The following is a 55,646-nucleotide window of genomic DNA, read 5'->3' on the forward strand; positions in this document are numbered from 1 at the left end:
GCGGGTAGGGGGGCCGCGGCGGGTTCTGATGCGGGACGCTCAGCTGCTCGGTCTGCTGACCAGAAGCGGCCGGCGTCGGGGACTGCTGCGTCGGGCCGCCGGTATTGATGCGTTCGGTCGGACGCTCAGTCGGGGGCTGGCCGAAGGGGCCTTGGTTGCCGGGACGGGCCCATGTCGACGGGCCCTCGTTCGGTGGTCCTGGTGGGCCCTGTGGGTTCGTCACCCAACCGATTCTGCCCTATCCACCTGAGCAAAGTCGGAGCGGTTGCGCAGCACCGCGATGCTGTCCCGGGCCGCGGCGACCCGGTCGACGTCGATGTCGGCGACCACGAGCTGCGGCCCGTCGTCGGCCGAGGCGACCACCTCGCCCAGCGGCGAGGCGACGAGGCTGCCACCCACCCCCAGCGGCGCGCCAGACCCGGAATCGGTCAGGTCCGCGCCGGGATCGGCCTGACCGACCGCGGCCACGTAGCTCATCGAGTCCAGCGCGCGGGCCCGGGCCAGCAGCGTCCACTGCTCGAGCTTGCCCGGCCCCGAGCCCCAGGACGCGCAGGCGACGATCAGCTGGGCGCCGCGGCGGGCCAGCTCGGTGTAGAGCGCCGGGAAGCGGATGTCGTAGCAAACGCTCAATCCCACCCGCACGTCGTCGACGTCGACCACCACCGGTTCGTGGCCCGGCGCGACGGTGCGCGACTCGGTGAACCCGAACGCGTCGTACAGGTGGATCTTGTCGTAGTGGGCGTCGGGCCGGTTCGGGGTGCCCGGCCCGGCCACGATCAGCGTGTTCTTCACCCTGCCGTCGCCGGACGGGGTGAACATGCCCGCGATGACCGTGATCCCCGACTCGGTCGCGATCGCGCGCATCCCGTTCGCCCAGGGCCCGTCGACGGGCTCGGCGATCGGAGCCAGGGGGACGCCGAACCGGCACATGGTCGCCTCCGGGAAGGCCACCAGCGCGGCGCCCGCGTCGGCGGCCCGGCGGGTGTTCTCGCGGACCAGCTCGAGGTTCGCCGCCGGATCGCTGCCACTTTGGATCTGCGCCAGCGCGATTCGCATGGGCGCCAGCTTAGGCCGCGGCTCAGGCGCTCTGGGCGATCCACTCCGCGGTCAGCCGTTGTTCGCGGCTCACCAGCTCGTCCAGCTGGGCGCCGATAAGCCGCTCCACCTTGCCGCCGATGATCGGGATCCGCACCTGGACGGTGATCCGGGAGGTGAGCCGGGCGCCGCCGGTGTCGGAGATCGGCGCCAGTTCCCCCGGCCCCGACACGTTCACCGGGGTGTCCAGAATGGTGACCGCGATCGAGCCCGCGGCGGTGCCGTCGACGAGCGGCCCCCAGGTTTCCTTGCGCCTGATGCAGATGTCGCCGCGGTGCAGCTGCTTGACGACGGCGTGCAGGTTATGGCTGCGCACCACCTGCAGCGTGACCACCTCGACGGTGCCGTCCTGTCCGGACTCGCCGCCGACCCGCATCGACTCCAGCCTCGCCTCGTCGACGGGAATGTCGGCCAGCCGGGCCCGCCAGTACCCCTCCTCCTGGAAAGCGCGGTGGACCTCTTCGACGCTCTCCTCGTACTCGGCCGACAACTCGAATGAATGCGGCATAGCTGGCCAGGCTACCGTTACGGGCCATGAATTCGAGCGGTGCCGGTTCGCTCTTCGCCGGCGCGCGTGTCGATGAGGCGGTGCCGCTGGCGCCGTTGACCACCTTGCGGGTCGGCCCGGTCGCGCGACGCCTGATCACCTGCACCAGCACCGATCAGGTGGTCGCCGTGCTGGGTCAGCTGGACTCGGAGGCCGGGGGGACGCCGGTGCTGGTGTTTGCTGGCGGGTCCAACCTGGTGATCGCCGACACGTTGACCGACCTGACCGCGGTGCGCCTGGCCAACGACGGCATCACGGTGGACGGCAACGTTGTCCGCGCCGAGGCGGGCGCGGTCTGGGACGACGTGGTGGTCGAGTCCATCGAGCACGGCCTGGGCGGGCTGGAGTGCCTGTCGGGCATCCCCGGGTCGGCCGGCGCCACGCCCGTGCAGAACGTTGGAGCGTACGGGGCGGAGGTGTCCGACACCATCACCCGGGTGCGGGTGCTGGATCGCGAAAGCGGCGAGGTGCGCTGGGTGCCGGGCGACGAGCTCGGCTTCGGTTACCGCACCAGCGTCTTCAAGCAGGCGTCCCATGCGGGCCGCGAAATCCCTTGGGCGGTACTGGAAGTGGAGTTCGTGCTGGATCCGTCGGGCCGCAGCGCGCCGCTGCGCTACGGCGAGCTGACGGCCGCGTTGAACGCGGCCGCCGGCGAGCGTGCCGATCCCCAAGCCGTGCGCGAGGCGGTGCTGATGCTGCGGGCGCGCAAGGGCATGGTGCTCGACGCGAGCGACCACGACACCTGGAGCGTGGGTTCGTTCTTCACCAACCCCGTGGTGGCTCCGGAGGCCTATGAACGGCTGGCCCGCGACGTCGAGGGGCCGGTTCCGCACTACCCGGCGCCGGACGGGGTCAAGCTGGCGGCGGGCTGGTTGGTGGAGCGTGCCGGCTTCGGCAAGGGCTATCCGCACGATGAAGCGGCACGTTGCCGGCTTTCGACCAAGCACGCGCTTGCCCTGACCAACCGCGGCGGCGCAACCGCAAACGACGTCATCGCGCTGGCCCGCACGGTGCGTGACGGAGTCCATGCTGTGTTTGGCATCACACTGGAACCGGAGCCTGTCCTGCTCGGCTGCAGGCTGTAGCGGCTATCCCCTGTGTTTGCGCGTCGGCGCCGAATTGTCGTGGCGCCGTTGGGGTCTATTCTCCCGGTATCTTTAGATGTCGTGAGCACATCCAGTACCCCGCCGCCGGTTAACCGGCGCTTGGCCCTGGCGGCCCTCGGGCTCGGCGTGTTCGCCCCCAGCGTCCTGGCCGCCTGCACGGGCACCGCGGCCAAGCAAGCCGAGACCAAGAAGGAGCCGCCGGCGCCCCAGCTGAAGTTCCAGCCGGCGGACGCCGCCTCCGACGTCGTTCCGATCTCGCCGATCAGCGTCCAGGTCAGCGACGGCTGGTTCCAGAAGGTGGCGTTGACGAACTCGTCGGGCAAGGTGGTCGCCGGATCCTTCAACGCCGACCGCACCGTCTACACGACCACCGAGCCGCTGGGCTACGACGCGACCTACACCTGGAGCGGTTCAGCCGTCGGCCACAACGGCAAGGCGATCCCGGTGACCGGCAAGTTCACCACCGTGACGCCGAGCAAGAAGATCGGCGGGGCCTTCCAGTTGGCCGACGGCCAGACCGTCGGGGTCGCCGCGCCGATCATCATCCAGTTCGACGCGCCGATCAGCGACAAGGCCTCCGTCGAGAAGGCACTCACCGTCACCACCAACCCGCCCGTCGAGGGCAGCTGGGCCTGGCTGCCCGACGAAAGGCAGGGCGCCCGGGTGCACTGGCGTCCCCGCGAGTACTACCCGGCGGGCACCACCGTCAACGTCGACGCCAAGCTCTACGGGCGACCGTTCGGCGACGGCGCCTACGGCGCCGACGACATCTCACTGAACATCCAGATCGGGCGCCGGCAGGTGGTCAAGGCCGAGGTCTCCTCGCACCGCATCCAGGTCGTCACCGACGCCGGGGTGATCATGGACTTCCCGTGCAGCTACGGGGAGGCCGACAAGGCGCGCAACGTCACCCGCAACGGCATCCACGTCGTCACCGAGAAGTACGCCGACTTCTACATGTCCAACCCCGCCGCCGGCTACAGCAACGCCCACGAACGCTGGGCGGTGCGGATCTCCAACAACGGCGAGTTCATCCACGCCAACCCCGCGAGCTCCGGCGCGCAGGGCAACAGCAACGTCACCAACGGCTGCATCAACCTGTCGACCTCCGACGCCGAGCAGTACTACCGCACCGCGATCTACGGCGACCCCGTCGAGGTGACCGGCAGCTCGATCCAGCTGTCCTACTCCGACGGCGACATCTGGGACTGGGCCGTGGACTGGGACACCTGGGTGGCGATGTCGGCGCTGCCGCCCCCGACGGCGCACCCGCCGGCCACGCAGATCCCGGTGACCGCGCCGGTCACCCCGTCGAACGCCCCGACGCTGTCGGGCACGCCCACTTCTTCTCCGACGACGACCACGCCTTCGCCTAGCCCTGGCGGTTAAACCGCGTCGCGCTGGCCTGGTCGCGCGGCTTCATGACGATCAGGTCGAGGTCGACGTGGGACGGCCGCGAGGCGACGAACCCGATCACCTCGGCGACGTCGGCGGCCGTCAACGGCGTCAGCCCGGCGTACACCGCGTTCGCGCGCTGTTCGTCGCCGTCGAAACGGACGAGCGAGAACTCGGTTTCGACCGCACCCGGCGCAATCTCGGTGAGCCGCACCGGTTTTCCGAGTAGCTCACCGCGCAGCGTTCGGTGCAGCGCGCCCTGGGCGTGTTTGGCCGCGGTGTAGCCGGCGCCGCCGTCGTAGGTCTCCAGCGCCGCGACCGAGGTGACGGTGACGATCAGGCCGTCGCCGGAATCGACCAGCTTGGGCAGCAGCGCGCGGGTGACGCGCAGCGTGCCCATCACGTTGGTCTCCCACATCCACCGCCAGTGCTCCAGGTCGGCCTCGGCGACGGGTTCGAGTCCCCAAGCGCCACCGGCGTTGTTGACCAACACGTCGACGCGTCCGAGCTTGTCCGCCAGCGCTTGCACCGCGGCATCGTCTGTGACGTCGGCCACAACGCCGGTCCCGCCGATTTCGTCGGCCAGCGCGTTGATCCGATCCGCGCGACGCGCCACTGCGACCACGTGAAAGCCAAGGGCCGCAAGGGCTTTGGCGGTCGCTTCGCCGATCCCCGAGCTGGCGCCGGTGACCACCGCGACCCGCTGTTGCCCCCCTACTGCGTTCATCGGAATAACTCTAATAAACGTGCTAAATTCTCGGGGTGCACCTCAGCGCCCTGTTCGACAACACCGCCGCGTGTCTTTGCGCGGCGAGTGCGTGTTGTTGCCGCGCACTTTGCCGCTCCTGACCTTTCAGGCGTGGCCGAAGCCGGCCATTCGAACTCGGACAAAGGAATCTCGTGCGCACGACGACTCTCACCCACACCCATTCCCCCAGCCGCAAGGCCCCCCTCCGGTTGCACCGCCAGATCCTGCCCCCGGCGCTGCACATCTCCGACTCGGCCGCGGCTTCGGTCTTCCGGGCCGTCCGGTTGCGTGGCCCCGTCGGCCGTGACGTCATCGCCGGCGTCACGTCGCTGAGCATCGCCACCGTCAACCGCCAGGTCATAGCGCTGCTCGACGCCGGGCTGCTGCGCGAGCGCGCCGACCTGGCCGTATCCGGCGCCATCGGACGCCCACGCGTGCCGGTGGAGCTGAACCACGAACCGTTCGTGACGCTCGGCATCCACATCGGCGCGCGCACCACCAGCATCGTGGCGACCGACCTGTTCGGCCGCACGCTGGACACCGTCGAGACCCCGACGCCGCTCAGCGCCGCCGGGCCCGCGCTGGCGTCGCTGGCCGAGAGCGCCAGCCGGTACCTGAGGCGCTGGCACCGGCGCCGCCCGCTCTGGGTCGGGGTGGCGATCGGTGGCACCGTCGACAGCGCCACCGGACACGTCGACCACCCGAGGCTGGGCTGGCGGCAGGCGCCGGTGGGCCCCGTGCTGGCCGACGCCCTCGGACTGCCCGTCTCGGTGGCTTCGCACGTCGACGCCATGGCCGGCGCCGAGCTGCTGCTCGGCCTGCGGCGTTTCGCGCCGAGTTCGCCGACCAGCCTGTACGTCTACGCCCGCGAGACCGTCGGCTATGCGCTGGTGATCGGCGGACGGGTGCACTGCCCGACCAGCGGCCCCGGCACCATCGCCACGCTGCCCGCCCACTCCGACTTGCTCGGCGGAGCCGGACAGCTGGAGTCCACCGTCAGCGACGAAGCGGTGCTGGCCGCCGCGCGCCGGCTCAAGATCCTTCCCAGTGTCGCTCCGGCGACCCGCATCAACGGGTCCGCGACCGCGATGGCCGACCTGGTGCGGGTGGCGCGGGCCGGCAATCAGCAGGCCAGGGAGCTGCTGGCGGAGCGGGCCCGGGTCCTCGGCGGGGCGGTCGCCCTGCTGCGCGACATGCTCAACCCCGACGAGTTGGTGGTCGGTGGGCAGGCCTTCACCGAGTACCCCGAGGCGATGGAGCACGTGGAGGCGGCGTTCGCGGAAAACTCGGTCCTGGCGCCGCGCGATATCCGCGTCACCGCGTTCGGCAACCGGGTGCAGGAGGCCGGGGCCGGGACGGTGTCGTTGGGCGGGCTGTACGCCGACCCGCTCGGCGCGATGCGACGCGCCGGGGCGCTGGACGCCCGGCTGCGGGACGTCGCCGCCGACGAGACGTCCGCTTAGCGCGAACGGCGCGCTTGGGTCGTTTGAAAGCCCGTCCTGTAAAGATGAAGGGGTGCGGCACGACGACGTCCCCCGGCTGAACGGCCCGCGCCGGGTCGCAGTGTTGGCGGTGCACACCTCACCGCTGGCCCAGCCGGGGACCGGCGACGCCGGCGGGATGAACGTCTACGTGCTGCAAACCGCGCTGCACCTGGCCCGCCGCGGCATCGAGGTGGAGATCTTCACCCGGGCCACCGCGTCGGCCGATCCGCCGGTCGCCCACGTGGCGCCCGGCGTGCTCGTCCGCAACGTGGTGGCAGGGCCGTTCGAGGGCCTGGACAAGTACGACCTGCCGACGCAGCTGTGCGCGTTCGCGGCCGGGGTGCTGCGCGCCGAGGCGTCGCACGAGCCGGGCCACTACGACATCGTGCATTCCCACTACTGGCTGTCCGGGCAGGTCGGCTGGCTAGCCCGGGACCGCTGGGCGGTGCCGCTGGTGCACACCGCGCACACGCTCGCCGCGGTGAAAAACGCGGCCCTGGCCGACGGGGATGCGCCCGAGCCGCCGCTGCGCACGGTGGGGGAGCAGCAGGTCGTCGACGAGGCCGACCGGCTGATCGTCAACACCGAAGACGAAGCGCGGCAGTTGATTTCGATTCATAGCGCCGACCCGGCTCGCATCGACGTGGTACATCCCGGAGTGGATCTGGACGTGTTCCGCCCGGGCGATCGCCGCGCGGCACGGGCCGCGCTCGGCCTCCCGTCCGACGAGGACGTGGTGGCCTTCGTCGGCCGGATCCAGCCGCTGAAGGCGCCGGACATCGTCCTGCGCGCCGCCGCGAAATTGCCCGGGGTGCGCATCGTGGTGGCCGGCGGCCCGTCGGGCAGCGGTCTGGCCTCCCCCGACGGGCTGGTTCGGCTGGCCGGCGAACTCGGCATCACCGACCGGGTTACTTTCCTGCCGCCGCAGTCCCGCGCGGACCTCGCGACGTTGTTCCAGGCCGCCGATCTTGTTGCGGTGCCGAGCTATTCGGAGTCGTTCGGGCTCGTAGCCGTCGAGGCGCAGGCGTGCGGCACCCCGGTGGCGGCCGCCGCGGTCGGCGGCCTTCCGGTGGCCGTGCGCGACGGGATCTCCGGCGCGCTGGTGTCCGGCCACGACGTCGGCGACTGGGCGGACGCGCTGGATCGGCTGCTGCGCCTGCCCGCGCCGCAGGCCGACGCGATGGGCCGCGCGGCCGCCGCGCACGCGGCCACCTTCTCCTGGGACAACACCACCGACGCGCTGCTGGCGAGCTATCGGCGCGCGATCGGCGACTTCACCGCCCTGCGCCAGCGCCGGTTTCGCGACCGGGCCTCGATGCGCAAGCCCCGCCGCTGGACGACGCGTCGCGGGGTGGACGCGTGAATACGACCGTGCAGGCCGTGATCGAGCACACGCTGCGGGCGAGCGGGCTGACCTACTCGGAATTCCCCGGCGCGCACGGCGGTCTGCCGGGCCTGGTTGTCGAGTTGCCCGGCGAGCGCAAGCTCAAGACCAACACCATCCTGAGCGTCGGCGAGCATTCGGTGCGCGTGGAGGCGTTCGTGTGCCGCAAGCCCGACGAGAACCACGAGGGCGTGTACCGGTTCCTGCTCAGGCGCAATCGCCGGCTGTACGGGGTCGCCTACACGCTGGACAACGTCGGCGACATCTACCTGGTGGGCCGCATGTCGCTGGCGTCGGTCGACGCCGACGAGATCGACCGCGTGCTCGGCCAGGTCCTCGAGGCGGTGGACTCGGACTTTAACACGTTGCTGGAGTTGGGATTTCGCTCGTCGATCCAGAAAGAGTGGGAATGGCGGGTGTCGCGCGGGGAGTCGCTGAAGAACCTGCAGGCGTTCGCGCACTTGATTGACGAAGACGACGATGCAGAGGGCGAAGCCCGATGAGGAGGAGTCGAGCAAATAGCGACGACGACGACTCCGACGACCAATAGCGCCGCGTGAGAGACTTTCCGGCATGGGAGACACTGCCACGCTGGTGCTGCTTCGCCACGGCGAGAGCGACTGGAATGCCCTCAACCTGTTCACCGGCTGGGTCGACGTCGGGCTGACCGAGAAGGGCCGGGCCGAGGCGGTCCGGAGCGGCGAGCTGATGACCGAACACGGCCTGCTGCCCGACGTGCTTTACACATCGCTGCTGCGCCGGGCGATCACCACCGCGCACCTGGCGCTGGACACCGCCGACCGGCTGTGGATCCCGGTGCGGCGCAGCTGGCGGCTCAACGAACGCCACTACGGCGCGCTGCAGGGCCTGAACAAGGCCGAGACCAAGGAGCGCTACGGCGAGGAGCAGTTCATGACCTGGCGGCGCAGCTACGACACGCCGCCGCCGCCCATCGAGCGGGGCAGCAAGTTCAGCCAGGACACCGACCCCCGCTACGCCAACATCGGCGGCGGGCCGCTGACCGAATGCCTCGCCGACGTCGTGGCCCGTTTCCTGCCGTACTTCACCGACGTCATCGTTCCCGACCTGCGGACCGGCAAGACCGTGCTGATCGTCGCGCACGGCAACTCCCTGCGCGCCCTGGTCAAATACCTCGACGACATGTCCGACGAGGAGATCGTCGGGCTGAACATCCCGACCGGGATTCCCCTTCGCTACGACCTGGACGCCGACATGCGCCCGGTGCTGCCGGGCGGGACCTACCTGGACCCCGAGGCGGCCGCGGCCGGCGCCGCCGCCGTTGCCAGCCAGGGGCGCGGCTGAGCTCCTCCGTGCCCACCAGCAGCTTTTAAAGGCCCCTTTGCCAAACATCGCGTAAACGGCAGCGGAACACCTGTTGCGTAGGGTGTGACTTGTCCGATTTTGGCCGCGCTCCGCTAGGGCGGCGTTCACCAAATTTGTAGGATTTTGTTGTGACTGTGTTCTCGGCGCTGTTGCTGGCCGGGGTCTTGTCAGTGCTGGCACTGGCCGTAGGTGTTGCGGCCGGAGTCCGGCTGGCGCCGCGGGCGGTCGAGCGCCGTCAGCAATCCACCACCGAATGGACGGGCATCACCGTCGCGCAGATGCTGCAACGCATCGTCGCGCTGATGCCGCTGGGAGCCGCGGTGGTGGATTCGCATCGCGACGTCGTCTATCTCAACGACCGAGCCAGGGAATTGGGGCTGGTTCGTGATCGGCAGCTCGACGACCAGGCGTGGCAGGCCGCCCAGCAGGCGCTCACCGGCGTCGACGTCGAGTTCGACCTGCGGCCGCCCAAACGCGCCGCGGGCCGCTCCGGGCTTTCGGTGCACGGGCAGGCACGGTTGCTCAGCGAAGAGGACCGCCGGTTCGCGGTCGTTTTCGTGCACGACCAGTCCGACTACGCCCGGATGGAGGCCACCAGGCGCGATTTCGTGGCCAACGTCAGCCACGAGCTCAAGACCCCGGTGGGCGCCATGGCGCTGCTCGCCGAGGCCCTGCTGGCCTCCGCGGACGACTCCGAAACCGTTCGCCGCTTCGCGGAAAAGGTGCTCGTGGAAGCCAACCGGCTGGGGGACATGGTCGCCGAGCTGATCGAGCTGTCTCGGCTGCAAGGCGCCGACCCGTTGCCCAACGTCACCGACGTCGAGGTGGATACCGTTGTCTCCGAGGCGATTTCACGCCACAAGGTGGCCGCCGAGAACGCCGACATCGAGATTCGCACCGACGCGCCCAGCGGCCTGCGGGTGCTGGGCGACGAAACGCTGCTGGTGACCGCGCTGGCCAACCTGGTGTCCAACGCGATCGCCTATTCGCCCCCGGGCTCGCCGGTTTCGATCAGCCGTCGGCGCCGCGGCGACAACATCGAGATCGCCGTGACCGACCGCGGAATCGGGATCGCGCTGGAAGACCAGGAACGCGTCTTCGAGCGGTTCTTCCGCGGCGACAAGGCGCGTTCGCGGGCCACCGGCGGCAGCGGCCTGGGACTCGCGATCGTCAAACACGTTGCGGCCAACCACAACGGCAGCATCGGCGTGTGGAGCAAGCCGGGAACCGGATCGACGTTCACGCTGTCGATTCCGGCCTACCAGGACGGTGACGAGGAACCCGAGCAACCGCGGGGTCGTGAGGTGCGGCCCAACCGGTCACAACGAGAGGAAGAATTGAGTAGATGACGAGCGTGCTGATCGTGGAGGATGAGGAGTCGCTGGCCGATCCTCTGGCATTCCTCCTGCGCAAGGAGGGCTTTGAGGCCACGGTCGTGACCGATGGACCCGCAGCACTCGCCGAGTTCGATCGCGGCGGCGCCGACATTGTGCTGCTCGACCTGATGCTGCCGGGCATGTCCGGCACCGACGTGTGCAAGCAGCTGCGCGCCCGTTCCAGCGTGCCGGTCATCATGGTGACCGCCCGCGACAGCGAGATCGACAAGGTCGTCGGCCTCGAGCTGGGCGCGGATGACTATGTCACGAAACCCTATTCGGCGCGCGAACTGATCGCCCGGATCCGCGCGGTACTGCGCCGCGGCGGCGACGACGACTCCGAGATCAGCGACGGCGTACTGGAGTCCGGGCCGGTCCGGATGGACGTCGAGCGTCACGTCGTCTCCGTCAACGGTGACACAATCACGTTGCCGCTGAAGGAATTCGACCTGCTCGAATACCTGATGCGCAACAGCGGGCGGGTGCTGACCCGCGGTCAGCTGATCGATCGGGTGTGGGGTGCGGATTACGTCGGGGACACCAAGACGCTCGACGTGCACGTCAAGCGCCTGCGCTCGAAGATCGAGGCCGACCCGGCCAACCCGGTGCACCTGGTAACGGTGCGCGGGTTGGGGTACAAGCTCGAGGGCTAACCGCTCGCGTCGAAAACCGTTCGGGCATCGTCGCTTGCGCTCAACGTGATGCGCCGGCGCATGTCGTCCGTCATCGGCGGAAGCCCGTCGAGGTCGAACCAGGCCGCTTCGGTGGTCTCGTCGTCGGCGGGGAATGGCTCTCCGGATAGCCACCGCATCCGGAATACGTGATCCAGATATTGAGCGCGGTCGCCGTTGGCGTGCACGGTAGGGCGGGTCACGTGCACCCACGCGAGCTGGGTCGCCAGCGCGCTGACCCCGGTTTCCTCACCCACTTCGCGGGCCGCGCAGTCCGCCGGATTCTCGCCCGGCTCGACGATTCCCGTCACCGCCGTCCAGGCGCCGTTATCGGAACGCTTGACCAGCAACACTTTTCGGTCACGGATCGTGACCGCCGTGATACCGGGCAACCACAACGGTGCATTGCCGATGGCGCGACGAAGCTCGACGATGAAGTCGGGGATCGGCATTCACCGTTCCTAACACACGGCTACGAGTGTGTATTCAGGGCGGTCGAGTGTGTACTGAGGGCGGGGATTGTGCGTTCAGGGCGCCCAGGATGCACACGCAACTAGCGCGCGCCGACGATTTCGTCGGCCACCCCTAGCGCCAGTGCCATGATCGACAGCTGCGGGTTCACTTCCGGGCAGCTGGGCAGGATCGACGCGTCGGCCACCCACACGCCGTCCACGCCGCGCAGCCGCCCGGTTTCGTCGACCGGGCACAGCTGCTCGTCGGCGCCCGCGGCCGCGGTCCCCGTGGCATGGAAGGCCGCCAGATGCAGGCTTCGGGCGTCACTTCGCCCCAGCGCGTCGCGCAGCGCGGCCAAGGAGGTCACCGTCGGCGCGCCCGGCAGGCCGGTGAGCACCTCGACGGCGCCCGCGGTGAACAGCAGTCGGCCCATTGCCTCGATCGCAATCATCAGCTTGGCCGCGTCGCCCCGGGCGAGGTTGTAGCGCACCAGCGTCTCGCCGCGCACCGAGGACACCGAGCCGACGCCCCGATCGGCCACCATCGCCCCGAACGTCGCGACCTGGGGCGCGCGGTCCAGCCAGCCGAGCAGCTCGGCGCCGTAGCCGGGATAGACCATCGAGCCCATCCCCGGCGGCGTGGAGGTCGCTTCGATCAGCACGCCGTGGGACTCGTGGAACTCGTGGACGGCCGCGCTCTGCAGCACCCCGTGCCAGGCGACGACATCGTCGTCGAACCGCCCGGCCAGCATCATCGCCGGGTGCAGCGCGAGGTTTCGGCCGAGGCGGGGGTGGGCGTTAAAACCGCTGCGCCGCAACAGGACGGGCGTCTCGGTGGCCCCGGCGGCGACGACGACGGTGTCCGCGAGGACGTCCAGCGCGGTGCCGTCGGGCCGGCGGGCCCGCACGCCCCGGGCGCGTCCGTGCCGGTGCAGCACCCGCTCGACGCGGGCGTGCGAGATGATCCGCGCCCCCGCGGCACACGCCTGCGGCAACGCGTTGAGGTGCACGCCGAACTTGGCGTTTCGCGGGCAGCCGATCGCGCACTGGCAACAGCCTTCGCAGCCCGGTGCGTTGCGCGGGATCGGCGCTGCGCGCCAGCCCAGCGTCGTCGCGGCGTCCAGCAGCAGCCGCCCGTTACGGCCCATGATCTCCAGCGGCACCGGCGCCACCCGCAGCGTGCGCTCGACGTCGTCGAGGCGCCCGGCCAGCCGGTCCGAATCGGCCAGGCGCAGGCCGAAGTCGTCGCGCCAGCGCCGCACTACGCCGTCCGGCGGTCGGTAACAGGTGCCGGAGTTCACCACGGTGGTGCCGCCGACGGCCCTACCGATGGGCAGCACCACCGACGGACGTCCGAGCGCGACGGTGGCCCCCGCGCCGCGGTACAGGCCGGCGTAGCGGTCGATCGGGTGGGTGCTGCGGAACTCCTCGACCGTCCAGTGGCGTCCCTCCTCGAGCACGAGGGTGTCGAGGCCGGCCCGCGCCAGGGTGCGGGCCACCATCGCGCCGCCGGCGCCGGACCCCACGATGACGGCGTCGGCGGCGACGATGGAGGGGCTCTCGGTCGACGGGGTGATGGTCAACGGCGCATCGGGACGCGCGACGTCATGTCGCTGGGCGCGCGAAAGGAGTTCCGGGGCATACGTTTCCGCGCCGTTGGCAAGCAACACGACCGCCTTCATCGCCTCGACCGCCGCGCCGGCGTCGGGGCCGAGCGCCGCCACCCGCCGCAGCACCCGGTCCCGTTGGCCGGCGTCGAGCCGCGACAGTGATCGGCCGCTGGTGAGGTAGCTGGCAGCGGCGACCGAGAGCAGTCCGGCCCGCACGGCCCACCGAGAGGTCGCGGGCAGCCGGTTCAGGTAGCGGTCGACGCGTTCGGCGAGCTGGGCCGGTGGCGGGCCGCCGGACTCCTCGGGCAGCAGCGCGGCGCCGAACGACGCGGCGAGACGGCTCATATGATGCGCCCGAGCCGGCGCCCCAACTTGATGAAGAACGGATAGGTGGCGAAGATGGCGCCCGCCGCTGCATGCAGCGGCCAGCCCGCCCGCGCCGTGTCGACGCCGAAAACGCCGCTGTTCCACATGAAGTCGCGCCCGTTGCGGGCGCGGAAGGGCCGCCACAGCACTCCGAGGCCGGGCACGTTGTTGTAGAGCCCGAACGAGCCGCCGAAGAAGACCCCGAGCGTGGCTGCCTCGGCCAGATCGCGGCGGTCGGAGGGAAATTGCCGCTCGATGAGCACTCCGGCGGCAAACAGCAGGGGCGGGTCGAGAGCAAAACTCACGTGGGGCTCCTTAAGTTCGTAGGTGCAGTTACTTCGCGTTGTTACGTTGTGCTGTGACCCGGGTGGGTCGGGTGAGGCGGACGTAGGGCTTGCCGGCCTCGAGGGGGTGCGGCTTGAAAGGACTGGCCGCCCGGCCTGCCTGGACTTCCTCGGGCCGCTGATTGAGATCTGCGACGTGATCGCTTGTTTAAGGAAATGCCGGCGAGGTTGTCCGTGGGGATGATGTTGGCAGACAAGCGAATAGGAGATCGATGGCAACGGGTCAGTTGTGGGCTGGTGTGGATGTCGGCAAGGAACATCACTGGGTGTGTGTGGTCGACGACGTCGGCACGGTGGTGTTGTCGCGCAGACTCGCCAACGATGAGCAACCGATCCGTGCGCTCGTCGGCGAGATTGACTCGTTGGGTGATCAGGTTGCCTGGACGGTTGACCTGACCACGGTGTATGCCGCCCTGTTGTTGACCGTGCTGGCCGATGCCGGCAAGTCGGTGCGCTACCTGGCCGGACGTGCGGTCTGGCAAGCCTCGGCGGTCTATCGCGGTGGTGAAGCCAAGACCGACGCCAAAGACGCCCGGGTGATCGCTGATCAATCCCGGATGCGCGGCAATGACCTGCCACTGCTGCATCCCGACGACGATCTGATCACCGAACTGCGCCTGCTCACCGCCCATCGTGCCGATCTGGTCGCTGACCGCACCCGCACCATCAACCGGCTGCGCCAACAACTCGTTGCGGTCTGTCCCGCTCTGGAACGGGCCGCCCAGCTCAGCTCCGACCGTGGCTGGGTGGTGCTGCTGGCGCGCTACCAACGCCCGAAAGCCATCCGCCAAAGCGGTGTTTCGCGGCTGACCCGGATCCTCGCCGATGCCGGGGTGCGCAATGCTGCGGCCATCGCGGCGGCTGCAGTGGCGGCCGCCAAGACCCAGACAGTCCGGTTGCCCGGCGAAGAAGTGGCCGCCGGACTGATCGCTGATCTGGCGCAGGGGGTGATTGCCCTCGATGACCGCATCAAGACCACCGATGCTGACATCGAGGGCCGATTTCGCCGCCATCCGCTCGCCGAAGTGATCACCAGCCTGCCCGGCATCGGATTTCGGCTCGGCGCGGAATTCCTGGCCGCCGTCGGCGATCCCGCGCTGATCGGCTCGGCAGACCAGCTCGCCGCCTGGGCCGGGCTCGCACCTGTCTCGCGGGATTCGGGAAAACGCACCGGACGACTGCACACCCCCAAGCGCTACAGCCGTCGGCTGCGCCGGGTGATGTACATGTCCGCACTGACCGCCATCCGCTGCGACCCGGCCTCCCGCGCCTACTACCAACGCAAACGAGATCAAGGCAAACGCCCTATCCCGGCCACTTGCCTGGCACGACGTCGCACCAACGTCCTCTACGCACTCATCCGCGACAACCGCACCTGGCAACCCGACTCACCCCCGATCACTCAGTCGGCGGCTTGACATCAACATTGAGAGTCCTTTCGAGGATCTCCGGTGCGTCGGCGCCGCGCAGCCCGACCTCGGCATGCCCGGTTCCCAGCACCGACCAGTGCCGGTCGTCGACCTCGATGTGGATGTCGGCCTGCTCGGTGTTGGTGCACACCGCGCGGGCGCCGTCGGGGTCCGTGTAGCCCAGGCTCACGCACCGCTCGGGAGGTTGGTCGACCCGGATGAGCACCCGGCGACCGCCGATGCGCCCCTCCAGTTGCCAGTGCCGCACGCCCAGCGTCGTGCGCATCCGCAGCGACGGCAAAGGGCTTGTGGGCCAATCCTTTCCGTCGATGCGGAAGCGGACGAACGCCATCGGCGCGAGCCTGCGCAGCCCCGGCCTATTGGAAACCGCTGCAACGACTTCCGCGACGTCGCCGTTGCCGAGGTCGGCGTGAATCCATCCCCAGCGTCGCGCGTTGCCGTGCCCGTAGATGTGGGCGACGCCGCCGCGCCAGCCGTCGACCTGCACCGCGGCGTCGGCGACCGTCAATGACCCGGCGAACTCGGCGGTCGGCGCCAGGACCACCTGGGCGCCCGGTAACAGCTCGCGCTCCCAGGCCGCGCGGGGGAACGTCCACAGCGGTGGGCCGGCGTCCTTCCACGACAGGTCCCACGCGAGCGATCCGGCGCTGCCGGCCAGCCTTTCGTGGGACGCGCGCACCCCGGCCGCGTCGAACCAGGCAGCTCCCGCCGCGGGCGACGTGGGTTCGGGGCCGAACCGCTCGGTGCGCGGCGGGCCGTCGGGCGCGAACCAGGTCGCCCAGCCGTGGGCGTAGGGGGCGTCCGCCGCGTGCAGCGGGGCCACCGTCTCGCAGTGGATCCACAGCCCGGCGCGGGTCGCCGGGTCCGACAGGGTGGCGTACCAGACTTCCAGGCGGCCGGCCTTGCCCCGCCAGCGCGGGGCCGTGGCCGATCGCATCTCGTCGTCCATGTGCTCACCTCCGATTCGGACGCGCCGGCAGGCGTGCTGCCCCGCGCCCGGTTCGTCCACTATATTGGTTGAGCCAATGAACCAGTCAAGTGCGCTGCAACCGCCGGATCGACAGCGGGTCGACGAACAGATCGCCGCGTCGATCGCCGACGCCATCCTTGACGGCGCCTTTCCGCCCGGATCCTTGCTGCCGCCCGAGCGGGAGCTGGCCGAGCAGCTCAACGTGAACCGCACGTCGCTGCGGTTGGGCCTGGCCCGTTTGCAGCAGATGGGGCTCATCGAGGCGCGGCACGGCAGCGGCAACGTGGTGCGCGACCCCGAGGCGCTCACCCACCCAGCGGTGGTGGAGGCGCTGGTCCGCAGGCTCGGCCCGGAGTTCCTGGCCGAACTGTTGGAGATCCGGGCGGCGCTGGGCCCGTTGATCGGCCGGTTGGCCGCGCAACGGGGAGCGCCGGAGGATGCCGAGGCGCTGCGCGCCGCGCTCGCGGCGGTGGCCGACGCGGACGGTCCCGCGGCGCTGCAGGCCGCCGACGTCGCATATTTCCGGGTGCTCATCCACGGCAGCCGCAACCGCGCGCTGGGTTTGATGTATCGCTGGGTGGAGCACGCGTTCGGCGGCCGCGAGCACGAGCTCACCGCCGCCTATGTTGACGCGGCCCCGGTGGTGGCCGACCTGACGGCGATCACCGACGCGGTGCTGGCGCGTGACGCCGAGGCGGCCGCCGCGGCGGTCGAGGGCTACCTAAGCGCGAGCGCGCTGCGAATGGTGTTGGCGTACAGGAAAACTCACGAGGCCTGAGCCGGAGCTCGGGCTATTCGGCGACCCGGGTGGCCGGGTGCACCGCGATGAGCCCTAACTTGCTGCGGCGCTTGCACATTGCCGCCAGCTCGGCGTAGGCCTTGTCCCCGAGCAGCTCCCTGAGCTCGTCGGCCATGCTTTCCCAGACCTGCTTGGCGCCGACGTGGGCGCCCGGATCACCGGTGCAATACCAGTGCAGGTCTGCGCCGCCGGAGCCCCAGCCGCGGCGATCGTATTCGGTGACCCAGGTTTTGAGAATTTCGGTGCCGTCGGGCAGAGTCACCCACTCCTGGCTGCGCCGGATGGGCAGCTGCCAGCAGACGTCGGGCTTCATGGTCAGCGGCGCCACGCCCAGCTTGAGGGCCTTGGTGTGCAGTGCGCATCCCGCGCCGCCGGCGAAGCCCGGCCGGTTCAGGAAGATGCAGGCGTCCTTGTGCTTGCGGGTGCGGTACTGGGGCTGGCCGTCGTGCTCGTCGAGTTCGAGATAACCCTTGCGCCCCAAGCCTTTTTCGCGGAACTGCCAATCGTCGTCGGTCAGCGTCTTGACCGCATCGTCGAGCCGCGCGCGGTCGTCGTCGTCGGACAAGAACGCGCCGTGCGAGCAGCACCCGTCGTCCGGGCGGCCCTCGACCGTGCCGCGGCAGGCCGGGGTGCCGAACACACACGTCCAGCGCGACAGCAGCCAGGTCAGGTCGGCCGCGATCAGGTGCTCGGGGTTGTCCGGGTCGTAGAACTCCACCCATTCACGGGCGAAGTCCAATTCGACCTCTTGACCCGGTTGCGGGTGCGAATTCGTCATTTGGTCAACGTTAGTCCACGATTCCGCCTGGTGACGCCGCTGACACACGGCTGCCCTCCGCGGCGCACCCCCTGCCGCCGACTGTGCTGAATTGTCGGCCTCCTCCTCGCGCCGCTGCGCGGCGCGCATCGTCGCCCACTGTGCTGAATTGTCGGCCTCCTCCTCGCGCCGCTGCGCGGCGCGCATCGTCGCCCACCTAGGTTGTTTCTGTGCGGTTAGGTGTGCTCGACGTGGGCAGCAACACAGTCCATCTGTTGGTGGTTGACGCCCACCGCGGTGGGCATCCGACACCCATGAGTTCGACGAAGGCCACCCTGCGGCTCTCCGAGTCCATCGACAGCTCGGGAAAGATCACAAAGCGGGGCGCCGACAAGTTGGTCTCGACGATCGAGGAGTTCGCCAAGATCGCGGACAGCTCCGGCTGCGAGGAGCTGATGGCCTTCGCCACATCGGCGGTCCGTGACGCCGAGAATTCCGACGACGTGCTGTCCCGGGTGCGCAAAGAGGCCGGCGTCGAGCTCGAAGTGCTGCGCGGCGTCGACGAGTCGCGGCTGACGTTCCTGGCGGTGCGCCGCTGGTACGGCTGGAGCGCGGGGCGAATCATCAACCTCGACATCGGCGGGGGCTCGCTGGAGTTGTCCAGCGGTGTCGACGAGGAGCCCGAGGTCGCGCTGTCGTTGCCGCTGGGCGCGGGGCGGTTGACCCGCGAATGGCTGCCCGACGACCCGCCCGGGCGGCGCCGCGTGGCGATGCTGCGCGACTGGCTGGACGCCGAGCTCGCGGAAGCCTGCGAGACGGTGCTGGACGCCGGCGCCCCCGATCTCGCGGTCGCCACGTCGAAGACGTTTCGTTCGCTGGCACGGCTCACCGGGGCGGCGCCGTCGGCGGCCGGGCCGCGGGTGAAGCGGACGCTGACAGCAAACGGCCTCAGACAACTCATATCTTTCATCTCTAGGATGACGACCGCTGACCGGGCTGAATTGGAAGGAGTGAGCGCCGAGCGGGCACCCCAGATCGTGGCGGGCGCCCTGGTGGCCGAGGCGAGTATGCGAGTGCTGTCGATCGACGAGGTGGACATTTGCCCGTGGGCGTTGCGGGAGGGTCTCATCTTGCGAAAACTCGACAGCGAGGCCGACGGAACTGCACTCGTCGAGACTTCGGTGCGCGATGCTGGAGGTCAGAAAGCTGATCGGAACGCCAACCGATCGAAGGGCGACAAATCATGAGCGGACCACACTCCGAGACCGAGAGCCCTGGCACTCGGCCCATCTCGGTGGCCGAACTCCTGGCCAGGAATGGAACGATCGGCGAACCGTCGGTCACCCGGCGCCGCCGCCGTCGGCGCGGCGACAGCGACGCGGTCACCGTCGCCGAACTGACCGGCGAGATCCCCGTCATCCGTGACGACGAACTCGAACCTCCGGCCAACGCAACGGTCCAGACCGCCGAGCCGGTCACCGAGGAACAGCCCAAAGCCCCGTACTGGTCCGAACCTGAGCCGCGCTGGCCCAAGTCGCCGCCCCAGCCGCAACGGCTGACCGGGCCCGAGCGCAGCGAATACCCCCGACCCCTGCGGCACGCCGACGCGCCCGCCGACCGGACCGGCCAGTCCGGCGCCGAGGGCATGAGCCCCGACCCGGTCGACCATTACTCCGACATCCCGGTGGACGTGATGGACTCCGAGGTGCGCGAGGCCGAGCCGGCGTCCGAGGATTCCGCCTACGTGCGCTCCTACCTGCAGTCGGATTCCACGCTGTTCGGCGGACAGACGCTCGCCGACGAGGTCGCCCGGCGCCGCGGCGCCGAGCGGGGCGCGGACGCGCTCGCCGAAGAAGAACGCGACGACGACCACCTGGGCATCGAGGCCGAGCGCGCGCACGAGGCGCCCGGCAGGCTGCAGACGTTGTGGCGCGGAACGCTGGTCGTGTTGCAGTCGATGCTGGCCGTCGCGTTCGGCGCCGGGCTGTTCGTCGCGTTCGACGAGCTGTGGCGCTGGAACAGCATCGTGGCTTTGGTGCTTTCGGTGCTGGTCATTCTCGGCCTGGTAGTCGGGGTCCGGGTGGTCCGCAAGACCGAGGACATCGCCAGCACGCTGATCGCCGTTGCGGTCGGCGCGCTGATCACCCTGGGACCGTTGGCGCTGTCGTTGCAGTCGGGCTAGGCGCCACCCACCGACAGTGCGCCCAGCCATCAAAGTCGGCCTATCGACGGCCTCGGTCTATCCGTTGCGGGCCGAGGCCGCCTTCGAATACGCGGACAGGCTGGGGTACGACGGCGTCGAGCTGATGGTCTGGAGCGAATCGGTCAGCCAGGACATCGCCGCGGTCAAGAAGCTGTCCCAGCGCTATCGCGTGCCGGTGCTGTCCGTGCACGCGCCCTGCCTGCTGATCTCGCAGCGCGTGTGGGGCGCCAACCCGATTCCCAAGCTGGACCGCAGCGTGCGGGCCGCCGAACAGCTCGACGCCCAGACCGTCGTCGTGCATCCGCCGTTCCGCTGGCAGCGGCGTTACGCCGAGGGGTTCAGCGACCAGGTCGCGTCGCTGGAGGCGTCCAGCGACGTCAAGGTCGCCGTGGAGAACATGTTCCCGTTCCGGGCCGACCGGTTCTTCGGGGCCGGCCAGTCGCTGGAACGAATGCGCCGGCGGGGCGGCGGACCGGGCCCGGCGATCTCGGCCTTCGCGCCGTCCTACGACCCGCTGGACGGCAACCACGCGAATTACACGCTCGACCTGTCCCACACGGCGACCGCGGGCACGGATTCGCTGGACATGGCCCAGCGGATGGGCGAAGGCCTGACCCACCTGCACCTGTGCGACGGCAGCGGCCTGCCCGCCGACGAGCACCTGGTGCCCGGGCGCGGCACGCAACCCACCGCCGAGGTGTGCCAGATGCTGGCCGGCGGCCGCTTCGCCGGCCACGTGATCCTGGAGGTGTCGACGTCCAGCGCGCGTTCGGCGCACGAGCGGGAAGCCATGCTTCTCGAGTCGCTGCAGTTCGCGCGCACCCACCTGATGCGGTGATCCGCGACAGACCACCCAGGAGACCATGAACGCCTTATTCACCACCGCGATGACATTGCGGGAGGCCGGCCCCGGCGTGTTCGAGGGCGAGCTCGACAAGCACTGGACCATCGGGCCCAAGGTGCACGGCGGCGCGATGCTGGCGCTGTGCGCCAACGCCGCGCGCAGCGCGTGCGGCCGGGGCCCCGACGGCCCTGAGCCGGCCATCCAACCGGTGGCCGTGTCGGCGAGCTTCCTATGGGCGCCGGACCCGGGGCCCATGCGGTTGTTGACCTCCTTCCGTAAGCGCGGCCGGCGGATCAGCGTCGTCGACGTCGAGCTCATGCAGGGCGAGCGCACCGCGGTGCACGCCGTGGTCAACCTCGGCCAGCCCGAGCACTATCCCCCCGACGGCTCGCACGCGCCGCTGCTGTCGGCCAACCCTGTGCTGGACCTGATGGCACCCGAGCCGCCCGACGACGCCGAGCCGATCGGCCCGGGCCACCCGCTGGCCGGCCTGGTGCACCTGGGCGAGGGCTGCGACGTGCGACCGCTGCTCTCGACGATGCGGCCCCGCAATGGCCACCCACCGGTGATCCAGATGTGGGCGCGCCCCCGCGACGTCGCCCCGGACGCGCTGTTCGCGCTGATGTGCGGGGATCTGTCGGCGCCGGTGACGTTCGCCGTGGACCGCACCGGCTGGGCGCCCACCATCCAGCTGACGGCCTTCCTGCGCGCCCTGCCCGCCGACGGCTGGCTGCGAATCATCGCCACCTGCGTGGAGATCGGCCACGACTGGTTCGACGAGGACCACATCGTCGTCGACCAGCTCGGCCGCCTGGTGGTGCAGGCGCGCCAGTTGGCGCTGGTCCCTGCCGCTCGCTAGCGCTCGCTGTCTGGAATGCTTTCTCCCATGGCGAGAATCGCGATCATCGGCGGCGGCAGCATCGGCGAGGCGCTGCTGTCGGGCCTGCTGCGGGCCGGCCGGCAGGTCAAGGACCTGGTGGTGGCCGAGCGAGTGCCCGAGCGCGCCAAGTACCTGGCGGACACCTATTCGGTGCGGCTGGCGTCGGTCGCCGAGGCGGTGGACTATGCGACCTTCGTCGTCGTCGCGGTCAAGCCGGCCGACGTCGAGACGGTGCTCGAGGAGCTGGTCCGGGCGGCCGGCGCGGCCGAGACGGACAGCGCCGAGCAGGTGTTCGTCACCGTCGCCGCCGGCATCACGATCACCTACTTCGAATCCAAGCTGCCGGCCGGGACGCCGGTGGTCCGCGCGATGCCGAACGCCGCGGCGTTGGTGGGCGCGGGGGTGACCGCGCTGGCCAGGGGCCGCTTCGTCACCGAACCCCAGCTTGAGGAGGTGTCGGCGCTGTTCGACTCCGTCGGCGGGGTGCTGACCGTTCCGGAATCCCAGATGGATGCCGTGACGGCGCTGTCCGGCTCCGGTCCGGCGTATTTCTTCCTGATGGTCGAGGCCCTGGTGGACGCGGGCGTCGCGGCGGGTCTGAGCCGCCAGGTCGCCTCCGACCTGACCGCTCAGACGATGGCCGGTTCGGCCGCGATGCTGCTCGAGCGGATGGATGCCGAGCGCGCCATCGAGGGCGAGCCGCCGGGCATGCGGGCGGACGCGTCGGCGGCGCAGCTGCGCGCGACCGTCACCTCGCCCGGCGGCACGACCGCCGCTGCGCTGCGCGAACTGGAGCGAGGGGGATTGCGGGTGGCCGTCGACGCCGCCGTCCAGGCCGCGAAAAGGCGCTCTGAGCAGCTAAGAATTACATCGGAATAATTTGAGATTTCCGGATTGATTGTCCCTCACCAGTACCATTAACCCCACTAGTCCCGCTATTCTCCTCTTTGTATGCACGTGTGGGTGCCAGCGGAGGGGAAGCCGCTGGCATTGCGCGAGCCTGACACGATTGGGTTGCGATGACGTCTACGAACGGGCCATCGGCGCGAGATTCCGCTGCTAAGGGGCGGGACTCCGGTTCCGCTGATGGCCAGCAGGCCAGGACACAGTTTCTTACCGTCGCCGAGGTGGCAGCGCTGATGCGCGTCTCCAAGATGACGGTCTACCGCCTCGTGCACAACGGCGAGTTGCCGGCGGTCCGGGTGGGCCGGTCCTTCCGCGTGCACGCCAAGGCCGTCCACGACATGCTGGAGACTTCGTACTTCGACGCGGGCTGAGCTGGGACTGCCGCGCGGGCGTCGAGACGTCACGCGGTCGCCGGTTTGGTGTTCGGTGCTGCGGGCCGGGTAAAGTGGCGGGGTCTTTTGGTCATGTGAGCAGTCCCCGGTCAGATAGCGGAGTTCATGGGTTCAGTAATCAAGAAGCGGCGCAAGCGAATGTCGAAGAAGAAGCACCGCAAGCTGCTGCGTCGCACCCGGGTGCAGCGCAGAAAACTCGGCAAGTAAGCGCCAGCCGGCCCAGGTCGACCGTCACGCCGCCTTAACGCCGTCGTCGCGCCAGCCCGTTAGGCTGTTTGAGTGGATCAGTCGAGCGGGGAAGGTGCCGGCACCAGCGGCACCGTGCACTACCCCAAAGTTGTGCTGGTTACCGGTGCGTGCCGGTTTCTGGGCGGCTACCTGACCGCGCGGCTCGCCCAGAACCCGTTGATCAAGGGGGTCATCGCGGTAGACGCGATCGCCCCCAGCAAGGACATGCTGCGCCGCATGGGGCGCGCCGAATTCGTCCGTGCCGACATTCGCAATCCCTTCATTGCCAAGGTGATTCGCAACGGCGACGTCGACACGGTGGTGCACGCCGCGGCGGCGTCCTACGCGCCCCGAGCCGGCGGCAGCGCGGCGCTGAAGGAAATCAACGTGATGGGCGCGATGCAACTTTTCGCGGCCTGCCAGAAGGCTCCCTCGGTGCGCCGCGTGGTGCTGAAGTCGACCTCCGAGGTGTACGGGTCCACGGCGCACGACCCGGTGATGTTCACCGAGGACAGCAGCAGCCGCCGGCCCTTCCGCGACGGATTCGCCAAGGACAGCCTCGACATCGAGGGCTACGTGCGCGGGCTCGGCCGGCGCCGGCCCGATATCGCGGTGACGATTCTGCGGCTGGCCAACATGATCGGCCCCGCCATGGACACGACGCTGTCGCGGTATCTGGCCGGCCCCTTGGTCCCGACGATGTTCGGCCGGGACGCGCGATTGCAGCTGCTGCACGAGCAGGACGCGCTGGGCGCGCTGGAGCGCGCCGCGATGGCGGGCAAGGCCGGCACGTTCAACATCGGCGCGGACGGCATCATCATGCTGTCGCAGGCCATCCGCCGGGCCGGCCGAATCCCGTTGCCGGTGCCCGGTTTTGGGGTATGGGCGTTGGATTCGCTGAGACGGGCTAATCGCTATACCGAAATCACTCGGGATCAATTCAACTATCTGAGTTACGGCCGCGTCATGGACACCACGCGAATGCGCACGGAGCTCGGCTTCCAGCCGAAATGGACGACGGCCGAGGCGTTTGACGACTACGTCCGCGGCCGTGGCTTGACTCCCATAATCGACCCTGATCGGGTACGCTCCCTGGAGGGTCGCGCCATAGCGTTAGCGCAGCGCTGGGGAAGCCGAAATGCAATTCCATGGGGTGGGGGCAGGTAGGTATCGTGGCGGGCGAAACCAGAGCGAACGTCATTCCACTGCATACGAATAGGGGTCGGGTTGCGGCTCGCCGGAGAGCCGATCAGAGGGCGGACTCGTCCCGTCAACATCCGTCAATGCTCGCCGATCCGCGGGGCCGCGCATCTGCCGAACAAATCGCTGCGGTCGTCCGCGAAATCGACGAACATCGCCGCGCGGCGAGCGCGACGTCAACCGCCGAGGCGCCGCTCAACGATCTTGCGCAACGGGTCGCCGCGGTCGCCGGCTTCCTGCGGCAGCGGCTCACCGGCGACTACACCGTCGACGAGTTCGGGTTCGATCCGCACTTCAACAGCGCCATCGTTCGGCCTTTGCTGAGGTTCTTCTTCCGGTCCTGGTTCCGGGTCGAGGTCAGCGGCATCGAGAACCTGCCGAGCGAGGGCGCCGCGCTGGTGGTGGCCAACCACGCCGGGGTGTTGCCGTTCGACGGGCTGATGCTGTCGGTGGCGGTGCACGACGAACATCCGGCGCAGCGGGACCTGCGGCTGCTGGCCGCCGACATGGTGTTCGACCTGCCTGTGGTCGGCGAAGCCGCCCGCAAGGCGGGCCACACCATGGCCTGCACGACGGACGCGCACCGCCTGCTGGCCGCGGGAGAGCTGACGGCCGTGTTCCCGGAGGGTTACAAAGGGCTGGGCAAGCGCTTCGAGGACCGCTACCGCCTGCAGCGGTTCGGGCGCGGCGGCTTCGTGACCGCGGCGCTGCGTACCAAGGCGCCGATCATCCCGTGCTCGATCGTCGGGTCCGAAGAGATCTACCCGATGCTCACCGACGTCAAGCTGCTGGCGCGGCTGTTCGGGCTGCCCTATTTCCCGATCACCCCGCTGTTCCCGTTGGCCGGGCCCGCGGGCCTGGTGCCGCTGCCGTCGAAGTGGCGCATCGCGTTCGGCGAGCCGATCTACACGAACGACTACGCCGCCTCCGACGCCGAGGACCCGATGGTTACCTTCGAGCTGACCGACCAGGTGCGCGAAACGATCCAGCAGACGCTGTACCGGCTGCTCGCCGGCCGCCGCAACATCTTCTTCGGCTAGCGCCCGTCGCGGCTTACTTGACCAGTGTGAACTGGCAGACGTCCGTGTAGTGGTCGCGGAACAGGTCCGAGCAGCCCCTCAGGTAGTGCATGTAGATGTCGTAGGTCTCCTGCCCCTTGAGGGCAATGGCCTCTTCTTTGTGTGCCTCAAGCGCATCGGCCCAGGCGTTCAGGGTGGGCACGTAGTTCTTGCCGATCCGGTGGTAGCGCTCGACCTTCCAGCCCGCGTTGGACGAGTAGTGGTCGATCTGCGGGATCTGCGGCAGCCGGCCGCCCGGGAAGATCTCGGTCAGGATGAACCTGATGAACCGCAGCAGGCTCATCGGCGCCGTCAGGCCGAGCTCCTTGGCCTCCTCGGGGCTGGGCACGATGATCGTGTGCAGCAGCATCCGGCCGTCGTCGGGCGTCAGGTTGTAGAACTTCTTGAAAAACGCGTCGTAGCGCTCGAATCCGGCGTCACCGGCGCCGTCGGCGAAGTGCTCGAAAGCGCCCAGTGACACGATGCGGTCCACCGGCTCGTCGAATTCCTCCCAGCCCTGGATGCGCACCTCCTTGCGGCGCGGGCTGTCCATCTCCTCGAACTTGGCCTTGTCGTGGGCGTACTGGTTTTCGCTGAGCGTCAACCCGATCACGTTGACGTCGTACTCGGCGACCGCGTGACGCACGGTGGATCCCCAGCCGCAGCCGATGTCGAGCAGCGTCATGCCGGGCTCGAGGTTGAGCTTGTCCAGCGCGAGCTTGCGCTTGGCGTACTGCGCCTCTTCGAGCGTCTTGGTCAGGTTCTTGGGGTCAGGGTTCTCGTCGAAATAGGCGCAGCTGTAGGTCATCGACGGGTCAAGCCAAAGCTTGAAGAACTCGTTGGACTTGTCGTAGTGGGATCGGACTGCTTCGACCGGCGGCTTCAGCTGTGTGCCACGCGATTCATCCTGTGACATGGGAATCGACCCTACTTTCCGGCTGATATGGATGCGACCGCGGCGACGGTTTCTTCAGCGCGCGCGTCTTCGTGTGAGGCTTCCCCCAGCATCGTAACGATGCTAGTGACGACGGGATCACCGTTGGCGTCTGTGACTTCGCTGCGGATCTCGACGACGACGGCGCCGTGGGATTCGATCACCGAGTCCAAATAGGTGTCGAAATACAGCCTGTCGTTCGCAAGGATCGGGCGGTGAAACCGAAACTTCTGGTCGCGGTGCATGACCCGGGCGATGTTGATCGGGATGTCGAACTTGGTGAAGATCTCCAGCTGCACACGGCGTCCCGCAACGGCCAGAAAGGTCAGGGGAGCCACCAGCGCGTCGTAACCGGCATTCGCGGCGTCCGTCTCGCTGAAGTGCGTCGGGTGGTCGTCCTGCACCGCGGCCGCGAACTCGCGGACTTTCTCGCGTCCGACCTCGAAGTAGTCCGGCGCTCGGTAATGGCTACCGATGAGGTCTTGGGTGCCTTGGGGAAGTACTGACATGCCGCTTGCTCTCCGCTCGATTACGTCTAGCGGCGCAGCCTATCAGCGCGATTGGCGCCGGGATGCCACTGCCGCCAGCGCGCCGCCGGCCGCGCCCAGGGCCAGCGCCGACGGCACCCCGATCCGGGCCGCCTTGCGAGCGGTTCGGAAGTCGCGGATCTCCCAGCCCCGCTCGCGGGCCAGGGCCCGCAGCCGCGCATCGGGATTGATCGCCACCGCGGTGCCCACCAGCGACAACATCGGCACGTCGTTGTAGCTGTCCGAATACGCGGTGCAGCGCTTGAGGTTGAGGCCCTCGCGGATCGCCAGCGAGCGAACGGCGTGGGCCTTGCCGGGGCCGTGCAGGATTTCACCGACCAGCCGGCCGGTGAAGACGCCGTCGACCGATTCGGCGACCGTCCCCAGCGCGCCGGTCAGGCCGAGCCGCCGGGCGATGGTCGCCGCGAGCTCGTACGGCGTGGCGGTGATCAGCCACACCTGCTGGCCGGCGTCGAGGTGCATCTGGGTGAGCTCGCGGGTGCCCGGCCAGATCTTGTCGGCGATGATCTCGTCGTAGATCTCCTCGCCCAGCGCGATCAGCTGCTCGACGGAGCGGCCCTCGATGAAGGCAAGCGCCTTGCGCCGGCCGGCGGCGACGTCGTTGCTATTCTCCTTGCCCAGCCACTGAAACTTGGCCTGCGCGTAGATGAATCCGATCACATCGCGGTAGGTGAAGTAGTTGCGGGCGGCCAACCCGCGGCCGAAATGCACGGCCGACGAGCCCTGGACCAGTGTGTTGTCCACATCGAAGAACGCGGCCGCGGTCAGGTCGATCGGCGGCTGCGGGCGCCCCTCGTCGGCGGCGCTCGTGGCCTGCAGATCCTCCAGCGCGCGTTCGGCGCTCGCGTTGTCGACCAGCGCATCCAGGTCGGCGCGGCCGGTGTGCTCGCCGCCGCCCGACTCAGAGGAAGTCATCGCCAAACCTCCTAGATCGCTGGGCCGCCCGCTATCCGGGGGGCGGCCGCTATCAACCCTATCCGGCGGATGTTAGAGGCGGTTTTCTGCGCCTGAGCTGGATGGGGGCGCGGTCAGGTCAGGGCCACATGCCCAAATTCGTTGACATGGCGCCGGTGTAATTGCGGTGGGCGGTCGCCCCAGCCGCGCGCAGCTGACCCAGCGCCTCACGCATCATCGCCTCACCGCGGGCCCAATGCTGATGTGCCTCAGCGTGAGCCGCCGCGCCTTCCCCGGTCCAGGCTGCATGCAAACGCTTTGCCCGCGAATCGATTTCGGCGAGCATCTCTTCGGCCCGGCGCTGAAACTCGGTCATTCGCTGGACCGCATCGGCCAACGCTTTGGGGTCCACGCGAAACGCCTCAGCCACGGTAAACCCCGCGCATCTCCTGGGCGGCCCTCGCCTCGTTCTGCTGGTAAGCGCCGCCGGCCTGACCCACCAGATGCGCCAATATCGCCAGGCCCGCGTGCACCTCGGTGGCGCCCTGATGCCACAGCTCCCATGCCGACCCGTATGCGGTCCCCGACGCCCCCCGCCAGCCGCCCAACATCTGACCCACCTGATCGTCGAGCTGCTCGAGCTCAGCCATCAGATGCTCGGCCGCGCCGCCGACGGAGGCGGCAAACTCCCGCATCACCATGGCATCGACGTGGAGCGTCCCCTCAGCGCCCATACCGGCACGCTAGTGAATTTGGGGCGGTCCGACAATTCACCCGTAGCGCTCGGCCCCCCAATTCACTAGGCACACTGGTGGCCATGACCTCGCGACGTGTGGAGCTGCTCACCCGCGACGGCTGCACCATCTGTGAGCGGGTGCACGCGCGGCTGGAGGAACTGGCGGGCGAGCTCGGGTTCGAGCTGGCCACGACCGACGTCGACGCCGCCGCGGCGGCGGGCAACCCGGCGTTGCGTGCGGAGTTCGGCGACCGCCTGCCGGTGATCCTGCTGGACGGGCGCGAGCACAGCTATTGGGAGGTCGACGAGCCCCGGCTGCGGGCCGATCTGGCTGGGTAACCCGGCGACCATTCATTTGGTAGCCCAGCTGATTAACGTTTACCGTGGACACCAGTTCAGTTACTGGAGGAAGCAAGGGAGCTGGCCAGGTGATGCTGCCGTGAGCGTCCTGCTCTTCGGGGTTTCGCACCGCAGTGCGCCGGTCTCCGTCCTGGAACAACTCAGCATCGACGAGGCCGATCAGGTCAAGATCGTCGATCGGGTGTTGCAGTCTCCGTTGGTGACCGAGGCGATGGTGCTCTCGACATGCAACCGCGTCGAGGTATACGCCGTCGTCGACGCGTTCCACGGCGGGTTGGCGGTGGTCGGGCAGGTGCTGTCGGAACACTCCGGCATGTCGATGGGTGACCTGACCAAGTACGCCTACGTGCGCTACAGCGAGGCCGCCGTCGAACACCTCTTCGCCGTCGCGAGCGGCCTGGATTCGGCGGTGATCGGCGAGCAGCAGGTGCTGGGCCAGGTGCGTCGCGCCTACGCGGCCGCCGAGGCCAACCGCACCGTCGGCCGGGTGCTGCACGAGCTGGCCCAGCGGGCGCTGTCGGTGGGCAAGCGGGTGCATTCCGAAACCGCCATCGACGCCGCCGGCGCCTCGGTGGTCTCGGTCGCGCTCGCCATGGCCGAACGCAGGCTGGGCGGGCTGGCGGGCAAGACCGCCGCAGTCATCGGCGCCGGGGCGATGGGCGCGCTGTCGTCCGCCCACCTCACCCGGGCCGGCATCGACCATGTTCTGGTGCTCAACCGGTCGGCCTCCCGGGGGCAGCGGCTGGCCCGCAAGATCCGCGAGTCCGGGGTGCGCGCCGAGGCGCTGCCCCTCGACCGGCTGGCCGACGCGCTCGCGGACGCCGACGTCGTGGTCAGCTGCACGGGCGCGGTCAGTCCCGTGGTGTCGCTGGCCGACGTGCACCACGCGCTGGCCACCGCCCGCCGGGACGAGACCACCCATCCCCTGGTGATCTGTGACCTGGGCATGCCGCGCGACGTCGATCCGGCGGTGGCCGGACTGCCCGGCGTCTGGGTCGTCGACGTCGAACGCGTGCAGCACGAGCCGTCGGCGCATGCCGCGGCCTCCGACGTCGACGCCGCGCGCCACATCGTGGCGGCCGAAGTCGCCACCTACCTGGCCGGACAGCGGATGGCCGAGGTCACCCCGACGGTGACGGCGCTGCGCCAGCGCGCAGCCGACGTCGTCGAAGCCGAATTGCTGCGCCTCGACAACCGGCTGCCCGGCCTGGAGAGCGCCCATCGCGAGGAGGTGGCCCGCACCGTGCGGCGGGTGGTGGACAAGCTGCTGCACGCCCCGACCGTGCGGATCAAGCAGCTCGCCAGCGCTCCCGGCGGCGACAGCTACGCCGAGGCCCTGCGCGAACTCTTCGAACTCGACCAGACCGCCGTAGATGCCGTCGCCGCTGGCGAATTGCCGGTGATGCCAAGCGGTTTTGACGCCGGCATGCCGACACAGTCCGCCGAGTAGCCGATTGGCGCACGTGATCCGGATAGGCACGCGGGGCAGCCTGTTGGCCACCACCCAGGCCGGCGTCGTCCGGGACGCCTTGATCGCCAACGGCCACCCCGCGGAACTGGTGACCATCGCGACCGCGGGTGACCGGTCGTCGGCACCCATCCAGACCCTCGGCGTGGGGGCGTTCACCACCGCGCTGCGGGAGGCCATCGACGACGGCCGCGTCGACGCCGCGGTGCATTCGCACAAGGATTTGCCCACCGCCGACGACCCGAGATTCACCATCGCGGCGATCCCGCCGCGCAACGACCCCCGCGACGCGCTCGTCGCCCGGGACGGATTGGTGCTGGGGGAGTTGCCGGCGGGTTCGCTGGTGGGCACCTCGTCGCCGCGGCGGGCCGCACAGCTTAGAGCATTGGGTCTCGGTTTGGAAATCCGCCCCCTACGAGGCAACCTAGATACCAGGTTGAACAGGGTAAGCAGTGGTGATCTTGACGCGATCGTGGTGGCCCGGGCCGGTCTCGCCCGGCTTGGCCGCCTCGACGATGTCACCGAGACGCTAGAGCCGGTGCAGATGTTGCCAGCACCGGCTCAGGGCGCGCTCGCCGTCGAATGCCGCGCCGGTGACGAGTTGGCGGCGGTGCTGGCGGAGCTGGACGACGCCGACACGCGCGCGGCGGTCACCGCGGAGCGAGCCCTGCTGGCCGAACTGGAGGCCGGTTGCTCCGCACCGGTGGGCGCGATCGCCGAGGTGGTCGAGTCCATCGATGAGGACGGCCGGGTCTTCGAAGAGCTGTCGTTGCGTGGCTGTGTGGCGGCGCTCGACGGCTCGGATGTGATCCGAGCGTCCGGAGTCGGCACTCCCGGCCGGGCACGAGAGCTGGGGCTTTCGGTCGCCGCGGAGCTGTTCGAGCTGGGCGCGCGGGAGCTGATTGGGGGGGCGCGGCAAGACCCCGCGCAAGGAAACTGAAGAGAGTCACTTGGGAGCGACAATGACGACGCGAGGGCGTAAGCCGAGACCGGGCCACATCACGTTCGTGGGCTCCGGCCCCGGCGACCCGGGACTGTTGACGACGCGGGCCGCCTCGGTGCTGGCCAACGCCGCCCTGGTGTTCACCGACCCGGACGTGCCCGAACCCGTGCTCGCGCTGATCGGCAAGGACCTGCCGCCGGTCTCCGGGCCGGCGCCGGCCGGCCCGACCACCGAAGGCGACAGCCAGGGGTCCCCGGACGATCAGAGCCAGGCGGCGACGCCCGCGGTGATCTCCGCCGGACCCGATGTGCGTCCGGCGCTGGGCGAACCGGCGGAGGTGGCTAAGACGCTGGTCGCCGAGGCCCGTGCCGGCGTCGACGTGGTGCGGCTGGTGGCCGGCGACCCGCTGACGCTCGACGCCGTCATCACCGAGGTGAACGCCGTCGCGCGCAGCCACCTGCACATCGAGATCGTGCCCGGCCTGGCCGCCACCAGCGCCGTCCCGACCTACGCCGGCCTGCCGCTGGGCTCGTCGCACACCGTCGCCGACGTGCGCGGTGACGTCGACTGGGATGCGCTGGCCGCGGCTCCCGGCCCGCTGATCCTGCAGGCCACCGCGTCGCACCTGGCCGACGCGGCCCGCGCCCTGATCGAGCACGAGCTGGCCGAGGCCACCCCCTGCGTGGTGACCGCGCAGGGCACCACCTGCCAGCAGCGTTCCGTCGAGACCACGCTGAGCGGCCTGACCGATCCGGCCGTGCTGGGCGGCAGCGACCCGGCCGGCCCGCTGACCGGGCCGCTCGTCGTGACCATCGGCAAGACCGTGGCCAGCCGGGCGAAGCTGAACTGGTGGGAAAGCCGTGCGCTGTACGGCTGGACCGTGCTGGTGCCTCGCACCAAGGACCAGGCCGGCGAGATGAGCGAGCGGCTGACCTCCTACGGCGCGCTGCCGGTCGAGGTGCCGACCATCGCCGTCGAGCCGCCGCGCAGCCCCGCCCAGATGGAACGTGCCGTCAAGGGGCTGGTCGACGGGCGCTTCCAGTGGGTGGTGTTCACCTCCACTAACGCGGTGCGCGCGGTGTGGGAGAAGTTCGGTGAGTTCGGCCTGGACGCCCGCGCGTTCTCCGGCGTGAAGATCGCCTGCGTCGGCGAGTCGACGGCCGACCGGGTGCGCGCCTTCGGGATCAGCCCCGAGTTGGTGCCGGCCGGCGAGCAGTCATCGCTCGGTTTGCTCGACGACTTCCCGCCCTATGACAGCATTTTCGACCCGGTGAACCGTGTCCTGCTGCCGCGGGCCGACATCGCCACCGAGACGCTGGCCGAGGGCCTGCGCGAGCGCGGCTGGGAGATCGAGGACGTGACGGCGTACCGGACGGTGCGCGCCGCGCCGCCGCCGGCGGCCACCCGCGAAATGATCAAGACGGGCGGGTTCGACGCGGTGTGCTTCACGTCCAGCTCGACGGTGCGCAACCTGGTCGGCATCGCCGGCAAGCCGCACGCCCGGACGATCATCGCCTGCATCGGGCCCAAGACGGCCGAGACCGCCGCCGAGTTCGGCTTGCGGGTCGACGTCCAGCCCGACACCGCCGCCGTCGGCCCCCTGGTCGACGCCCTGGCCGAACACGCCGCGCGGTTGCGCGCCGAGGGCGCGCTGCCACCGCCGCGCAAGAAGAGCCGCAGGCGCTAACCGTGGCGATCGCAAGCGCGGCGGAGCCGGGCGCAGCGGGTCGCCACGCGGTGTCATGAGCGCCTACCCGCGGCAGCGTCCGCGCCGGCTCCGCTCGACCCCCGCGTTGCGTCGCCTGGTGGCGCAAACGTCGCTGGAGCCAAGGCATTTGGTGCTGCCGATGTTCGTCGCGGACGGGATCGACGAACCGCGGCCCATCGCGTCGATGCCGAACGTGGTTCAGCACGACCGGGATTCGCTGCGTGCGGCCGCAGAAGCCGCCGTCGCCGCGGGGGTGGGCGGGCTGATGCTGTTCGGCGTGCCCCGCGAGCAGGACAAGGACCCGACCGGCTCGGCCGGCACCGACCCCGACGGCATCCTCAACGTCGCGCTGCGCGACCTGGCCAAGGACCTTGGCGACGCGACCGTGCTGATGGCCGACACCTGCCTGGACGAGTTCACCGATCACGGGCACTGCGGGGTGCTGGACGCCAGGGGCCGGGTGGACAACGACGCCACCCTGGCCCGCTACGTCAAACTTGCTGTGGCACAAGCGGAATCGGGCGCCCACGTGGTCGGGCCGAGCGGGATGATGGACGGCCAGGTGGCCGCGATCCGCGACGGCCTGGACGCCGCGGGCTACGCCGACGTGGTGATCCTGGCCTACGCAGCGAAGTTCGCCTCGGCGTTCTACGGCCCCTTCCGGGAAGCGGTGAGCTCCAGCTTGTCCGGGGACCGGCGCACCTATCAGCAGGAGTCTGGCAACTTCCGCGAGGCGCTGCGCGAGATCCGGCTGGACCTCGACGAGGGCGCCGACATCCTGATGGTCAAGCCCGCGATGGGCTACCTGGATGTGGTGTCCGCGGCGGCCTCGATCTCACCGGTGCCGGTGGCGGCCTACCAGGTGTCGGGGGAGTACGCGATGATCTGCGCGGCGGCCGCCAACGGCTGGATCGACGAACGCGCCGCGGCGCTGGAGTCGCTGACGAGCATTCGGCGCGCCGGGGCCGATATCGTGCTCACCTACTGGGCGGCGGAAGCGGCGGGGTGGCTTTCGTGAGGCGGGGCGCGCTTTGACGTCGGAGACCCGGGCGGGCGGCGGCGAGCCACAACCGCTGTTCTACGAGCCCGGCGCGAGCTGGTGGTGGGTGGCGCTGGGCCCGGCGTCGGCCGGCGCGATGGTCCTGATCGAGATCTGGAGCGGCGCGAAAGTGTCGCTGGTCGTCCCGGCGATCTTTTTGGTGCTGGTGTCGGCGTTTGTGGGGCTGCAGGTGAAGGCGGCGCGCATCCACGTCTCCGTCGAGCTCACCGAGGACGCGCTGCGGCAGGGCACCGAGACCATCCTGGTGCGGGAGATCCTCAAGGTTTACCCGGCGCCCGAGCATCACCAGGCCTCCGGCAAGGAGCTGGCGAGGTGGCAGTCCGCGCGGGCGCTCGGCGAATTGGTGGGGGTGCCGCGCGGCCGGATCGGGATCGGTCTCAAGCTCACCAACGATCGCACCGCCCAGGCCTGGGCGCGCCGCCATCGTCACCTTCGGGCGGCGCTGACCCCGCTGGTCCAGGAGCGGGTCGAGCCCGCCGGGTCCGATGTCGCCGACGACGATTTCGAAGGCGGGCCGACGTCGTGACCGCCCGCTACGGCAGCTTCCGGGCCGTGGTCTTGCTGACCCTGGCCTGCGCGGCGCTGGCGGGTGCGGGGGTGACCTGGGTGCACGCGCGCCACACGGTCCGCGTCGCGCCCATCGCCGACGGCCAGCCGTTCACCACCTCGCTGGTGTACAACCCCCAGCTGCTGTTGCTGGCCCTGGTGCTGGTGACGACCGCGGGTGTGCTGGCGGTGCTGGGCATCGCGCGGCTGCGGCGGCGCTAACGGGCCCTCGAGAAAAACTAGGCCGTCTTCTTGATGAGCGGCAGCACGAGCTGGCGGCGGCTGACGATGGCCTCGGCGAGGCTGCGCAGCGCCTCGTGCACCGACCGCGCGATCGGAAAGTCGCCCCGGTCGCCCAGCAGCCCGGTGATCGCGGGGCTCGCGACCAAGGTCCACTCGACGCCGGCGGCGCGGCAGTCCTCGTCGAACCGGTGCACCAGGGCGACGCCGGCCGCAGCAAAATGGCTCACGTCGCTCAGGTCGAGCACGACGGGGTTGCTCCCGAGCGTGAATCGCCAAAGGTATTCGCTGACCCGGTCGACGTTGGCGGGGTCGATGCCGCCGCGGACGGTCACCACAGTCGCCAGGTGACGGCAGTGGGCGCGGATCTGGGCGGCGCCGCAATCGAACGTGCCGTAACCATGCCGACTCGCGACATCGGTGATCGTCATGAGCGCCCCATTCCTTCGAACCTGTCCTCCTAACGGTGCCCGCCAAATCTAAGGAGACCGAAAGCCGGTCCTAACTCTTTGCTAAGAAGCCACTTTCGGGGGTTCTGGCCTGGGCCGAAGCAACACCGACGGCTTGCGCGGGCCGGCGTGCGCCGCCGGCCGAAACCCGTGCCACGCCACGGCCCATCCCGCGATCGGCGCGCTCGCGCTGTTACGCTTCGAGGGCTGCCGGTTGCCGGTCGGGGGGCATGACATCGCCCGGTCAGCCGGCACCCAACTGATACGAAACAGCGAGAGTCCAGGCGGAAAGAACAACGTGCGCGGCGCAGAGATCCGGGGAGAGATCAAGGCCCTGACGGGACTCCGCATCGTCGCCGCGGTGTGGGTGGTGCTGTTTCACTTCCGCCCGATGCTGGGCGACGCGTCGCCCGACCTGCGCGACGCCCTCGCGCCCGTGCTCAACTGCGGGGCCCAGGGGGTCGACCTCTTCTTCATCCTCAGCGGGTTCGTGCTGACCTGGAACTACCTCGACCGCATGGGCCGGTCCTGGTCGACGCGGGCCACCCTGCACTTCCTGTGGTTGCGGCTGGCCCGGGTGTGGCCGGTGTACCTGGTCACCATGCACCTGGCCGCGCTGTGGGTGATTTTCACGCTGCATGTCGGGCACGTGCCGTCGCCCGACGCCGCCCAGCTCACCGCGATCAGCTACGTGCGCCAGATCCTGCTCGTGCAGCTGTGGTTCCAGCCGTTCTTCGACGACTCCAGCTGGGACGGTCCGGCCTGGTCGATCAGCGCGGAGTGGCTGGCCTACTTGCTCTTCGGCGTGCTGGTGCTGGTGATCCTGCGGATGAAGCAGGCGACCAGGGCGCGCAGCCTGATGGTGCTGGCGTTCGCGGCGTCGTTGCCGCCGGTGGTGATGCTGCTGGCCAGTGGCCACTTCTACACGCCGTGGAGCTGGCTGCCGCGAATCGTGACCCAGTTCGTCGCGGGCGCCCTGGCCTGTGCCGGCGTGCGCAGGTTGCGGTTGACCAGTCGCGGCCGCCGCGTCGCCGGGTACGTGTCCCTGCTTCTGCTGGCGGCCATGGTGGGCGTCCTGTACTGGTTCAGCGCGCACCCGATCCCCGGCGTGGTGGAGAACGACAGCGGCGGGGTGGTCGACGTGCTGTTCGTTCCGCTGGTGATCGCGCTGGCGATCGGGGTGGGGGGCCTGCCGAGGATCCTGTCCACCCGGGTCATGGTGTACGGCGGCCAGATCTCGTTCTGCCTGTACATGGTCCACGAGCTGGTGCACACCGCCTGGGGATGGGCGGTCGAGGAGTTCGAGCTCACCCCGCAGGACAACCCGTGGAAATGGAACGTGGTCGGACTGCTCGCGATCGCCGTGGCCATGTCAATCATGCTGTATCACTTCGTCGAAGAGCCCGCGCGCCGCTGGATGCGCCGGATGGTCGACGTCCGGCCCGCGGCCGCGAAGACCGAGCCCAACGAAGCGGTCAGCGCCAAGGTTCGTCCGATCGAGGATGCGCGGGAAGCGATTTCGGCGCGCGCGGTGTGAGATTTACCTCGGCGCGCGGATCCGGTCGCGCCCGGAACCCCTGGATACCATGGCAACAGCGCCCAGCCGCCATTCGGCGGATTGACGCCCGGTGCGCGCCGATTCCTCGTACGATTTCGTTGATTCGGATGCGGCGCACGACGATACAGCTTTCGGGGGGAGGTAGCCATGAGTCGCCTGGCCACGCTCATGCTCGGCCTCGCACTGGTGGCGGGCATCGTTCTCGCGGGCCCGGCACCGATTCGGGCCTACCAAGCTCTGACCCTGGATTCCCGGCTGAACCACGTGGCCGTCGTCGGCGACTCCTACACCACCGGAACCGACGAGGGCGGCCTCGGGCCGAATTCGTGGACCGCGCTGGCCTGGCACACGCTGGCCCAGCGCGGCGTGCGGATCGTGCCCGACGTGTCGGCCGAGGGCAGGGCCGGCTACGGCGTGCCCGGTGACCACGGCAGCATCTTCGAGGACCTGACCGGGAGGGCGGTCAAGCCCGAGGATGCCCTCGTGGTGTTCTTCGGCTCCCGTAACGACCAGGGCTTCCATCCCGAGGACCCCGAGCTGCTGGCCGGAAAGGTGCGCGACACCTTCGCTCTCGCGCGGCGCCTGTCGCCGTCCGCCAGGCTGCTGGTGATCGGGCCGCCGTGGCCGACTGCCGACGTGCCCGATTCCGTCCTCGAGATTCGCGACGTGCTCAACGGCGCGGCGCGGGCCGCCGGCGCGACGTTCGTCGATCCGATCGGTGATCGCTGGTTCGTCGACAGGCCCGACCTGATCGGCCCGGACGGTGTGCACCCCAACGACGCGGGGCATCAGTATCTGGCGGACAAGATCGCGCCGCTGATCGGCATGCAGCTGTCTCGATGACGTCGCGGTGAGTCAGCCAAAGCCTTAGGCGCGCAAGGCTTTAGGCTAGTCTTCCGCGTGGCGCTCGTAGTCCCATTGCTCCAGGCGCGTTTGCAACTGCATCAGCCCGACGCCCGCGACGGGCGCGATGGCCGCAATGCAGATCAGCAGCAGCGGAGTCATCTTGAAAACCTCCAAACACCTTTCACTGATATGACGTTCGTGCATGGCGAGAAGTTCATTACGCGTCAGCCGTCCGCCAGGGCGCGGTCCGCGAGCGCACCGATCACCGGTGTCAGCAGTTGCGCGTATTCGGTCGTGATGTGGTTGTCGTCCCGGAAAACCAGGGTGTTGCCGACGATCACGGGGCAGCGGTCGACGGCGCAGAACAGGTCGGTCAGGTCGGCGTACTGCCCGCCGGCGACGGTGGTCGCCGCCCGCTCGGCGCCCATGCCGTCCTCGTCGAGCGCGGCCGATCGGGCCGGCGCGCACGCGGTGGCGTCGTCGAGGTGGCCCGACAGGCAGGCCGGCACCTGCCCGTGCGGATCCGGGGCGGGTCCAAGAACCAGGACGGTCGAGCCGATGTCGCGTAGCTGTTCCACCGTGCGCCCCACGGTGTCGATCCAGGCGGGGTCGTATGAGGTGAAACCGAAATCCGCCCCGTAGCGCCGGCTCATGTCCAGCACGATCAGCCGCGGGCGCTCGGCCTTCAGCCGGTCCATGATCTGGCCGCGCCACTGGACGCATTCGGTGTACTCGCGGCCGAGATACGGGCTGGTGATGCGAAGTTCTTGCAGCGGGCACGTCACCTTGGCCAGCGCCTCCAGCCGCCAGTGCCGCTGCTCGGCCACCCGCTGGAAGGCCGGCTCCCACATCGCGGCGTGCGAGTCGCCGACCAGGACCACCCTCGTCGGCGACGCCAAATCGCCCGTCGCGCAGTCGCTTTGGCCCACGTCGCGCCACGATCGCACGCATCCGTTCACGAAGACGGCGGCCTTGTCGGCGGGCGCCTTGGCGAGCGGCGGGTCGAGGTTGGACGGGACGGCGCGCAGCGCCGCGGACGCCGCGACGGCATCGCGCACCTGCGCGAAGGCCTGGCGCAGCGCCGCTTCGGTCGCGCTGACGGCGGCGACGCCGGGTGGGGGCACCGCGACGATGTTGGCCTTCGGCGCCGCCACCCCGTGACCGGCCGGCACCGGCGTCAACGTCAGCAACAGCACGCACGCGCAGGCCGCCGCCGCGCTGGCGGCGCCGGCCACCGCGAGGCTGGCCTTCGCCGATTGGCGCAGGCCAGCGGCGAACCGGCCGGGGTCCTCGACCAGATGCAGCGTGATCACGGCCAGGCCCGCCGACACGGCGGTCGCGGTCAGCCGGGCCGGCAGCCCGGCGGGCTCGCCCAGCAGCGGCGGCATGAGCAACAGCACCGGCCAGTGCCACAGGTACCAGGAGTAGGAGACCCGGCCGATCGCCCGCATCGCCGGCTTGCACAGCAGGCGCCCGGCGCCCAGCCCGCCCGTCACACAACCCGCGCCGATCACCAGCGCGGTGCCCAGCACGGGCAGCAGCGCGGCGGTGCCGGGGTAGGGGGTGCCCGGACCCAGCTGGGTGCAGGTGAGCGCGATCAGCCCCAGGCCGCCCCACCCCGCGATGGCCGCGGGCAGCAGGGGCAGCCTGCGCCACACCGGGATCGACAGGGCCACCAGGCCGCCCGCCGCCAGCTCCCAGGCGCGGGTCGGCAACGAGAAGAACGCGAAGGCTTGCGACGTGCGAGTCCACACCACGCCCGCCGCGAGTGACGCGGCCCCGACCACCGCGAGCACCACCGCATAGGGCGTCGCCCCCTTGCCGGCCCCGCCTTTCACGCGGCGGACCAGCCACGCGGTGCCAATGATGAGCACCGGCCACACCAGATAGAACTGCTCCTCGACGCCCAGCGACCAGTAGTGCTGGAACGGCGAGGGGGCGTCGGAGGACAGGTAGTCGGTGCCCTGACGGGCGAACCGGTAGTTGCCGACGTACAGGGCACTGGCGATGCCGTCGAGGAAGACGCTGCGCGCCTGCAGGGGTGGGAGCACCGCGGCCGCCGCGGCGGCGGTGACGACGCCGACGGTGGCGGCGGCGGGCAGCAGGCGCCGGGCGCGCGCGCCGTAAAAGCTTCCGAGCCGGATGGTGTCAGTGGTGGTGACCTCGCGCCACAGCAGGCCGGTGATGAGGAAGCCGGAGATGACGAAGAAGACGTCGACACCGATGTAGCCGCCGGTGACGCCAGGGATGCCCGCGTGGTAGAGCACGACGGCGATGACCGCGACCGCGCGCAATCCCTCGATGTCGGGCCGGAATCCCTTCCGTGAAGTCCGCCGCTCCACTCGACGTGGGCCGCTGGCGAGTACTTCCTGCCGGACTGTCATGTGCGTGGGCTAGGTCGCCATCCAGGTCAGTTCACCGGGCAACTGCGTGCGCCAGTAGCCGATGTCGTGTCCGCCCAGCGAGAAGCTGCCCGCCGGCTTGGTCTTCAGCTGGGCGACGAATTGTCTTGTGGCGAAATAGAAGCGGTCGAAGGTGCCGCAGTCCACGCGCAGCGGAATCGAGTTCAGCGCCGGCACACCCAGGACGCTGTTCTGCACCCAGTCGTCGTAGCTGTCGAAGGCTCCCTCCTCGCTGCCGGTGAAGGAGGTGTACAGCGCCGGGCTGACCGCGCAGATCCCGGCCGTGCGCGCCGGCCCCAGCTTGGCGCCCAGGTGCAGCGCCCCGTAGCCGCCCATCGACCACCCCATGAAAGCCACCCGGGAGGTGTCGAAACCCATCGACGACAGCATGGGCAGCAGCTCGTCGAGCACCATCGCGCCGGGATCCTCGCCCGAGGCCCTGCGGTGCCAGTAACTGTTGGCGCCGCCGTCGACACCCACCACCGCGAACGCCGGCTTGCCTTCCTTGACCAACTGCGCCAGCGCTTTCTCGACACCGCAGTCGAGCATCATGTTGGCGTCGCCGTCCTTGCCGTGCAGTGCGATGACCGGACGCAGGGTGCCGGCTTCGGCCTTTTGCCCGGGAGGCAGGGCGATCACCCAGTTGGTCTTGACGCCGCCGCGGGCCGCCGAGACGAAGGAACCGGTCAGTCTGTTCGGCAGGTTACTGCTGGCGGCCGACGGCTCGTACGGCGCGGGCGCCGCTTGCGGCTTGATCGGATCCAGCAGGGCGCTCAAGGCGAACACGCCGGCGGCCCCGAGGCTTGCGCCGGCACCCATCCGGAGCACCGCCCGGCGTGTCAGGTCAGGCATGATCGCAATGATGCCGCGCCGAGCCGACATTCCCGGCCGAGCCACGCCGTATTGGAAGCATTGCGTGATCTGGCGTGATCTGTTGGTCACGAAGAGGAGATCTTTGATGGTCCGTACGCCTGGTGTTGATGCGCCGTTCACCGGATGGGCCCCGGCTGAAGACCTGGACCCGGTACGCCTCGGCGGCATGGGATTGCAGCGTTTCGCCGCGGTGCTGGCGGCACTCGTCCTCGTCGCCGCGTGCGGGCATCGACCCCCGAGCCCGAGCGCGGAGCCGGCGACCGCCACGCCGATCCACCACCTGGTGGTGATCTTCGAAGAGAACGTCTCGTTCGACCACTACTTCGGCACGTATCCCCGCGCGGCGGGCGTCGACGGCCAACCATTCACCGCCACGCCCGCCACCCCCGGCGTGGACGGCCTGACCCCAGAGTTGTTGACGCACAATCCCAATTCGGTGCAGCCGATGCGGTTGGGCGGGCCCGGTCAGATCGTGACCTGCGATCAGGACCACGAATACCAGGCCGAACAACTGGCCTTCAACGGCGGCGCGATGGATCGGTTCGTCGAGCACACCGAGGGCGACCCGTGCCCGGCGCCGTCCTTCAATACACCCGGCCTGGTGATGGGCTATTACGACGGCAACACGGTGACCGCGCTGTGGAACTACGCGCAGCACTACTCGATGAGCGACAACTTCTACAACACCACCTTCGGCCCGTCGTCGCCCGGCCACATCAACCTGGTCTCGGGCCAAACGCACGGTGTGACAAAGAAATTCATGCTGGGCGGCCAGCCGTTCCCGCCGCACATGGTCATCGACGAAACCGGCAACGGCCTGGGCACCCTGATAAACGACTCGCAACCCTTCGGCGACGACTGCTCGTCACGCGACCAGGTGCAGTTCAGCGCCGACAACAAGAACATCGGCGACCTGCTGACCGCGAAGGGCGTCACCTGGGGCTGGTTCCAGGGCGGCTTCCGGCCCACCAACCGCAGGTCCGACGGCACCGCCGAGTGCGGCGCCACCCACAACATCGGCGAAACCCTCGGCGGGACCGGCAAAACCGGGGCGCTGCCGTTCGGCACCAAGCCCGACTACGTCCCGCACCACGAGCCGTTCCAGTACTACCCGTCGACCGCGAACCCGCACCACCTGCCGCCGAGCGCGACCGACCAGATCGGGCGCGGTGACCAGGCCAACCATCAATACGACCTGTCCGATTTCTGGGCCGCCGCGGACGGCGGTCACCTGCCGGCGGTGAGCTTCCTCAAACCGCCCGCCTACCAAAACGGGCACGCCGGCTACTCCGATCCGCTCGACGAGCAGCGGTTCCTCGTCGAGACGATCAACCACCTGCAGCGGCTCCCGCAATGGCGCGATACGGCGATCGTCGTCGCCTATGACGACTCCGACGGCTGGTACGATCACAAACCCTCGCCGATCGTGACCTCCTCGGCCACGCTCGAGGACGCGCTGAACGGTCCGGGCCGATGCGGTGATCCCGCCGCCGCGCCCGCGGCGTATCAGGGCCGCTGCGGGTACGGCCCGCGGTTGCCGCTGCTGGTGATATCCCCTTACGCCAGAACGAATTTCGTGGACCACACGTTGACCGACCAGACGTCGATCCTGCGGTTCATCGAGGACAACTGGAGCACCGGGCGCATCGGCGACCACTCGTTCGACGAGCGCGCGGGCGCGCTCACCGGGATGCTGGATTTCACCGGTCCCACCCAACCGGCGCTGGCCCTCGACCCCCGTACCGGCAACCCGCAATAGCGTCGACCCGGGATCCAATCTCGCAGTTTTCAACCCTCGCGCGTCCCGCCGATGTCCCGCACCATCGGGGGTTGGACACGAGGGAGGGTGAATGAGCCTGGCGTTTCATTGGTTCCTGCCGACGTACGGGGATTCGCGAAACCTGGTCGCGGGCGGGCACGGCACCGCGATGCACGGTGACCGGCCCGCGACGTTGCGGTATCTGCACCAGATCTGCGCGGCGGCCGAGGACAACGGCTTCGAGGCCGTGCTCACGCCGACCGGATTGTGGTGCGAGGACGCGTGGTTGACGACGGCGATGCTGATCGAGGGCACCGAGACGCTGAAGTTCCTGGTCGCGTTCCGGCCCGGGCTGCTCAGCCCCACCCTGGCGGCGCAGATGGCCGGGACGTTCCAGCGGCATTCGGGCGGCCGGCTGCTGCTCAACGTCGTCACCGGCGGCGAACCGCACGAGCAGCGCGCCTACGGGGATTTCCTGGACAAGGAATCGCGCTACGCCCGCACCGCCGAGTTCCTGCACGTGGTGCGGCAACTGTGGACCTCGCGGGAGCCGGTCACCTTCGCCGGGGACCACATCCGCATCGACGGCGCGCAGCTGAATAACCCGCCCGACCCGATCCCCGCGGTGTTCTTCGGCGGGTCGTCGGCCGCCGCAGGGCCGGTCGCGGCCAAGTACTCCGACGTCTACCTCACCTGGGGCGAGCCGCGGCCGGCCGTCGCCAAGAAGCTCGATTGGATCAGGGGGCGGGCGGCCGACGCGGGGCGAATCCTGCAGTACGGCTTGCGGATTCACGTGATCAGCCGTGACACCTCCGAGCAGGCGTGGGCCGAGGCCGACCGGCTGCTCGCCGCGGTCGACCCGGCCGACGTCGAGCGGGTGCAGGCCAGCCTGGCGCGCAGCGAGTCCGAGGGCCAGCGGCGCATGCTGGACCTGCACGGCGGCGACAGCGGCCGGCTCGTGGTCGGCCCCAACCTGTGGGCCGGGGTGGGCCTGGTGCGCGGCGGCGCGGGCACCGCGCTGGTCGGGTCGCACGCCGAGGTTGCCGAACGGCTGGCCGAATACGCGCGACTGGGCATCAGCCACTTCATCCTGTCGGGCTATCCCCACCTGGAGGAGGCGTACTGGTTCGGTGAGGGTGTCCTGCCGCTGCTCGAACGAAAGGGCTTGTGGCAGCACCCCAACCGCCAAGCACACCCGGCACCCTCGACGCCGTTCGCGATCGCGTCCGCGCAGTAAGCCATGGCAACCACGCTGCCCGACGCGGGCGTCGCCGCGCCGCAAGGTCACCAGGAATCCGACGCCGAACGCCGCCGCCGGCTGCGCATCGTGGTCGCCGCCAGCCTGCTGGGCACCACCGTGGAGTGGTACGACTTCTTCCTGTACGCCACCGCGGCGGGCCTGGTGTTCAGCAAGGTGTTCTTCCCCAACGAAACCTCGTTGGTGGGAACGCTTCTGGCGTTCGCGACGTTCGCGGTCGGGTTCGTCATGCGACCGATCGGTGGCCTGGTGTTCGGGCACATCGGGGACCGAATCGGTCGCAAGCGCAGCCTGGCGCTGACGATGCTGATCATGGGCGTCGCCACGGCGCTGATCGGGGTCCTGCCGACCGCCGCCCAGATCGGGGCCTGGGCGCCGGTGCTGCTGCTGACGCTGCGCATCCTGCAGGGGTTCGCGCTCGGCGGGGAGTGGGCCGGCGCGGTGCTGCTCGCCGTCGAGCACAGCCCCGCGGACCGCCGCGGCCGCTTCGGCGCCATTCCGCAGGTCGGCCTGGCGCTCGGATTGGCGTTGGGCACCGGCATTTTCGCGTTTCTGCAGATCGCATTGGGCCCCAGCCGGTTCCTGGCCTACGGCTGGCGGATCGGGTTCCTGCTGAGCCTGGTGCTGGTCGCGATCGGCATCGTGGTCCGCTTGCGGGTGGAGGAGACGCCGGCGTTTCGCGAGCTGGCCGACCTCGAGGCCACGTCCACCGTGCCCATCCGCGAGATCGTCCGCGAACCCCGATCCCGGCGCAACACCGTGCTGGGGCTGTTGTCGCGGTGGGCCGAGGGCTCGGCCTTCAACACCTGGGGTGTCTTCGCGATCAGCTACGCGACCGGCGCGTTGGGGTTCAACAAGGTGTCGGTCCTGGTCGTCGTGACCGTCGCCGCCCTGCTGATGGCGGTGCTGCTGCCGGTGTCGGGAATCCTGACCGACCGGTTCGGGCCGCGGCGGGTGTATCTGGTTGGCGTGGTGTGCTACGGCCTGTTGGCGTTCCCCGCCTTCGCGCTGTTCGGCACCAGGAACCTGCTGCTGTTCGGGCTCGCGATGGTAGTCGTGTTCGGTGTCGTGCACGCGCTGTTCTACGGCGCGCAGGGCACCCTGTACTCGGCGCTGTATCCCACCGCCACCCGCTACACCGGGCTGTCGTTCGTCTACCAGTTCTCCGGCGTGTACGCCTCCGGCGTGACCCCGATGATCCTGACCGCGCTGATCGCCGCCGACAGGAAGGCGCCGTGGCTGGCGTGCGGGTATTTGGTGGCCACGGCCTTCATCAGCGTGATCGCCACGGCCAGGATCCGCGAACGGGATTTGTACCTGTGAGCTGACCGGACTCGGCGTCCCCCCGCATCGAGACTGCGGTGAGCGCGTGATTTTCGCAAAATTCGCGATCTGCGCGCAGTCTCGGCGCCGCAACCGGTCGCGGCCCGTCCGCCGATGTGATGTGGTTAACCGTGGCCGGCACCACCCAACTGCGCCAAGGGCTATCGCAGCGTCAGCTCAGCATGATCGCCCTGGGCGGCGTGATCGGCGCCGGGTTGTTCGTCGGGTCGGGCGTGGTGATCAAGGACACCGGGCCCGCCGCGTTCCTGACGTACGCGCTGTGCGGCCTGCTGATCGTGCTGGTGATGCGGATGCTGGGGGAGATGGCCGCCGCCAACCCGTCGACGGGGTCGTTCGCCGACTACGCGGCGCAGGCCCTCGGCGGCTGGGCGGGGTTCTCGGTGGCCTGGCTGTATTGGTACTTCTGGGTGATCGTGGTCGGGTTCGAGGCGGTCGCCGGCGGCAAGGTCCTGGGCTACTGGTTCCACGCGCCGCTGTGGCTGCTCTCGCTGTGCCTGATGGTGCTGATGACCGCGACGAACCTGTTCTCGGTGTCGTCGTTCGGTGAATTCGAATTCTGGTTCGCCGGAATCAAAGTCGCCACGATCGCGATCTTTCTCGCCGTCGGCGCGGTGTTCGTGCTGGGCCTGCTGCCCGGCCATCACCACGCCGATTTCTCCAACCTCACGGCGCACGGCGGGTTCTTCCCGAAGGGCGTCGCGGCGGTCTTCGCGGCCATCGTGGTGGTGATCTTCTCCATGGTCGGCGCCGAGATCGTCACCGTCGCCGCAGCCGAGAGCCGCGACCCCGAGCTGGCGGTCCAGCGGGCGACGAGGTCGGTGGTGGCGCGCATCGGGATCTTCTTCGTCGGCTCGGTCTTCCTGCTCGTGGTGATCCTGCCGTGGAATTCGGTGGAGCTGGGCGCCTCCCCGTACGTTGCGGCGCTCAAACACATGGGCCTGCGGGGCGCGGATCAGGTGATGAACGCCGTGGTGCTCACCGCGGTGCTGTCCTGCCTTAACTCGGGCTTGTACACGGCGTCACGGATGCTATTCGTGCTCGCCGACCGGCGCGAGGCCCCGGCCCGGCTGGTCAGGCTCAGCCGGCGCGGCGTCCCCCACATCGCGATCCTGTGCTCGTCGGCGATCGGCTTCGGCTGCGTCCTGATGGCCTGGATCGCGCCCGGCACCGTCTTTCTGTTCCTGCTCAACTCGTCGGGCGCGGTCATCCTGTTCGTCTACTGGTTGATCGCGCTGTCGCAGATCGTCCTACGGCGCCGGACGCCCGACGAAAAGCTGCGGATCAAGATGTGGTTCTTCCCGGTGCTGTCCATCCTCACCCTCGCCGGGATCACCGCCGTGCTGGTGCAAATGGCGTTCGACCGCTCGGCGCGCAGCCAGCTCTGGCTCAGCCTGCTGTCGTGGGCGGTGGTGGTCGCGGTGTATTTCGCGGCCCGGGCCCGCGGCCGGGTCAGTCGGTCTTCGTGAACAACACCGCTTGCTCGAACGGTATACGGGAGAAGATCGGCCGCGCCCTGCTCGTTACGTGCGTGGCCGCCTCGGCCTTGGTGACCACCTGCGGGTCGGCGATGCCGAAGGTTTTGCCGTGGCGGCGCATCCGCCCACTCCCCGCGGCTTTGAGGTTCTTCAACCAGTCGCGGTCGGGGCCGTAGCTCAGCAGGACCGCCACGCCGGGTTTGCCATCGACGGTGGTAGTGAACGCGTTCACCGGTGTGCGATAAGGCTTTCCGGAGCGGCGGCCGACGTGCTCGATGATGGCGAAGGAAGGCGCCCAGCCCGCCCACATCCGCTGGATTGGGTTGGTGACGTGCCGGTTGAAGCGCGCGAGCCCCTGTGGAAGTTCCATGCCGTCCATCCAACTCGCCCACCCCGCCCCGCATCAAGGCATGCGGCGTGTCGCGGGCAGCAGCGCGCGCGCCAGCCTGGCCGGGCGGGACGGGGGCGGCCGCCAGGGCTGCTGATCGTGTGCCGGCCATGCGTAACAAGGGGTTTGGCCGTCCAGCAGCCGTCGCAGGCCGGGGATGGCCAGCTCGCGTGCGGACCAGTCGTAGAGCAGTTCGAGTCGCGGTTGGATGACCCCGACATCGAGCAGGTGCCCTACTCCGTGCTCGGCCCGCAAGTAGGGCGCGAGGTCCTCGCCCAGCGGGTAGCGATCGGGCAGCACCCGGGAAAGCGACAGGAATATCCCGGTCATGCCCAGGCGCGGGTCGCCGAGCGGCCGGCCGGCGACGGCCAGCCAGCCGAGCGCGAGGCGCGGGGAGGCGACCAGGGCGTGGGCGTACAGGACCCGCATCAGCACGAGGTTGATGAAGAAACGCTCGACGCGGGACTCGCGCGCGGCGAGGTGCAGGTTCTCCAGGTACGCGCTCACGACGCTGACATTGTGCGCCCGGTACCAACGCTGGGCGGAGGGCCGCCGGATGAACTCGAGCGTCGCGGCGACGGCCGGAGAGCTCGGCACGCCGGGATGGCCGAAGGCCAGGGCGCGCGCCTCCCATCCGTCGCGGAGTAGGCGCTCGTTCATCGCGCGCCACCACGGGCTCCCCGGGGACGGCCCCTCGGCCGGGTTGAGCAGCCCGCGCCGCAGCTGCCACCCCATGAAGGCCGACGCCGCCTGCCGATACGGCAGGTGTCCGCGGTCCACCCGCGCCGGGACTTCGTAGAGCTCCCGCATCAGCGCGAGGCGGGCGTGCGGATCGTCGCGGACGCCTTCCACCCGGGCCCGGGCGACCTCGACGGCCGTGTGCCGTGTCACCAGCGCAAGCGTAGTGTCGCGTCATGGCCGACTCCCCGGGTGACGAGGCCGCAGAGCGCGCCCAGGAGCTGCTGCGCAGGGAGGCCGAACTCGCCGCCCGCAAGGCCGTCACCGAGGACGACGTGAAGCGCGCCGCCGAGCGCGCCGACCGCGCCCACGAGCGGGACCAGGCGGCCCGTGAACGCGCGGTGTCGCGCCACTACGAGGCCGGCGCCGCCCACGAACGCGCCGCCGCGGTCGAGGAACTCGCGGTCGAGGAGGGCCTCGGCGACGTGGCCGCCCACCGGCGCGCGGCGGAAAAGGAACGCGAAGCCGCCCGCCGCGAGCTGCGGGCCGCCCAGCAAGCCGACCAGCAGGACGCCTGATAACCGGCGCTCTGCTACACCCTGTAGTTGAACGATCGGCCGAGGCTGGGACACTGGTCGGCATGGCTACCAGTGACCAGGCGACCGCCCATGCCGCGACCGCGAGAAGCGGCGTGGCGGCGTCGGCGCGGCTGTTCTCCGACGCCTGCGCCGTCATCCCCGGCGGGGTGAACTCCCCGGTGCGCGCGTTCACCGCCGTGGGCGGCACGCCGCGCTTCATCACCGAGGCCAAGGGCTACTGGCTCACCGACGCCGACGGCAACCGCTACGTCGACCTGGTGTGCTCCTGGGGCCCGATGATCCTCGGCCACGCCCACCCCGCCGTCGTCGACGCCGTCGCCACGGCCGCCGCCTCGGGCCTGTCGTTCGGGGCGCCGACGCCGGCCGAGAGCCAGCTGGCCGCCGAGATCATCGGGCGGGTGGCGCCGGTCGAGCGGATCCGGTTGGTGAACTCCGGCACCGAGGCCACGATGAGCGCCGTCCGGCTGGCCCGCGGGTTCACCGGGCGGGCCAAGATCGTAAAGTTCTCCGGCTGCTACCACGGCCATGTCGACGCGTTGCTCGCCGACGCCGGTTCCGGCGTCGCGACGCTGGGCCTGCCGTCCTCGCCCGGGGTGACCGGTGCGGCCGCGGCCGACACAATCGTGTTGCCCTACAACGACATTGACGCCGTCACGGAGACGTTCGCCCGGTTCGGCGACCAGATCGCCGCCGTGATCACCGAGGCCAGCCCCGGCAACATGGGCGTCGTCCCGCCGGGGCCGGGCTACAACGCGGCGCTGCGCGCGATCACCGCCGAGCACGGGGCGCTGCTGATCGTCGACGAGGTGATGACGGGGTTCCGGGTCAGCCGAAGTGGTTGGTACGGAATCGATCCCGTCGCCGCCGACCTGTTCACCTTCGGCAAGGTGATGAGCGGCGGGCTGCCGGCCGCCGCGTTCGGCGGGCGGGCCGAAGTGATGGAGCGGCTGGCGCCGCTGGGTCCGGTGTATCAGGCCGGCACGCTGTCGGGGAATCCGGTGGCGGTGGCCGCCGGGCTGGCCACCCTGCGCGTCGCCGACGACGCGGCCTATGCAGCACTGGACGCCAACGCCGATCGGCTGGCCGGGCTGCTGTCCGAGGCGCTGACGAAAGCCGGTGTGCCGCACCAGGTTCCGCGGGCCGGGAACATGCTCAGCGTGTTCTTCTCCGAAACACCGGTGACCGACTTCGCCGCCGCGCGGGCCAGCGAGACCTGGCGTTACCCGCCGTTCTTCCACGCCCTCCTGGACGCGGGCGTCTACCCGCCGTGCAGCGCCTTCGAGGCGTGGTTCGTCTCCACGGCCCTCGACGACGACGCATTCGACCGGATCTCGGCCGGGCTGGCCCTCGCGGCCCGCGCGGCCGCACAGGAGGACAGGCCCTGATGGCCGAACAGACCAAAGTCCACGTGGTGCGCCACGGCGAGGTGCACAACCCCACCGGCGTCCTCTACGGCCGGCTGCCCGGATTCCACCTGTCCGAGAGGGGACGGGCGCAGGCCGACGCGGTCGCCGAGGCGCTGGCCGACCGCGACGTCGCCGCCGTCATCGCCTCCCCGCTGCAGCGGGCGCAGGAGACCGCCGCGCCCATCGCCGCCAAGCACGGCCTCGCCGTGGACACCGACCCCGACCTGATCGAATCGCTCAACTTCTTCGAGGGCCGCCGCGTCGGCCCGGGCGACGGCGCCTGGCGCGACCCGCGGTTCTGGTGGCAGCTGCGCAACCCGTTCACCCCGTCCTGGGGCGAGCCCTACACCGAGATCGCGGCCCGCATGACGACCGCGGTGGACAAGGCGCGCGCCCGCGCCACCGGGCAGGAGGTGGTGTGCGTCAGCCACCAGCTGCCGGTGTGGACGCTGCGGCTGCACCTGAGCGGCAAGCGGCTCTGGCACGACCCGCGGCGACGCGAATGCGGGCTCGCCTCGGTGACGACCCTGGTCTACGACGGCGATCGCCTGGTCGACATCGAGTACTTCCAGCCAGCGGCGCCATGAGTGTGCGGCGGCTGGCGATGGCCGGGGCAGCGGTGGCCATTTTGCTGGCCGGCTGCACCGGTCGCGACGCCGTGGCGCAGGGCGGCACCTTCGAATTCGTCTCGCCCGGCGGCAAGACCGACATCTACTACGACCCGCCGTCCAGCCGCGGCCGCCCGGGGCCGCTGTCCGGGCCGGACCTGGCCGACGCGGCGCACACCCTGTCGCTGGACGACCCGACGTTCGCCGGCCGCGTCGTCGTCGTCAACATCTGGGGGCAGTGGTGCGGGCCGTGCCGGGCCGAGGTCGCCCAGCTGCAGCAGGTGTATGACGCCACCCGCGGCGCCGGGGTTTCCTTCCTGGGCATCGACGTCCGGGACAACAACCGGCAGGCGGCCCTGGACTTCGTCGACGATCACCACGTCAGCTACCCCTCCATCTACGATCCGGCGATGCGCACCCTGATCGCGTTCGGCGGCCGGTACCCGACCACCGTCATTCCGTCCACGCTGGTGCTGGACCGCGAGCACCGGGTCGCCGCCGTCTTTCTGCGGGAGCTGCTGGCCCAGGATCTGCAGCCCGTGGTGCAGCGGGTGGCCGGGCAGTGACCGGCTTCGCCCAGATCGCCGCCGCCGGGCCGCTGCTGCTGGCGCTCGGCGTGTGCCTGCTGGCCGGGCTGGTGTCGTTCGCCTCGCCGTGCGTGGTCCCGCTGGTCCCCGGCTACCTGTCCTACCTGGCCGCGGTCGTCGGGGTGGACGAGCAGCCGCCGCCCGGCGCCATCAAGGCGCCGCCCGCCGCCCGGTGGCGGGTCGCCGGCTCCGCCGCGCTGTTCGTCGCCGGGTTCACCACGGTGTTCGTCCTCGGGACCGTCGCCGTCCTCGGCATGACCACCGCGCTGATCACCAACCAGCTGCTGCTGCAGCGCGTCGGCGGCGTGCTGACCATCGTGATGGGCCTGGTGTTCGTGGGCCTGATCCCGGCGCTGCAGCGCCAGGCCCGGTTCAGCCCGCGACAGCTGACCACGGTCGCTGGGGCGCCCGTGCTCGGCGCGGTGTTCGCGCTCGGCTGGACGCCGTGCCTGGGGCCCACGCTGACCGGGGTGATCACGGTCGCGTCGGCCGCCGACGGCGCGAACGTCGCGCGCGGGGTCGCGCTGGTGATCGCCTACTGCCTGGGGCTGGGCATCCCGTTCGTGCTGCTGGCGTTCGGCTCGGCGGGGGCAGTCGGGGCGCTGGGCTGGCTGCGACGGCACACCCGGGCCATCCAGATCTTCGGCGGCGCGCTGCTGATCGCCGTCGGCGCCCTGCTGGTCACCGGCGTGTGGAATGACTTCGTCTCCTGGCTGCGCGACGCGTTCGTCTCCGACGTGAGGCTGCCGATTTGACGGCGCGAACAGACGCAAAAGCCCCCGAAATTGGGCCTTTTGGGGGGCTTTTGCGTCTGCTCGTGACCCTTCGCGCCACGGCCCGCAACACCTGGCGCGCGCTGACCTCGATGGGCACCGCGCTGGTGCTGCTGTTCCTGCTCGCGCTGGGCGCGATACCCGGCGCGCTGTTGCCGCAGCGCAGCCTCAACGCCGGCAAGGTCGACGAGTACCTGGCCACCCACCGCGTGATCGGGCCCTGGCTGAACCGGCTGCAGGCCTTCGACGTGTTCTCCAGCTTCTGGTTCACCGCCATCTATGTGCTGCTGTTCGTGTCCCTGGTCGGTTGCCTGACCCCACGGATGATCGAGCACGCCCGCAGCCTGCGCGCCACCCCGGTGGCCGCCCCGCGAAACCTGGCCCGGCTGCCCAAGCACGCCAGCGCCGAAATCGCCGGCGACGCGGCGGATCTCAACGCCCTGGCGAACACCATCGCCGGCCGACTGCGCGGCTGGCGCACGGCGATCCGGCACGAGGGCGAGGTCGTCGAGGTCTCGGCTGAGAAGGGCTACCTGCGCGAGTTCGGCAACATCGTCTTCCACTTCTCGTTGCTGGGCCTGCTGGTCGCCGTGGCCGTCGGCAAGCTGTTCGGCTACGAGGGCAACGTCATCGTCATCGCCGACGGCGGCCCCGGCTTCTGCTCGGCCTCGCCGGCGGCGTTCGACTCGTTCCGCGCCGGCAACACCGTCGACGGCACGTCGCTGCACCCAATCTGCATCCGGGTCAACGACTTTCAGGCGCACTACCTGCCGTCGGGGCAGGCCACCTCGTTCGCCGCGGACATCGACTACCAGAACGGCGGCGACTTGGCCGCCAACAGCTGGCGGCACTACCTGCTGGAGGTCAACCACCCGCTGCGCGTCGGCGGCGACCGGGTATACCTGCAGGGCCACGGCTACGCGCCCACGTTCACCGTGACCTTCCCGGACGGGCGGTCGCGCACGTCGACCGTGCAATGGCGACCCGACAACCCGCAGACCCTGCTGTCGTCGGGGGTGGCGCGCATCGACCCGCCCGCCGGCAGCTATCCCAACGCGGCCGAGCGCCGCCAGCACGAGATCGCCATCCAGGGCCTGTTGGCGCCGACCGAGCAGCTCGAGGGCACTCTGCTGTCGTCGCGGTTCCCGGCGCTGAACGCCCCGGCCGTCGCCGTCGACATCTACCGCGGCGACACCGGCCTGGACACCGGGCGGCCGCAGTCGTTGTTCACGCTGGACCCCCGGCTGATCGAGCAGGGGCGGCTGACCAAGGAGAAACGGGTCAACCTGCGCGCCGGCCAGGAGGTCCGGCTTGACGCGGGCCCGGCGGCCGGCACCGTCGTCCGCTTCGACGGCGCCGTGCCGTTCGTCAACCTGCAGGTCTCCCACGACCCCGGCCAGGCCTGGGTGCTCGTCTTCGCGGTCACGATGATGGGCGGGCTGGTGGTGTCGCTGCTGGTGCGCCGCCGCAGGGTGTGGGTCAGGCTCCGCCCGGCGGCCGGTACGGTGAACGTCGAACTGGGCGGGCTGGCGCGCACCGACAACTCCGGGTGGGGCGACGAGTTCGAGCGGTTGACCGAGCGGTTGTTGCACGGGCTGGGCGAGCCCGACACCGCCGGGTCCGTAAGGAGTTCTCAGGTGGACGTCAAATGAACACGCTGCACGTGAACGTCACGCTGGCGCGCTACTCCGACTGGGCGTTCACCTCGGCGATCGTGGCCCTTGTCGTCGCGCTGCTGCTGCTGGCCGTGGAGCTGGCCTACGTCGGCGCCCGGCGCGCCGATCAGCGCGCGGCGGTACTGGCCGGCTCGGTCGCGGCCGACAGCTCGGTCCCCGGCATCGTGGAGGACGCCGACGCGCGGCCGTTCGACGAGCGGGTCGGGCGGGCCGGGCTGGCCGTGGTCTACCTCGGCATCGGGCTGTTGCTGGCCTGCATCGTGTTGCGCGGCCTGGCCACCGTGCGTGTGCCGTGGGGCAACATGTACGAGTTCATCAACCTGACGTGCTTCTGTGGCCTGGTCGCCGGGGCGGTCGTGTTGCGCCGCCCCCAGTACCGCCCGCTGTGGGTCTTCCTGCTGCTGCCGATCCTGATCCTGCTGACCGTTTCCGGGCGCTGGCTCTACACCAACGCCGCCCCGGTGATGCCCGCGCTGCAGTCCTACTGGTTGCCGATCCACGTGTCGGTGGTCAGCCTGGGCTCCGGGGTGTTCATGGTCGCGGGCATCGCCAGCATCCTGTTCCTGCTGCGCACGTCGCGGCTGGGTGATCCGCAAAACGAACGGGCCGACGGCGCGCTGGCCCGGATGGTCCGGCGCCTTCCCGACGGCCAGACCCTGGACCGCGTCGCCTACCGCACCACGATCTTCGCGTTCCCGGTGTTCGGTTTCGGGGTCATCTTCGGCGCGATCTGGGCCGAAGAGGCCTGGGGCAGGTATTGGGGCTGGGACCCCAAGGAGACGGTTTCGTTCGTCGCGTGGGTGGTATACGCGGCCTATCTGCACGCCCGGTCGACGGCCGGATGGCGGGACAGGAAGGCGGCCTGGATCAACGTCGCGGGTTTCGTCGCCATGATCTTCAATTTGTTCTTCGTTAACCTGGTGACCGTGGGCCTGCATTCGTATGCAGGCGTGGGATGACAGTCAGCAACCGACCCGAGTAACACACAACAGGGGGAGTGCACGTGTCCGACCATCCAACCACCGGCGTGGGTGCGCCCGAGCCGACCACGCAGCCGCCCCCCGAAGCGCCGCCACAGCAGCCGGCGGAACCGGGCGACGAGGCGCCCACCCGCGCGTTCGCCGGATTCCGCACCGAGCGGCGGGTCCCCGGACCCGAGCGGCGGCAGGCGGCCGCCCCCACCGCGCCCGGCCCGGCGCCCGGCGGCATGCCGCCCTGGGATCCCACACCGGTGACCGGGATCCCGCGCGTCGACCCGACCGCGTTCGGGGCCTATTACAACGGGCCATCTGAGGCGCCACCGGCCGAGGCGCAGGCGCCCCCGTACCGGCCCGAGCACCTGCCGCACACGCCGTATCCGGAGCTGTCAACCGGGATGCTGTTGCGGCCGGTCAAACCGCCGCCATCCGAGGGTTGGCGGCGGGTGATCTACGACCTGTCCGGTCACCTGATCAACCTGGGCGAGAGCCCGCGGGCCCAGCGTCACAACAACCTGGTGGCGCAGGTCAACCGGCCCTTGCGGGGTTGCTACCGGATCGCGCTGCTGTCGCTGAAGGGCGGCGTCGGCAAGACCACGATCACCGCGACGCTGGGGTCGACGTTCGCGTCCATCCGCGGGGACCGCGTGGTGGCCGTCGACGCCAACCCCGACCGGGGCACGCTGAGCCAGAAGATCCCGCTGGAGACGGCGGCGACGGTGCGCCAACTGCTGCACGACGCCGGAGCCATCGAGCGCTACAGCGACGTCCGCCGGTACACCTCGAAGGGCCCGAGCGGCCTGGAGGTGCTGGCGTCGGAAACTGACCCCGCGATCTCCGACGCGTTCGGCGCCGAGGACTACAGCCGGGTGCTGGAGATCCTGGAGCGGTTCTACGGCCTGGTGCTCACCGACTGCGGACCCGGGCTGCTGCACTCGGTGATGTCGTCGGTGCTGGAAAAGGC

The 55,646-nt window shown here is 69.9% G+C and carries 57 protein-coding genes and 2 pseudogenes (1 of these 59 running past the window's edge); 40 read left to right on the forward strand and 19 right to left on the reverse strand.

Translation table 11 applies throughout. The annotated features are described in order from the left end of the window. The 3 genes and pseudogenes from AWB92_RS30510 to AWB92_RS13090 form a co-directional block, all read right to left on the reverse strand. Positions 1-223, reverse strand: a pseudogene (locus AWB92_RS30510) (DUF2993 domain-containing protein); the annotation flags it as partial. Continuing rightward, complete coding sequence (locus AWB92_RS13085; RefSeq protein ID WP_085186152.1) at positions 220-1,056, reverse strand: carbon-nitrogen hydrolase family protein; 837 nt, start codon at positions 1,054-1,056, stop codon at positions 220-222. The gene AWB92_RS13085 and the pseudogene AWB92_RS30510, both read right to left, overlap by 4 nt. A gap of 22 nt (positions 1,057-1,078) precedes the next feature. Continuing rightward, on the reverse strand, positions 1,079-1,603 hold the full coding sequence (locus tag AWB92_RS13090) for a DUF2505 domain-containing protein (protein WP_085186154.1): 525 nt from the start codon (positions 1,601-1,603) through the stop codon (positions 1,079-1,081). Between the two features lie 26 nt (positions 1,604-1,629). On the opposite strand from AWB92_RS13090, the gene AWB92_RS13095 reads away from it, so the two are divergent. Together AWB92_RS13095 and AWB92_RS13100 are read left to right on the forward strand one after the other, a co-directional pair. Next, entirely contained in the window at positions 1,630-2,727 is a 1,098-nt protein-coding gene (locus AWB92_RS13095) for a UDP-N-acetylmuramate dehydrogenase (protein ID WP_085186156.1), read from the forward strand. A 39-nt stretch (positions 2,728-2,766) separates the two neighbouring features. Continuing rightward, the gene (locus AWB92_RS13100) at positions 2,767-4,137 is read left to right on the forward strand and encodes an Ig-like domain-containing protein (RefSeq protein ID WP_142282076.1); all 1,371 of its coding nucleotides are present in this window, start codon (positions 2,767-2,769) and stop codon (positions 4,135-4,137) included. Here the strand turns inward: AWB92_RS13100 and AWB92_RS13105 are convergent. Next, positions 4,121-4,870, reverse strand: a complete 750-nt coding sequence (locus tag AWB92_RS13105) for an SDR family oxidoreductase (RefSeq protein WP_085186158.1) — start codon at positions 4,868-4,870, stop codon at positions 4,121-4,123. The two genes, AWB92_RS13100 and AWB92_RS13105, sit on opposite strands and share 17 nt — an antisense overlap. A gap of 173 nt (positions 4,871-5,043) precedes the next feature. On the opposite strand from AWB92_RS13105, the gene AWB92_RS13115 reads away from it, so the two are divergent. The 6 genes and pseudogenes from AWB92_RS13115 (at position 5,044) to regX (ending at position 11,132) form a co-directional block, all read left to right on the forward strand. Continuing rightward, positions 5,044-6,354 (forward strand): ROK family protein, encoded by a 1,311-nt coding sequence (locus AWB92_RS13115; RefSeq protein ID WP_085186160.1) that lies wholly within the window; start codon positions 5,044-5,046, stop codon positions 6,352-6,354. A 52-nt stretch (positions 6,355-6,406) separates the two neighbouring features. Further along, positions 6,407-7,738: a D-inositol-3-phosphate glycosyltransferase gene (mshA, locus tag AWB92_RS13120; protein ID WP_085186162.1), complete on the forward strand. Its 1,332-nt coding sequence runs from the start codon at positions 6,407-6,409 to the stop codon at positions 7,736-7,738. Next, positions 7,735-8,281: pseudogene (locus tag AWB92_RS13125) on the forward strand (YbjN domain-containing protein). The gene mshA and the pseudogene AWB92_RS13125 overlap by 4 nt, the downstream one beginning before the upstream one ends. A 51-nt stretch (positions 8,282-8,332) precedes the next feature. Next, on the forward strand, positions 8,333-9,082 hold the full coding sequence (locus AWB92_RS13130; RefSeq protein WP_085186166.1) for a phosphoglyceromutase: 750 nt from the start codon (positions 8,333-8,335) through the stop codon (positions 9,080-9,082). A 149-nt stretch (positions 9,083-9,231) separates the two neighbouring features. Further along, a complete protein-coding gene (locus AWB92_RS13135) occupies positions 9,232-10,452 on the forward strand; it encodes an ATP-binding protein (protein WP_142282078.1) in 1,221 nt (406 codons plus the stop codon). After that, positions 10,449-11,132, forward strand: coding sequence for a two-component sensory transduction protein RegX (gene regX, locus AWB92_RS13140; protein WP_046187060.1), 684 nt, complete (start codon positions 10,449-10,451; stop codon positions 11,130-11,132). Before AWB92_RS13135 ends, regX begins: the two co-directional genes overlap by 4 nt. On the opposite strand, the gene AWB92_RS13145 is transcribed toward regX, so the two are convergent. From AWB92_RS13145 to AWB92_RS13155, 3 genes are all read right to left on the reverse strand, one after another. Continuing rightward, a complete protein-coding gene (locus tag AWB92_RS13145; RefSeq protein WP_085186168.1) occupies positions 11,129-11,602 on the reverse strand; it encodes an NUDIX domain-containing protein in 474 nt (157 codons plus the stop codon). The two genes, regX and AWB92_RS13145, sit on opposite strands and share 4 nt — an antisense overlap. A gap of 101 nt (positions 11,603-11,703) precedes the next feature. Then, positions 11,704-13,557, reverse strand: a complete 1,854-nt coding sequence (locus tag AWB92_RS13150; protein WP_085186170.1) for a GMC family oxidoreductase N-terminal domain-containing protein — start codon at positions 13,555-13,557, stop codon at positions 11,704-11,706. Then, positions 13,554-13,883 carry a hypothetical protein gene (locus AWB92_RS13155; protein ID WP_085186172.1) on the reverse strand — a complete coding sequence of 110 codons (330 nt, stop codon included), beginning with the start codon at positions 13,881-13,883 and terminating at the stop codon, positions 13,554-13,556. The genes AWB92_RS13150 and AWB92_RS13155 overlap by 4 nt, the downstream gene beginning before the upstream one ends. 251 nt (positions 13,884-14,134) lie before the next feature. On the opposite strand from AWB92_RS13155, the gene AWB92_RS13160 reads away from it, so the two are divergent. Further along, complete coding sequence (locus AWB92_RS13160) at positions 14,135-15,340, forward strand: IS110 family transposase (protein WP_142282079.1); 1,206 nt, start codon at positions 14,135-14,137, stop codon at positions 15,338-15,340. On the opposite strand, the gene AWB92_RS13165 is transcribed toward AWB92_RS13160, so the two are convergent. Beyond that, complete coding sequence (locus AWB92_RS13165) at positions 15,321-16,301, reverse strand: hypothetical protein (RefSeq protein WP_085186292.1); 981 nt, start codon at positions 16,299-16,301, stop codon at positions 15,321-15,323. The two genes, AWB92_RS13160 and AWB92_RS13165, sit on opposite strands and share 20 nt — an antisense overlap. Before the next feature lie 76 nt (positions 16,302-16,377). On the opposite strand from AWB92_RS13165, the gene AWB92_RS13170 reads away from it, so the two are divergent. Beyond that, positions 16,378-17,100, forward strand: a complete 723-nt coding sequence (locus tag AWB92_RS13170; protein ID WP_085186174.1) for a GntR family transcriptional regulator — start codon at positions 16,378-16,380, stop codon at positions 17,098-17,100. Positions 17,101-17,113: 13 nt separating this feature from the next. Here the strand turns inward: AWB92_RS13170 and AWB92_RS13175 are convergent, their stop codons facing one another. Further along, a complete protein-coding gene (locus tag AWB92_RS13175; RefSeq protein ID WP_085186176.1) occupies positions 17,114-17,899 on the reverse strand; it encodes a hypothetical protein in 786 nt (261 codons plus the stop codon). Positions 17,900-18,108: 209 nt separating this feature from the next. Here AWB92_RS13175 and AWB92_RS13180 point away from each other — a divergent pair, with 209 nt between their 5' ends. The 9 genes from AWB92_RS13180 (at position 18,109) to AWB92_RS13220 (ending at position 25,571) form a co-directional block, all read left to right on the forward strand. After that, positions 18,109-19,125, forward strand: coding sequence for a Ppx/GppA phosphatase family protein (locus AWB92_RS13180; RefSeq protein ID WP_068126571.1), 1,017 nt, complete (start codon positions 18,109-18,111; stop codon positions 19,123-19,125). Beyond that, positions 19,122-20,060, forward strand: a complete 939-nt coding sequence (locus AWB92_RS13185; RefSeq protein WP_085186178.1) for a hypothetical protein — start codon at positions 19,122-19,124, stop codon at positions 20,058-20,060. Before AWB92_RS13180 ends, AWB92_RS13185 begins: the two co-directional genes overlap by 4 nt. Before the next feature lie 16 nt (positions 20,061-20,076). Next, entirely contained in the window at positions 20,077-20,919 is an 843-nt protein-coding gene (locus AWB92_RS13190) for a sugar phosphate isomerase/epimerase (RefSeq protein ID WP_085186180.1), read from the forward strand. 25 nt (positions 20,920-20,944) lie between these two features. Next, a complete protein-coding gene (locus AWB92_RS13195) occupies positions 20,945-21,784 on the forward strand; it encodes a thioesterase family protein (protein WP_085186182.1) in 840 nt (279 codons plus the stop codon). Positions 21,785-21,811: 27 nt separating this feature from the next. Next, on the forward strand, positions 21,812-22,684 hold the full coding sequence (proC, locus tag AWB92_RS13200; RefSeq protein WP_173817413.1) for a pyrroline-5-carboxylate reductase: 873 nt from the start codon (positions 21,812-21,814) through the stop codon (positions 22,682-22,684). Positions 22,685-22,824: 140 nt separating this feature from the next. Beyond that, positions 22,825-23,082 (forward strand): cell division/environmental response transcriptional regulator, encoded by a 258-nt coding sequence (locus tag AWB92_RS13205; RefSeq protein WP_067152205.1) that lies wholly within the window; start codon positions 22,825-22,827, stop codon positions 23,080-23,082. 126 nt (positions 23,083-23,208) lie between these two features. Continuing rightward, positions 23,209-23,310 carry an AURKAIP1/COX24 domain-containing protein gene (locus tag AWB92_RS13210; protein WP_003402602.1) on the forward strand — a complete coding sequence of 34 codons (102 nt, stop codon included), beginning with the start codon at positions 23,209-23,211 and terminating at the stop codon, positions 23,308-23,310. Positions 23,311-23,382: 72 nt separating this feature from the next. Next, positions 23,383-24,498, forward strand: coding sequence for an SDR family oxidoreductase (locus tag AWB92_RS13215; RefSeq protein WP_085186186.1), 1,116 nt, complete (start codon positions 23,383-23,385; stop codon positions 24,496-24,498). Then, positions 24,480-25,571: a lysophospholipid acyltransferase family protein gene (locus AWB92_RS13220; RefSeq protein WP_068114098.1), complete on the forward strand. Its 1,092-nt coding sequence runs from the start codon at positions 24,480-24,482 to the stop codon at positions 25,569-25,571. Before AWB92_RS13215 ends, AWB92_RS13220 begins: the two co-directional genes overlap by 19 nt. 13 nt (positions 25,572-25,584) lie before the next feature. On the opposite strand, the gene cmaA2 is transcribed toward AWB92_RS13220, so the two are convergent. From cmaA2 to AWB92_RS13245, 5 genes are all read right to left on the reverse strand, one after another. After that, a complete protein-coding gene (cmaA2, locus tag AWB92_RS13225) occupies positions 25,585-26,505 on the reverse strand; it encodes a cyclopropane mycolic acid synthase CmaA2 (protein WP_085186188.1) in 921 nt (306 codons plus the stop codon). Positions 26,506-26,516: 11 nt separating this feature from the next. Continuing rightward, the gene (locus AWB92_RS13230) at positions 26,517-27,032 is read right to left on the reverse strand and encodes a MaoC family dehydratase N-terminal domain-containing protein (RefSeq protein ID WP_085186190.1); all 516 of its coding nucleotides are present in this window, start codon (positions 27,030-27,032) and stop codon (positions 26,517-26,519) included. Positions 27,033-27,074: 42 nt separating this feature from the next. Further along, positions 27,075-27,986: an HAD-IB family hydrolase gene (locus AWB92_RS13235; RefSeq protein ID WP_085186192.1), complete on the reverse strand. Its 912-nt coding sequence runs from the start codon at positions 27,984-27,986 to the stop codon at positions 27,075-27,077. Positions 27,987-28,104: 118 nt separating this feature from the next. Beyond that, on the reverse strand, positions 28,105-28,395 hold the full coding sequence (locus tag AWB92_RS13240; RefSeq protein WP_085186194.1) for a WXG100 family type VII secretion target: 291 nt from the start codon (positions 28,393-28,395) through the stop codon (positions 28,105-28,107). Beyond that, positions 28,388-28,699, reverse strand: a complete 312-nt coding sequence (locus AWB92_RS13245) for a WXG100 family type VII secretion target (RefSeq protein WP_085186196.1) — start codon at positions 28,697-28,699, stop codon at positions 28,388-28,390. Before AWB92_RS13245 ends, AWB92_RS13240 begins: the two co-directional genes overlap by 8 nt. Positions 28,700-28,773: 74 nt before the next feature. Here AWB92_RS13245 and AWB92_RS13250 point away from each other — a divergent pair, with 74 nt between their 5' ends. The 7 genes from AWB92_RS13250 (at position 28,774) to AWB92_RS13280 (ending at position 35,008) form a co-directional block, all read left to right on the forward strand. Continuing rightward, positions 28,774-29,040, forward strand: a complete 267-nt coding sequence (locus AWB92_RS13250) for a glutaredoxin family protein (RefSeq protein WP_173817416.1) — start codon at positions 28,774-28,776, stop codon at positions 29,038-29,040. A 100-nt stretch (positions 29,041-29,140) separates the two neighbouring features. Beyond that, positions 29,141-30,511: a glutamyl-tRNA reductase gene (locus tag AWB92_RS13255; RefSeq protein WP_085186198.1), complete on the forward strand. Its 1,371-nt coding sequence runs from the start codon at positions 29,141-29,143 to the stop codon at positions 30,509-30,511. A 13-nt stretch (positions 30,512-30,524) separates the two neighbouring features. Further along, entirely contained in the window at positions 30,525-31,469 is a 945-nt protein-coding gene (gene hemC / locus AWB92_RS13260) for a hydroxymethylbilane synthase (RefSeq protein WP_085186294.1), read from the forward strand. Positions 31,470-31,491: 22 nt separating this feature from the next. Continuing rightward, positions 31,492-33,159: a uroporphyrinogen-III synthase gene (locus AWB92_RS13265; RefSeq protein WP_085186200.1), complete on the forward strand. Its 1,668-nt coding sequence runs from the start codon at positions 31,492-31,494 to the stop codon at positions 33,157-33,159. 55 nt (positions 33,160-33,214) lie between these two features. Continuing rightward, positions 33,215-34,198, forward strand: a complete 984-nt coding sequence (gene hemB / locus AWB92_RS13270) for a porphobilinogen synthase (RefSeq protein ID WP_085186202.1) — start codon at positions 33,215-33,217, stop codon at positions 34,196-34,198. Between the two features lie 55 nt (positions 34,199-34,253). Beyond that, positions 34,254-34,766, forward strand: coding sequence for a DUF3093 family protein (locus tag AWB92_RS13275; RefSeq protein ID WP_068114179.1), 513 nt, complete (start codon positions 34,254-34,256; stop codon positions 34,764-34,766). Further along, positions 34,763-35,008, forward strand: coding sequence for a hypothetical protein (locus AWB92_RS13280; protein WP_085186204.1), 246 nt, complete (start codon positions 34,763-34,765; stop codon positions 35,006-35,008). The genes AWB92_RS13275 and AWB92_RS13280 overlap by 4 nt, the downstream gene beginning before the upstream one ends. A gap of 17 nt (positions 35,009-35,025) precedes the next feature. Here the strand turns inward: AWB92_RS13280 and AWB92_RS13285 are convergent, their stop codons facing one another. After that, positions 35,026-35,457, reverse strand: a complete 432-nt coding sequence (locus tag AWB92_RS13285) for an STAS domain-containing protein (RefSeq protein ID WP_085186206.1) — start codon at positions 35,455-35,457, stop codon at positions 35,026-35,028. 316 nt (positions 35,458-35,773) lie between these two features. Here AWB92_RS13285 and AWB92_RS13290 point away from each other — a divergent pair, with 316 nt between their 5' ends. Continuing rightward, positions 35,774-37,012 (forward strand): acyltransferase, encoded by a 1,239-nt coding sequence (locus AWB92_RS13290; protein WP_085186296.1) that lies wholly within the window; start codon positions 35,774-35,776, stop codon positions 37,010-37,012. A gap of 168 nt (positions 37,013-37,180) precedes the next feature. Beyond that, complete coding sequence (locus AWB92_RS13295; protein ID WP_085186208.1) at positions 37,181-37,876, forward strand: GDSL lipase; 696 nt, start codon at positions 37,181-37,183, stop codon at positions 37,874-37,876. A 227-nt stretch (positions 37,877-38,103) separates the two neighbouring features. Here the strand turns inward: AWB92_RS13295 and AWB92_RS13300 are convergent, their stop codons facing one another. Both AWB92_RS13300 and AWB92_RS13305 read right to left on the reverse strand, forming a co-directional pair. Next, positions 38,104-40,221, reverse strand: a complete 2,118-nt coding sequence (locus AWB92_RS13300; protein ID WP_173817417.1) for an acyltransferase family protein — start codon at positions 40,219-40,221, stop codon at positions 38,104-38,106. A gap of 51 nt (positions 40,222-40,272) precedes the next feature. Continuing rightward, positions 40,273-41,142 (reverse strand): alpha/beta hydrolase-fold protein, encoded by an 870-nt coding sequence (locus AWB92_RS13305; protein WP_193791401.1) that lies wholly within the window; start codon positions 41,140-41,142, stop codon positions 40,273-40,275. A 97-nt stretch (positions 41,143-41,239) separates the two neighbouring features. Here AWB92_RS13305 and AWB92_RS13310 point away from each other — a divergent pair, with 97 nt between their 5' ends. The 4 genes from AWB92_RS13310 to AWB92_RS13325 all read left to right on the forward strand — a co-directional run bounded on the left by AWB92_RS13310 (position 41,240) and on the right by AWB92_RS13325 (position 46,981). After that, positions 41,240-42,913: an alkaline phosphatase family protein gene (locus tag AWB92_RS13310; RefSeq protein ID WP_241523444.1), complete on the forward strand. Its 1,674-nt coding sequence runs from the start codon at positions 41,240-41,242 to the stop codon at positions 42,911-42,913. 91 nt (positions 42,914-43,004) lie between these two features. Continuing rightward, the gene (locus AWB92_RS13315; protein ID WP_085186216.1) at positions 43,005-44,150 is read left to right on the forward strand and encodes an LLM class flavin-dependent oxidoreductase; all 1,146 of its coding nucleotides are present in this window, start codon (positions 43,005-43,007) and stop codon (positions 44,148-44,150) included. A 3-nt stretch (positions 44,151-44,153) separates the two neighbouring features. After that, positions 44,154-45,494: an MFS transporter gene (locus AWB92_RS13320; RefSeq protein ID WP_085186218.1), complete on the forward strand. Its 1,341-nt coding sequence runs from the start codon at positions 44,154-44,156 to the stop codon at positions 45,492-45,494. A gap of 131 nt (positions 45,495-45,625) precedes the next feature. Beyond that, positions 45,626-46,981, forward strand: a complete 1,356-nt coding sequence (locus AWB92_RS13325; RefSeq protein WP_085186298.1) for an amino acid permease — start codon at positions 45,626-45,628, stop codon at positions 46,979-46,981. Here AWB92_RS13325 and AWB92_RS13330 read toward each other — a convergent pair. Continuing rightward, positions 46,965-47,360 (reverse strand): nitroreductase family deazaflavin-dependent oxidoreductase, encoded by a 396-nt coding sequence (locus AWB92_RS13330; protein WP_085186300.1) that lies wholly within the window; start codon positions 47,358-47,360, stop codon positions 46,965-46,967. The two genes, AWB92_RS13325 and AWB92_RS13330, sit on opposite strands and share 17 nt — an antisense overlap. 33 nt (positions 47,361-47,393) lie before the next feature. Beyond that, a complete protein-coding gene (locus AWB92_RS13335) occupies positions 47,394-48,269 on the reverse strand; it encodes a hypothetical protein (RefSeq protein ID WP_241523445.1) in 876 nt (291 codons plus the stop codon). Between the two features lie 23 nt (positions 48,270-48,292). On the opposite strand from AWB92_RS13335, the gene AWB92_RS13340 reads away from it, so the two are divergent. The 8 genes from AWB92_RS13340 to AWB92_RS13375 form a co-directional block, all read left to right on the forward strand. Beyond that, entirely contained in the window at positions 48,293-48,634 is a 342-nt protein-coding gene (locus AWB92_RS13340) for a hypothetical protein (protein ID WP_068181635.1), read from the forward strand. Positions 48,635-48,696: 62 nt separating this feature from the next. Next, positions 48,697-50,040 carry a glutamate-1-semialdehyde 2,1-aminomutase gene (gene hemL, locus AWB92_RS13345; protein WP_085186222.1) on the forward strand — a complete coding sequence of 448 codons (1,344 nt, stop codon included), beginning with the start codon at positions 48,697-48,699 and terminating at the stop codon, positions 50,038-50,040. Then, on the forward strand, positions 50,040-50,648 hold the full coding sequence (locus tag AWB92_RS13350) for a histidine phosphatase family protein (RefSeq protein ID WP_085186224.1): 609 nt from the start codon (positions 50,040-50,042) through the stop codon (positions 50,646-50,648). The genes hemL and AWB92_RS13350 overlap by 1 nt, the downstream gene beginning before the upstream one ends. Beyond that, positions 50,645-51,235 carry a TlpA disulfide reductase family protein gene (locus tag AWB92_RS13355; protein WP_173817415.1) on the forward strand — a complete coding sequence of 197 codons (591 nt, stop codon included), beginning with the start codon at positions 50,645-50,647 and terminating at the stop codon, positions 51,233-51,235. The genes AWB92_RS13350 and AWB92_RS13355 overlap by 4 nt, the downstream gene beginning before the upstream one ends. Further along, positions 51,232-52,011, forward strand: a complete 780-nt coding sequence (locus AWB92_RS13360) for a cytochrome c biogenesis CcdA family protein (RefSeq protein ID WP_085186226.1) — start codon at positions 51,232-51,234, stop codon at positions 52,009-52,011. The genes AWB92_RS13355 and AWB92_RS13360 overlap by 4 nt, the downstream gene beginning before the upstream one ends. A gap of 110 nt (positions 52,012-52,121) precedes the next feature. After that, positions 52,122-53,681, forward strand: coding sequence for a cytochrome c biogenesis protein ResB (locus AWB92_RS13365; protein WP_085186304.1), 1,560 nt, complete (start codon positions 52,122-52,124; stop codon positions 53,679-53,681). Continuing rightward, positions 53,678-54,664: a c-type cytochrome biogenesis protein CcsB gene (gene ccsB, locus AWB92_RS13370; RefSeq protein ID WP_085186228.1), complete on the forward strand. Its 987-nt coding sequence runs from the start codon at positions 53,678-53,680 to the stop codon at positions 54,662-54,664. Before AWB92_RS13365 ends, ccsB begins: the two co-directional genes overlap by 4 nt. Positions 54,665-54,708: 44 nt before the next feature. Then, a protein-coding gene (locus AWB92_RS13375) for a MinD/ParA family protein (protein WP_085186306.1) crosses the window boundary here: on the forward strand, positions 54,709-55,646 show its 5' portion. 349 nt of this gene lie beyond the right edge of the window; only the first 938 of its 1,287 coding nucleotides appear in the window; the start codon lies at positions 54,709-54,711; the stop codon falls past the right edge of the window.

It is taken from the genome of Mycobacterium sp. IEC1808 (assembly GCF_002101935.1).
Taxonomy (GTDB): Bacteria; Actinomycetota; Actinomycetes; order Mycobacteriales; family Mycobacteriaceae; genus Mycobacterium.

What these genes read in the sequence shown, in the direction of transcription:
- AWB92_RS13085 (WP_085186152.1), bottom strand. Translation starts at nt 1,056, where the DNA reads ATGCGAATCGCGCTGGCGCAGATCCAAAGTGGCAGCGATCCGGCGGCG.
- AWB92_RS13090 (WP_085186154.1), bottom strand. Translation starts at nt 1,603, where the DNA reads ATGCCGCATTCATTCGAGTTGTCGGCCGAGTACGAGGAGAGCGTCGAA.
- AWB92_RS13095 (WP_085186156.1), top strand. Translation starts at nt 1,630, where the DNA reads ATGAATTCGAGCGGTGCCGGTTCGCTCTTCGCCGGCGCGCGTGTCGAT.
- AWB92_RS13105 (WP_085186158.1), bottom strand. Translation starts at nt 4,870, where the DNA reads ATGAACGCAGTAGGGGGGCAACAGCGGGTCGCGGTGGTCACCGGCGCC.
- AWB92_RS13130 (WP_085186166.1), top strand. Translation starts at nt 8,333, where the DNA reads ATGGGAGACACTGCCACGCTGGTGCTGCTTCGCCACGGCGAGAGCGAC.
- regX (WP_046187060.1), top strand. Translation starts at nt 10,449, where the DNA reads ATGACGAGCGTGCTGATCGTGGAGGATGAGGAGTCGCTGGCCGATCCT.
- AWB92_RS13145 (WP_085186168.1), bottom strand. Translation starts at nt 11,602, where the DNA reads ATGCCGATCCCCGACTTCATCGTCGAGCTTCGTCGCGCCATCGGCAAT.
- AWB92_RS13150 (WP_085186170.1), bottom strand. Translation starts at nt 13,557, where the DNA reads ATGAGCCGTCTCGCCGCGTCGTTCGGCGCCGCGCTGCTGCCCGAGGAG.
- AWB92_RS13160 (WP_142282079.1), top strand. Translation starts at nt 14,135, where the DNA reads ATGGCAACGGGTCAGTTGTGGGCTGGTGTGGATGTCGGCAAGGAACAT.
- AWB92_RS13165 (WP_085186292.1), bottom strand. Translation starts at nt 16,301, where the DNA reads ATGGACGACGAGATGCGATCGGCCACGGCCCCGCGCTGGCGGGGCAAG.
- AWB92_RS13170 (WP_085186174.1), top strand. Translation starts at nt 16,378, where the DNA reads ATGAACCAGTCAAGTGCGCTGCAACCGCCGGATCGACAGCGGGTCGAC.
- AWB92_RS13175 (WP_085186176.1), bottom strand. Translation starts at nt 17,899, where the DNA reads ATGACGAATTCGCACCCGCAACCGGGTCAAGAGGTCGAATTGGACTTC.
- AWB92_RS13185 (WP_085186178.1), top strand. Translation starts at nt 19,122, where the DNA reads ATGAGCGGACCACACTCCGAGACCGAGAGCCCTGGCACTCGGCCCATC.
- AWB92_RS13195 (WP_085186182.1), top strand. Translation starts at nt 20,945, where the DNA reads ATGAACGCCTTATTCACCACCGCGATGACATTGCGGGAGGCCGGCCCC.
- proC (WP_173817413.1), top strand. Translation starts at nt 21,812, where the DNA reads ATGGCGAGAATCGCGATCATCGGCGGCGGCAGCATCGGCGAGGCGCTG.
- AWB92_RS13205 (WP_067152205.1), top strand. Translation starts at nt 22,825, where the DNA reads ATGACGTCTACGAACGGGCCATCGGCGCGAGATTCCGCTGCTAAGGGG.
- AWB92_RS13210 (WP_003402602.1), top strand. Translation starts at nt 23,209, where the DNA reads ATGGGTTCAGTAATCAAGAAGCGGCGCAAGCGAATGTCGAAGAAGAAG.
- AWB92_RS13220 (WP_068114098.1), top strand. Translation starts at nt 24,480, where the DNA reads ATGGGGTGGGGGCAGGTAGGTATCGTGGCGGGCGAAACCAGAGCGAAC.
- cmaA2 (WP_085186188.1), bottom strand. Translation starts at nt 26,505, where the DNA reads ATGTCACAGGATGAATCGCGTGGCACACAGCTGAAGCCGCCGGTCGAA.
- AWB92_RS13230 (WP_085186190.1), bottom strand. Translation starts at nt 27,032, where the DNA reads ATGTCAGTACTTCCCCAAGGCACCCAAGACCTCATCGGTAGCCATTAC.
- AWB92_RS13235 (WP_085186192.1), bottom strand. Translation starts at nt 27,986, where the DNA reads ATGACTTCCTCTGAGTCGGGCGGCGGCGAGCACACCGGCCGCGCCGAC.
- AWB92_RS13245 (WP_085186196.1), bottom strand. Translation starts at nt 28,699, where the DNA reads ATGGGCGCTGAGGGGACGCTCCACGTCGATGCCATGGTGATGCGGGAG.
- AWB92_RS13265 (WP_085186200.1), top strand. Translation starts at nt 31,492, where the DNA reads ATGACGACGCGAGGGCGTAAGCCGAGACCGGGCCACATCACGTTCGTG.
- hemB (WP_085186202.1), top strand. Translation starts at nt 33,215, where the DNA reads ATGAGCGCCTACCCGCGGCAGCGTCCGCGCCGGCTCCGCTCGACCCCC.
- AWB92_RS13285 (WP_085186206.1), bottom strand. Translation starts at nt 35,457, where the DNA reads ATGACGATCACCGATGTCGCGAGTCGGCATGGTTACGGCACGTTCGAT.
- AWB92_RS13295 (WP_085186208.1), top strand. Translation starts at nt 37,181, where the DNA reads ATGAGTCGCCTGGCCACGCTCATGCTCGGCCTCGCACTGGTGGCGGGC.
- AWB92_RS13310 (WP_241523444.1), top strand. Translation starts at nt 41,240, where the DNA reads ATGGTCCGTACGCCTGGTGTTGATGCGCCGTTCACCGGATGGGCCCCG.
- AWB92_RS13315 (WP_085186216.1), top strand. Translation starts at nt 43,005, where the DNA reads ATGAGCCTGGCGTTTCATTGGTTCCTGCCGACGTACGGGGATTCGCGA.
- AWB92_RS13320 (WP_085186218.1), top strand. Translation starts at nt 44,154, where the DNA reads ATGGCAACCACGCTGCCCGACGCGGGCGTCGCCGCGCCGCAAGGTCAC.
- AWB92_RS13330 (WP_085186300.1), bottom strand. Translation starts at nt 47,360, where the DNA reads ATGGAACTTCCACAGGGGCTCGCGCGCTTCAACCGGCACGTCACCAAC.
- AWB92_RS13340 (WP_068181635.1), top strand. Translation starts at nt 48,293, where the DNA reads ATGGCCGACTCCCCGGGTGACGAGGCCGCAGAGCGCGCCCAGGAGCTG.
- hemL (WP_085186222.1), top strand. Translation starts at nt 48,697, where the DNA reads ATGGCTACCAGTGACCAGGCGACCGCCCATGCCGCGACCGCGAGAAGC.
- AWB92_RS13350 (WP_085186224.1), top strand. Translation starts at nt 50,040, where the DNA reads ATGGCCGAACAGACCAAAGTCCACGTGGTGCGCCACGGCGAGGTGCAC.
- AWB92_RS13355 (WP_173817415.1), top strand. Translation starts at nt 50,645, where the DNA reads ATGAGTGTGCGGCGGCTGGCGATGGCCGGGGCAGCGGTGGCCATTTTG.
- AWB92_RS13365 (WP_085186304.1), top strand. Translation starts at nt 52,122, where the DNA reads ATGGGCACCGCGCTGGTGCTGCTGTTCCTGCTCGCGCTGGGCGCGATA.
- ccsB (WP_085186228.1), top strand. Translation starts at nt 53,678, where the DNA reads ATGAACACGCTGCACGTGAACGTCACGCTGGCGCGCTACTCCGACTGG.